Origin of the sequence: Saccharopolyspora ipomoeae (genome assembly GCF_029952525.1) — a bacterium.
Lineage (GTDB): Bacteria > Actinomycetota > Actinomycetes > Mycobacteriales > Pseudonocardiaceae > Saccharopolyspora > Saccharopolyspora ipomoeae.
Map to the genome: position 1 here is coordinate 1 of NZ_JASAOF010000025.1, position 57,480 is coordinate 57,480.

Sequence of the window (57,480 nt, forward strand, 5' to 3'; positions counted from 1 at the left end):
CAGTGGACAGTTTTAGCCATAATCACCCATGATCAATGTCCTTTTTGCCCGGACAATTATGGCTAAAACTGTCCACTGGTGACGCTCGGGCCCTCCGGGAGGACAACGAAAAGCGGCGCCGCCCCCGGGTGGGACGGCGCCGCTTCTGCGTGGTGCGGGCTAGCCGGTGACCTGGCCGCCGTTGGCGACGTCGCCCTGCTTGCCCAGGCGCGAGTGCGACCGGCCGTACAGGAAGTAGATCACCACACCGGCGATCATCCAGATCACGAACCGGATCCAGGTCAGCGCCGTCAGGTTCAGCATCAGCCACAGGCAGGCGATGATCGCCAGGATCGGCACCAGCGGGACCAGCGGGGCCTTGAAGCCGCGCGGCAGGTCCGGACGGGTCCGCCGCAGGACGATCACGCCCAGCGACACCAGCACGAACGCGAACAGCGTGCCGACGTTGACCATCTCCTCCAGCTTGTCCGCCGGGAAGAAGGCCGCGGCCAGCACGACCACGACGCCGACCAGGATGGTGGCGCGGGCCGGAGTGCCCTTGCTGGAGGTCTTGGCCAGGGCACCGGGCATCAGACCGTCACGCGACATCGCGAAGAGCACGCGGGTCTGGCCCAGCAGCAGCACCATGACCACCGTGGTCAGACCGGCCAGCGCACCGACCGAGATGATCGCCGCCGCCCAGGTCACGCCGTGGATCGCGAAGGCGGTGGCCAGCGTGGAGCGGGTGCCGTCCTCGGCGGTGGCCAGGTCGGTGTAGGGCACCATGCCGGTGACGACCAGCGCGACCGCGACGTAGAGCACGGTCACGATGACCAGGCTGCCGATGATGCCGCGCGGGGCGCTCTTCTGCGGGTTCTTGGTCTCCTCCGCGGTGGTCGCGACGATGTCGAACCCGATGAACGCGAAGAACACCAGCGAAGCGCCGGCCAGCAGGCCGAACAGGCCGTAGTTGCTGGTCTCGCCGCCGAGGATCAGCGACAGCAGCGACTGCTCGATCGCCGGGCTGTCCTCCGTCGCGGCCTGCGCCGGCGGGATGAACGGCGTGTAGTTCGCGGCGTTGATGTAGGCGAGGCCGACCACGATCACCAGCAGCACGACGGCGACCTTGATGATGGTGATGACCAGCGACACCCGGGCGGACAGCTTCGTGCCGACCGCCAGCAGCGTGGACAGCACGGCCACCAGCAGCAGTGCGCCCCAGTCGAACTGGAGCGCCCCGAACTCGAACACGGTGGGCACGTTCAGCCCGATGAGCGCGAGGACCTCCTGCAGGTACACCGACCAGCCCTTGGAGACGGCCGCCGCGGCGACCGCGAACTCCAGGATCAGGTCCCAGCCGATGATCCAGGCGATGAACTCGCCGAAGGTGGCGTAGGAGTACGTGTAGGCGCTGCCGGCGACCGGCACCGTCGAGGCGAACTCGGCGTAGCACAGCGCGGCGAGGCCGCAGGCGATCGCGGAGAGCACGAAGGCCAACGACACCGAGGGTCCGGAGACGTCACCCGCCGTACGTGCCGCGAGCGTGAAGATACCGGCACCGATGACGACTGATACGCCGAAGACGATCAGATCCCAGGTGCCCAGATTTTTGCGTAGTTTGGTGTCCGGCTCGTCGGTGTCGAGAATGGATTGCTCTACCGACTTGGTACGCCACAGCCCAGTGCCTGGCACTGTCGCCTCCTCCATCAAGTCCCAAGTGTCGTGGGTGCACGCACCCTAACTCGCCAATGTCGCACCGGGTAACGACCGACTAGTATTCGCCCTAGGTTTCGTTAACCCGTTGTGATGACAAGACGTTGTCTTGTGTCAGGCCGTGGTCATGCGGCCACGGTCGAGATCCGGTTCCAGGTAGATCAGGCGCGCTGCCGGAACCTTCGCTCGGATCCGCTGCTCTGCACCATCGATCTCGGCGGCGACATCCGCAACCGAGAGCGACGGGGCCAGGCCGATCTTCGCGGCGATCAGCAGCTCCTCCGGGCCCAGGTACTGGGTGCGGATGTGGATGACGCGCTCCACCCGCTCGGACTCGATCTGCCCGATGATGTCGTCGAGCACCTCGCGGCTCGCGCCCTCACCGATGAGCAGGCTCTTGGTCTCCACGATCAGCACCACCGCGATCACGCCCAGCAGCACACCGATGCAGACGGTGCCGATGCCGTCGAAGACCGGGTTGCCGGTGAGCACGGTCAGCCCGACGCCGCCGAGCGCGAGCACCAGGCCGATCAGCGCGCCGAAGTCCTCCAGCAGCACCACCGGCAGCTCCGGCGTCTTGGCCTGGCGGATGAACTGCCACCAGGTCAGCTTCCCCTTGATCTCGCGCGATTCCTTGATGGCGGTCCGGAAGCTGTAGGTCTCCAGGGCGATCGCGATGACCAGGATCAGCACCGCCACCCACGCCGACTGCAGCGGCTCGGGGTGCTCGATCTTGTGGATGCCCTCGTAGAGCGCGAACACCGAGCCCAGCGTGAACAGCATCAGCGCGACGACGAACGAGTAGAAGTACCGGTCGCGGCCGTAGCCGAAGGGATGTTCCTCGTTGGCCTTGCGCTGCGAGGTCTTCTGGCCGAGCAGCAGCAACCCCTGGTTGGAGGTGTCGGCCAGTGAGTGCACCGATTCCGCCAGCATCGACGACGAACCGGTGAACAGGAATCCGCCGAACTTGGCCACCGCGATTCCCGCGTTCGCGGCCAACGCGGCCAAGATGGCCTTGGTCCCGCCCCCTGCTGACACGATCTCCTCCAGGTCCTCCGGCTGCGATGACGGGAGGAATGTACCGGGTGCGCAGGGGAGGAATGGGACGACCGGGAAGATCGCCGACTTGAGATCGCTCTCAGAACGAGCCGGCGGCCGCCCGGAACACCTGGGCCTGCCCGTCGGGGTCCAGCTCGGCCGGGCGGACCTCGACCGCCGGGTCGCTGGCGGCCAGCCACACCGAGTGGCCGCGCTGCAGCACCAGTTCCCGCGGCAGCGACCCGTTCTCGCGGTGACCGCTGGTCAACCGGACGCTTCCCTTGGTGCACAGCAGGATCTGCGGGCCAGGCGAGTCCAGGTGGACGGTGCCGGACTCGGCGGGCGTCCAGTCCAGCCTGGACAGCTCGAACTCGGCGGCCGGGGTGCGGTAGGCGGTGAGGTTGGCGTCGAGCGACTCGCCCTTGAGAACCCGCATGTCGCCGCAGGCGAAGTCCAGCACCTTCAGCAGCTCCGGCACGTCCACGTGCTTCGGGGTCAGCCCGCAGCGCAGGATGTTGTCGGAGTTGGCGAGGATCTCGATGCCGGTGCCGTGCAGGTACGCGTGCAGGTTGCCCGCGGGGAGGAAGATCGCCTCGCCGGGCTGCAGCACCAGCCGGTTGAGCAGCAGGCTCGCCAGCACGCCCGCGTCGTGCGGGTAGGCCTCGCCCAGCTCCAGCACCGTGCGGCACTCCAGGGCGAACTCGCCGCGCTCCTTGACGTGCGCGATGCAGGCTTCCAGCAGCTCCGGCAGCACGTCGCGCAGGTAGTGCTCGGGCAGCGTGATCCAGGTCGTGAACAGCGCCCGCAGCCCGTCGGCGTCGGGCTGGGCGGCCAGCAGCTCGCGGTGGGCGCGCAGGCTCGGCACGTCCAGCGCGTCCAGCAACCGCACCGTGCGCTGCGCCTCGCGGAACCCGGCCAGGGCGTGGAACTCGGTGAGCGCGCAGATCAGCTCGGGCTTGGCGGTGGGGTCCGGGTAGTTGCGGTCGGCGGCGTTGCGCGCGATGCCCGAGCTCTCCTCGCGGGCGAAGCCCTCGGCGGCCTGCTCGGCGGAGGGGTGCGCCTGCAGGCTCAGCGGCTCGTCGGCGGCCAGCACCTTCATCAGGAACGGCAGCCTGCCGCCCCAGCGGCGCACGCACTCGTCGCCGAGGTGGTGGGCGGGTTCGGAGTCCAGCAGCGACAGCAGCGAAACCTCGTCCCCGCCGGGGCGCAGGACCCGCGACGGGTCGCCGGGGTGAGCGCCCATCCACAGCTCTGCTTCCGGGTGCGGTGTGGGGACGGGCCGACCGAGCAGATCCGCGATTGCGGTGCGCGAACCCCACGCGTAGGGGCGCACCGCGTTGCGCAGTAGCTCCACAGTCGTTCTCGCTTCCTCGTTCTCGCGCTTGCTCGTCCGGCCAGCACACCCCGTCCGCGCAGCGCGCGGTATCGGGGGCTTCCCGGATTTTCGGTGCCGGGCCCGCGCCTCAGCTCATGGCCAGTGCGGGCCAGCCCGGGCCGTTGAGCGTGCCCGCGGCCAGGCCCAGGTAGACGGCGGCCAGGTCGAAGCGGGCGGCCAGGACCGCGGCGCGCAGCAGCGGGTCGGCGCGCACCGAGTCGCCCGGCGCGACCACGTCGGCACCGGGCAGGTCCCGCAGAGCGGACCGTTCCCCCACCTCCCCCTGCTCGTCGTGACGCGTGCTGATCAGCAGGACCCGCAGCGCCGCCCCGGTCTCGTCGTCGGGGTCGGCGAAGATGTCCGCCTCGGACCCGACGGAGGCCGCGGCGCGGTGCAGCCCGCGCTGCGCGACGGCCTGCCGGTACTCGGCGACGTGGCCGGGGACGCCCGCGTGCGCGCCGAGCGCGAACGCGGCGTGTCCGGCCACGGCGGCGGCGACCGGGCCCAGGCCCCACAGCAGCGGGGTGTGCTCGGCCATCCGCAGCGCCAGCGATTTGGCGGGGTTGCTCAGCGACTCGTGGCCGGGGTGGGCGCGCTCGGCTTCCTTGTCGAGCTCGTCGGCGAGCTCCTCGACGTCGAAGTCCAGCAGGCCCAGGGCCCGGAAGGTGGTGATGCCTGCGGCGAAGACGTAGGCGAACGCGAGCGCGGGCGGCACCGGAACCCTCGGGACCAGGACCTTCGCCCGCCCGGCGCCGGCGGCGGCGACGGGGCCGTCGGAGGGCGCGGCGAGCACGACGCTGGCGCCCCGGCGGCAGGCGGTGGCCACGGACTCGGCGAGGGTGACGTCACCGACGTCGTCGGTGTGGGCGAACACGACGTCGAGCGCGCCGACCCAGGACGGCAGCTCGTCGGCGACCACGACCGGGACCGGGCAGCGCGGTCCGGTCAGCGCGACCAGCAGCCGCGCCACGCTCACCGCCACGCCGGGCCTGGTCAGCAGCACGACCGCGCGGGGGCGGTCGTCGGCCAGGTCGTCGAGGCCGATCTCGGCCGCGGTCTCGGCGGTGGCGCGCACCTGCGCGCCGGAGAGCGCGGCCAGCCTCAGCAGACCGCCGGAGTCGGTGTCGGCCAGCCTGGCCGGGTCGTCGAGGAGGGTGTCGTCCAGCACCGGCGCCTCACCTCTTCTCGGCGCCGCCGGGAGATCCGCCCCCGACGGCCTCGTCCAGCAGCAGCACGGGGATGCCGTCGCGCACCGGGTAGCCGCGGCCGCAGGAGGTGCAGGTCAGGTAGTCGGCCTGCGCGTCGTCGGCCAGGCCGGGTCGCAGCGACCCGTGCTGCTCGCACGGGCAGGCCAGGATCTCCAGCAACTGCGCTTCCAGGTCAACGGCCACGTCTTCCTCCCAAACTCGCGCGCTTCGGCGAGTGTCACTCGTGTCAGGACCGGCGGTCATCCGCGGATGACCGCGAGCACCTCGTCGCGCAGCGCGGTCATGGCCTCAGTGTCCCTCGCCTCGACGTTGAGCCGGAGCAGCGGTTCGGTGTTGGACGGGCGCAGGTTGAACCACGATCCGTCCGACAGCTCCACGGTAAGCCCGTCGAGCTCGTCGACAGAAGCGCCATTCCGGTCACCGAAGGTCTCGGCGACGGCCCGCATCCGGCCCTGCTGGTCGTCGACGGTGGAGTTGATCTCACCGCTGGCGGCGTAGCGGGAGTAGTCGGCCATGAGCTCGGACAGCGGCTTGTCCTGCTCGCCGAGGGCGGCCAGCACGTGCAGCGCGGCCAGCATCCCGGAGTCGGCGCGCCAGAAGTCGCGGAAGTAGTAGTGCGCGGAGTGCTCCCCGCCGAAGATCGCCCCGGTCTCGGCCATCGTCTGCTTGATGAACGAGTGACCGACGCGGGTGCGCACGGGCTTGCCGCCGAGCTCGGTGACGATCTCGGGCACGACCTTGGAGGTGATCAGGTTGTGGATGATCGTCCCGCCGGGTTCCTTGGCCAGCTCGCGGGAGGCGACCAGCGCGGTGATCGCGCTGGGGGTGACCGGCTCGGCGCGCTCGTCGACGACGAAGCAGCGGTCGGCGTCGCCGTCGAAGGCCAGGCCCGCGTCGGCGCCGACCTCGCGGACCTTGGCCTGCAGGTCGACGATGTTGGCCGGGTCCAGCGGGTTGGCCTCGTGGTTCGGGAACGAGCCGTCGAGCTCGAAGTACATCGGCACGAGTTCGACCGGCAGGTCGGCGAACACGGTGGGCACGGTGTGCCCGCCCATGCCGTTGCCCGCGTCGACGACGATCTTGAGCGGGCGGATGTCGCGCAGCTGGACCAGGTCGAGCAAGTAGGCCGAGTAGTCGGCGACCATGTCGCGCTCGGTGGTCGAGCCCTTCGCGCCGAGGAACTCGGGCACGCCGTGGGCGACGAGCTCCTGGATCTCCGACAGGCCGCTGTCCTGCCCGACCGGCGCGGCACCGGCGCGGCAGAGCTTGATGCCGTTGTACTTGGCGGGGTTGTGGCTGGCGGTGAACATCGCTCCCGGCAGCTCCAGCTTGCCGGAGGCGAAGTAGAGCATGTCGGTGCTGGCCAGCCCGATGTTGATGACGTCGACGCCCTGACCGGTGACGCCCTCGGCGAACGCCTGCGCCAGCCCCGGCGAGGAGTCGCGCATGTCGTGACCGATCACCACGGCCGGCCCACCGACCAGTCTGGTGAACGCCGCTCCGATCTCCCGCACCACGTCGGCGTCCAAACCGTCGCCGACCACCCCGCGGATGTCGTAAGCCTTGACGATCCCCGACAGGTCCCGCACGCTGCATCCTCCCCGTTCCCGACCAACGTGGTTGGCAGCCTACCGGCGATCGGCGGGTCGGTGGCAGCATCCGGTTTGACCAGAGCTGTTCGTCACGATCTGTTCACTCGTCGACCGGGTCGGGCAGCGCCCGCAGATGCCCTCGACGACCGGGCCCCGGAGCGCTGACCTGCGGCTCCACCGGCCTGTCCGGTCTGCCCGCTTCGCGCACCGCCTCGGCGAGCGCGGTCAGGTCGTCGTCCGACGGGGTCGGCGGCGCGAACTCGCCTTCGTGCCGGACGACCTCCCAGCCGTTGGGGACGGTCAGGCGCAGCGCGTGCGCCTCGCACAGGTCGTAGCTGTGCGGTTCGGCGTAGGTGGCGAGCGGGCCCACGACCGCGGTCGAGTCCGCATAGGCATAAGTGAGCGTGGCGACGGCCGGGTTGACACACCCGGTCCGCGAGCACCGCCTCACGCTCCGCACGACACGCACGATAGCGCCTCCTGTCCACCTCGCGGCGCAGGCACGCGGAATCTCTTTCACGAGCCACGCCGAACACCAGTTTCCACCCTGCCTCCAGCCGACTCGATCGGGTGTCCGCTTCCGGCGAACAGATGCACTCGATCACCACCTGAAATCCCCGCGGCGGCTGTCCCGGCCGGGCACGCCGAGGGCGTACCCTCAGCCCGTGGTGACCGCACGTGGATCTCGGCGTCGAACCCGCTTCCGGCGGGATCGGCGCGGTCGTGGCCTGCGCGGACCGCTGTACCCCTCGTCGGTCCCGGTCTCGCGCAGCCGCTCGCAACGCTTCGACGCGCTGGTGCTGGAGGCGCTGGAACCGATCGAGCAGCGCTGGCACGCCGAACTGACCCAGCTCGACGTCGCCGTCGACGAGGTGCCGGAGATCAGCGACACGGCTCCGGAGAAGGTGGCCTGGGACGACGACGTCGTGGTCGACGCCAACGTCCCGCTGGCCCGGCTCGTCCCGGCCGGGGTGGACAGGCGCGGCCTGCCCACCCGCGCGCGCATCGTGCTCTACCGCAGGCCGCTGGAGGCCCGCGCCCGCGACGGCACGGACATGGCAGACCTGCTCCACGACGTCCTCGTCGAGCAGGTCGCCACCTACCTCGGCCTGGACCCCGACGTCATCGAAGGCCAGTAAGAGCTGCTGAGCACTTGCTTTGCGTAGCGGTGCGGGTAGCGGAACCTGAGCGCCGGTGCCGGTTGCCGGGGTGGTGGAGGAGAAAGCACCTTCGGTGCTTACCTGACGGTCGGGGCCCTACCGAAGGCCGGTGAGCGCTCGGCGTCGGCGGCCCGGGATGGCGGCGATGATCGTGAACAGGACGACCGCGGCCTGCACCACCAGCAGCGTGGTGCGGGGCAGCTCGGTGTAGCCGACCTGGACCTCCGCGGCCTGCTCGGGCAGCGGCACCGCGACCTGGTGGCCCCAGGCGGTGGCCAGCGGGAGGCGCTTGCCGTTGACCGCGGCGTACCAGCCGGGCTCGTTCTCCGCGCCGAGCACCAGCGCGCGCCCGGTGCCGCCCTCGGAGATCCGCACGGTGAACGAGGGCAGCTGGGCGTCGACCGGCAGCGGGCGAGCCTCGGGCGCCGGGCCGGGTTCGGTCTGGGCCTGCCGGGCGAGGTCGGGGCCGACGAGCTTGACCGGCGTCGCCGGGATCAGCAGCCGCAGCTCGCGGGTGGGTCCGGTGAGCGCGCCGTCGTCGACGACCATGTCGTGGGCGAGCTCGGGCAGCCGCGAGTCGGCCGGGACGATCACGTGCTCGGCGCCCCTGGCCGCGACCGCGGCCAGCGCCCGGCGCACCCGCGCGCTGTCGTCGCTGAGCAGGTCCTCGTCGACCTGGCCCAGCCAGTCGGCGGCGGTGCCCGCCGGGGCGAGGTCGTCGTCGCCGAAGCGCGGGCCGTCGCCGGTGATCAGGCGGGCGGGTTGCGGTCCGGGCTCCAGCACCAGCCGGGTTCCGGTCTCGGGCGCGGCCTGGTGGATCCGCAGCGGGCCGGAGGCGGTGCCGATCGCCGAGCCCGCGCCCAGCACCAGCAGACCCGCGGCCAGCACCGGCGCGGTGATCTTCCAGCTCAACCGGGGGACCTCGGCGACCAGCACGATCCAGGCGCAGCCCGCGGCGACCAGCACCAGCGGTCCGCCGGTCCAGCCGGGGCTCGTGACGCCCCCGGTGAGCGGTTCGGCGGACACGGTGCCGACGACGATCGCCACCAGCCAGCCGAGCAGCGCGACGCCGATGCCGGCGAGCATCCGGACGTCGAAGCAGACCGCCAGCGCGAGGATCGCGGCCAGCACCAGCAGCGCGCCGAGGACCCCGGCGAGCGAGGCGTCCGGGCTGAGCACCGCCATCAGCACGGACGTGGGCCGCTCGACGACTCGGGCGCCGAGGCCGTGCACCAGGATCTCGGGGTTCCCGAGCACCACCGAGGGCCACGGCAGCAGGCACGCGACCGGCAGCAGGACGAGCGCGACCAGCCCGGCGGCCCGGCGGCGTCCGCGCAGCCCGTTGCCGGGGACGAGGACGTGGGCGAGCAGCGCGAGCGCGATCAGCGACAGGTGCACCAGCGGAGCGAAGGAGCCGAGGACGGCGAGACCGAGCGCGGTGAGGCAGGCGGTGCCGAGCCACTGACCGTCGGAGCGGCGGATGACCGCGGCGATCCCGGCCAGCAGCGGCGGGACGAGGACGTGCGCGACGACGACGTCGAGCCGCCCCTCGCCCGCGGAGATCGCGGCGGCGGGCAGCAGCGCGTAGGCGCCGGCGACCAGGGCGCGGCGCAGCGGTGTCGCCAGGGAGCGGGTGGCGAGGTAGGCGCTGAGCCCGGCGAGCGGGACGCCGAACAGCAGCAGCGCCGAGACCACCACCGACGGTCCACCCAGGACGGACCCGAGCAGCGCCAGCACGGCCAGCGACGGCGACGCGGGCGCCCCGGTCCCACCGCCGACGGCGTGCCAGGCGTTGAGGTAGTCACCCCAGGTGGTGGCCAGATCCGCAGTCGGCAGCAGCCGACCGCCGGCCAGCGCCCCACCGAGACGACCGGTGACGAGCGCGGTCACGAGCGCGAAAACGACCAGCACGGCGACCATCGCGGTCCCCGGTGAGCGCAGCGCGGCCGCGGCCCGCGAGCCGAGCGAGGCTGCGCGCGGTTCCGGCGCGTCCCCGGGTTCGGGTGTCGCGGACCCGGGCGGCGCGGACTCGCGTGGCGCCGGTGTCGGCTGACCGGCCCGACCGCTTCGCTGAAAGGCGTTGCGGTGCAGCGATTTCAAGCCCCGCAACCGCGACTTCGACGGCTCGTCCACCCGCGCTGGTCCTCCCGCTCGTCCGAACCCCTACGGCCCGAACGGTAATGCACGCGAGGGAACCGGCGGTGGGGGTGCGATGTCCTGATCCCTGTTCGGGACCGAGGACGCCGCGATGGCGCGCACCGGGAGCGGCGCCCGGAGTCAGCGGAGCGCTGAGGTTCCGCTGCTCGCACCGCCGCGCAAGAAATCCGTCAGACCGCGCGGCGCTTGAGCTTGCGGCGTTCGCGTTCCGAGAGCCCGCCCCAGATGCCGAAGCGCTCGTCGTGCTGCAGCGCGTATTCCAGGCATTCCGAACGGACTTCGCAGCCGGAGCAGATGCGCTTGGCCTCGCGCGTGGATCCGCCCTTCTCCGGGAAGAAGGCCTCCGGATCGGTTTGCGCGCACAGCGCGCGCTCCTGCCACTCCTGTTCCTCTTCCATCTCGAAGAGCTCGGCGAGCGCGTCGAACTCCGCGACCGTGGCGGTGGCGGTGGCATCCCCGCGCTCCACGAGACGGCTATCTCCTGATTCCCACATGACTCCCCCGATTTCTCCCCGTTATCCCACCGGCCCTCCCCAGGACCGGAACAGGACGCACTCCTGCTCGCAGGTTTCCGGTCCCGCCATCGGGACCGGACGCATCGACGGCGGTGCCGTCGCCGACCGCTCACCCCGTCGCCCTCTCACTGCCGACGAAGTGCCGGTCGACCTCGTGCCCGGCCGGGTTCTCCCGCACCCGACCGACCGCCGCCGCGACCACCTGCCGCAGCGAGGCGTTCGATTTCAGCAGCGAATGACACTGCTGTGATTACACCCGTGTAGCTCCTTGCGGTCAAGCCGAGACCATCCGTAGGGGGATATCCGGATCTTCGGATTCCCAGGTCCGGCAGCGCCAATCGGTCCAGCGCGTTCGGCACAGGTCCTGTGCTCCGTCCGGCGCATCGCGCTGCGCCAAGATCATTAATATCACCCGCCGACGATCAGCGCGCGCTGAATCCGATCAACACGCCAGCGGCGAGTCGTGGAGACTTGGGTCGTGACTACCTCCGCCGTGCGGGTCAGCCCGCTGTTCCTCGGCATCGTCGCGGTCACCGCTCTCGGCGGCGTGCTGACGACGCTCACCAACACCGCGGCCCTGACCGGTGGGATCATCCTGCTGGTCCTGGGCGGCTGGGCGGCGTCGCTGTGCCTGCACGAGTTCGGGCACGCGGCGACGGCCTACCGGGGCGGTGACTGGTCGGTGCGCTCGAAGGGCTACCTGACGCTGGACCCGCGCCGCTACACCGATCCAGTGCTGAGCATCATCCTGCCGCTGATCTTCGTGGCGATCGGCGGCATCCCGCTGCCCGGCGGCGCGGTGTGGATCAACCACGGGGCGCTGCGGGGACGTCGCGTGGAGTCGATGGTCTCGCTCGCGGGACCGCTGACGAACCTGGTGCTGGGGCTGGTCCTGACGACGGTCGTCGCGCTGGTCCCGATGCCGCTCGGGCTCACGGCGGGACTGTCGTACTTGGCGTTCCTGCAGGTGATCGCGTTCGTGCTGAACATCCTGCCGGTGCCCGGCCTCGACGGGTACGGCGCGATCGAGCCGTGGTTGTCCGCGCCCGCGCGCCGGTTCGGCGAGAGGGCCCGCCCGTGGGCGCCGCTGGTGCTGTTCGTGCTGCTGATCGGCGTGCCGATGGTGGGCCGGTGGTTCTTCGAGCTCGCCTACTTCGTGTTCGACCTGGTCGGCGGCGACTCGGCGATGACCTCGCTGGGCCAGAGCCTGTTCCGGAGCGTCTTCGGCGGCATCTGAGTCCGCTGACCGGGAGCGTCCGGGTTCACACCTGCCGCGTCGTGCGGGCGTGCGAGGATCGGTGGTGTGAAGGTCGTAGTTCTGGTCGGCGGCGTCGGTGGCGCCCGTTTCCTGCTCGGGGTCAAGAGAGCGCTCGGGCTGCCCGCGATCGGCGAGGCGGAGAGTTCCGAGCACGAGGTCACCGCGGTGGTCAACGTGGGCGACGACGTGTGGATGCACGGGTTGCGGGTCTGCCCGGACCTCGACACCTGCATGTACACGCTCGCCGACGGCATCGACACCGAGAAGGGCTGGGGCCGGGTCGACGAGACCTGGTCGGTCAAGGAGGAGCTCGCGGCCTACGGCGCCGAGCCGACCTGGTTCGGCCTGGGCGACCGCGACATCGCCACCCACCTGGTGCGGTCCCGGATGCTGCGGGCGGGTTACTCGCTGTCGGCGGTGACCGAGGCGCTGTGCGACCGCTGGCGGCCGGGGGTGCGGCTGCTGCCGGTGACCGACGACCGCGTCGAGACGCACGTGGCGATCGACGACCCGGAGTCCGGCGAGAGCCGCGCGGTGCACTTCCAGGAGTGGTGGGTGCGCTACCGCGCCGAGCCGAAGGCGCGCGCGATCGTGCCGGTCGGCGCCGACGAGGCGAAGCCGACCCCCGAGGTGCTGGACGCGATCGCGCAGGCCGACGTGGTGCTGCTGGCCCCGTCGAACCCGGTGGTGAGCATCGGAACGCTGCTGGCGGTGCCCGGTTTCCGCTCGGCGCTGCGGGAGACGGAGGCCGCCGTGGTCGGCTTGTCGCCGATCATCGGCGACAAGCCGCTGCGCGGGATGGCCGACGCGTGCCTGAGCGCGATCGGCGTGGAGACCTCCGCGGAGGCCGTCGGCCGCCACTACGGCGCGCGCGGCGACGCCGAGGGGATCCTCGACGGCTGGCTGGTGCACAGCGACGAGACCGCCGAGGTGCCCGGTGTGGAGGTGCGCTCGGTGCCGCTGCTGATGTCCGATGTGGACGCCACCGCGGCGATGGCGCGGGCGGCGTTCGACCTGGGCTCGGAGGCGTCATGAGCGGCACTCGGCTCGCCCGCGCTCGTGATCGCCGACCGGGTGCGGGTGTCCCGCGGGCTGGAGCGGAGCGATGAGGGACCACGCCGCCGCTGCGGGTCTGCAGCTGTTCGCGGTGCCGGGGTTGCCGGAGTTCGTCGAGGGGGACGACCTGGCGGCGTCGATCGCGGCGGCCGCACCGTGGTTGAGCGATGGTGACGTGCTGGTGGTGACCAGCAAGATCGTGTCCAAGGCCGAGGGCCGGATGGTCACCGCGCCAGAGGACCCCGAGCAGCGGGACGCGCTGCGCCGGGAGCTGGTGCTCTCGGAGGCGATCTCGGTGCTGGCCCGCAAGGGCCGGACGCTGATCACGCAGAACAAGCTCGGCATCGTGCAGGCGGCGTCCGGGGTGGACGCCTCGAACGTCGCGCAGGACCAGATCGCACTGCTGCCGGAGGACCCGGACGCGTCCGCGCGGCGGTTGCGGGACGGCATCGCCGAGCGGCTGGGCGTGCGGGTCGCCGTGGTGGTGACCGACACGATGGGCCGGGCTTGGCGGGTCGGCCAGACCGACGCGGCCATCGGCTCGGCCGGTCTCGCGGTGCTGCACCGCTACGCCGGCAGCACGGACTCGCAGGGCAACGAGCTCGCGGTCACCGAGGTCGCGATCGCCGACGAGATCGCCGCGGCCGCGGACCTGGTCAAGGGCAAGCTCGGCGGCGTCCCGGTCGCCGTGCTGCGCGGTATGACCACTGTGGACGATTCGTCGACGGCGCGGGACCTGGCCCGGCCGGTCGAGGAGGACCTGTTCCACCTCGGAACCGCGGAGGCGGTCGCGCAGGGCCGCCGGGAGGCGGTGCTGGTGCGCCGGTCGGTGCGCGAGTTCGCCGACATCCCGGTGGACGAGGACGCGGTGCGCCGCGCGGTCGGCGCGGCGCTGACCGCACCGGCCCCGCACCACACGCGCCCGGTGCGGTTCGTGTGGCTGCGCGACCGCGCGCTGCGGATCAAGCTGCTCGACGCGATGCGCACGGCGTGGCTGGAGGACCTGCGCGCCGACGGCCTGTCCGAGCAGGCCGCGCAGCGCCGCGTCACCCGCGGCAACCTGCTCTACGCCGCCCCCGAGGTGGTGCTGCCGTTCCTGGTGCGCGACGGCGCCCACGACTACCCGGACGCGGCCCGTTCGGACGCCGAGCGGCAGATGTTCACCGTCGCCGGGGGCGCCGCGGTGCAGGGACTGCTGGTGTCGCTGGCCGCCGAGGAACTCGGCTCGTGCTGGGTGTCCTCGACGCTGTTCTGCCCGGACGTGGTCCGCTCGGCCCTGGACCTGCCGGTGAACTGGGAACCTCTCGGCGCGGTCGCCGTCGGCCACCCGGCCACCCCGGCCGAAGGCCCGCGACCCCCGCGCGACCTCGACGACGGATTGGTGGAGCTGTGAGCGGACCGCACGCCGACGCGACCCGGGTGCTGGGCGGCTGGCGCCCGGCCGATCCGCAGCAGGAGGCGCTGCGCCAGGCGTTCCTCACGCTGCTCGACGCCCGCGACGACGCCTGCCTGCGCGCTTGCGAACCCGGCCACGTCACGGCTTCGGCGGTGCTGCTGGACTCGGCGGGCGACAACGTGCTGCTGACCCTGCACCCGCGGGTCGGCCGGTGGCTGCAGCTGGGCGGGCACTGCGAACCCGAGGACGACACCCTCGCGGGTGCCGCGCTGCGCGAGGCGACCGAGGAGTCCGGGATGACGGACCTGGTGGTGGATCCGGAGCCGGTGCACCTCGACGTCCACCCGATCACCTGCTCGCTGGGCAAGCCCACCCGCCACTTCGACGTGCGCTACGTCGTCCGCGCCCCGGCCGGCGCCGAACCCACCCGCAGCGACGAGTCCCTCGACCTGCGCTGGTGGCCCCTGACGACCCCGCCGGAGAACACCGACCTGGGCCCGCTGCTCACCGCGGCCTCCTCAGGCTGACCGGTTGAAGACGGCGTCTTCGAGGCGCTTCAGCCGCGCTTCGACGCCGTTCGGCTCGGTGCGCGCGAGCTCGGACTCGATCAGTCCCCGGATCCAGGCCGTCGTCTTCACGTCCTCGGCCGCAGCCCGGTCGCGGACCTGATCCAGCAACGACTCCGGCAGTCGCAGCGACGTGGTGATCATCGGGTCGGGTTCCGTCTTCCTCACTGCACCAACCGCAGTTCGCATCGAACGCCCGGGGCTGCGGCGAGCCGCTTGTCGCCTGTGACGAGAGGAAGTTCGTTCAACTCGGCGACGGCGACGTAGGCGGCGTCGTAGGAGGAGAGGTTGTGGCGCAATTCCCACACCCTCCCCCTGGCTGCCGCGGTGAACGGGAGCTCCTGGATGAACGTCGCCGCCCACCTGTCCAGAACGTCTTCGGCGTGCGTCGCGGAGATCTTCCCGCCCGCGACCAGCCCTCGAAGCACGCTGAGCATTTCGACCGGTTGATGCGGTGGCGCCGCCCAGCTGGTGTGCGTCCCGAGAAGTTTCCGGACTTGAGGACCGCTGTGGTTCGCTCCGAGGAAGAACGAGACCAGGGTGGAGGTGTCGACGACGATCACGCGACACCCGCCCGCCCATCGCCACCTGGACCCTCACCACGAGCGGCGCGAACCGCGTCGACGATCTCGTCCATGCTCAGCAAACCACCACCGACCGGTTCCATGTCCGCCAGTTCGGCGTTCCGCGAGAACCGCGCTTCGCGCTCCAGCACGGCCAGCAGGTACGCCTGCAAGGACTGACCGCTTCGCTTTGCGGCCCGGGCCAGCAGGTCTCTTGCCTCTTCGGGAACGTTGCGGATCGTCAGAACAGCCATGACTGCATTCTACAGTCACAATGCAGTCATGGCTAGAACGCGCGGTAGTCGCGGGCTGGGAGGCGCGGGCCGTGGCGGGGGCGGTTGACCCCTGCTGCGGCGAGGTAGCGGACCGCGCGGTGGCGGTGGCCCTCGTAGGGGCTGAGCGCGTCGAGCATCCCCTCGTCGTCGAGGGGGTGGCCGACCAGGGCGGTGCCGACGATCGTGGGCAGGTGGAAGTCGCCGACGCTGACCGCGTCGGGATCGCCCCAGGCGCGCTGCGCGACCTCGGCCGCCGTCCACGGGCCGATGCCGGGGATCTTCCGCAGCAGGTTCCGCCCCTCCTCGCCGCGCAGGACGACCGCCTTCTCCAGGCTGCGCGCCGACGAGGCCGCCGCGAGCAGGGTGCGGCGGCGTGCCCCGTCGATGCCGGCGCGGTGCCACTCCCAGTCGCGGATCTGCCGGACCTGCTGCGGGTCGGGCACCGTCCACAGCTCCTCCACCGGCCCCGGCGCGGGATGGCCGAAGCGGCGGCACAGCTCCCGCCACGAGCGCCAGGCCTCCCGGTTGGTGACCTTCTGCTCCAGGATCGCGGCGACGAGCACGTCCCACACCCGGCCCGACGCGCACAGCCGCAGGCCGTTCGCGGCCTTCACCCCGCGCGTGACCACGTCGTGGGCGGGTTCGAAGCCGCTGGCGTCGTCGGAGGCGCCGAGCAGGTCGGGCACCCCCTCCAGCACCGCTTCGGCTCCCGGCCCCCAGGCGGATGCGCGAACGGTTCCCCCGCTCGCCCGACGCAGCCGCAGGGTCGCCGGGCCGAGGGAGGTGGTGCTGGCCCACCACAGCGCGTCCGGCTCGACGCGGGTCGTCGGGTCGCCGCTGCCGCGTCGCAGCGGCGCGAGGACCCGGACCAGGTCGAGCGGGTAGTCGTGGTGCCAGTCACGGGTGAGGGGTTCGCTCATGCTGCTCAATCCGCCGAGAACCGTACTCCGTTCGGCGGCAGCTCGACGCCGGGCCAGATCCGGATCCCGTCCACCAGCTCGCACCCGGCCCCGATGAGCGCGGCGTCACCGACCACGGCGTCCCGCAGCACCGCCCCGGCCCCGATCCGGGCCCCGGTCCCCACCACGCTGCGCTCCACGACCGCGCCGGGCTCGACCGTCACGCCCTCGAAGAGCACCGAGCCGCTGACCTGAGCATGGGAACCTATCTCGCACTGCGCGCCCACGGTGCTGCCGCCGTCGACCACCGCGTCATCGGCGACCGTCGCGCCGCCGAGAACCAGGGCCCGCCCGGTGGGGCCGGGCAGCGCGGCGGAGGGCGCGTTGCCCTGGACCAGGTCCGCGCTGCCGCGCACGAACGCGGCGGGAGTTCCCATGTCCAGCCAGTACGACGCGTCGATGTAGCCCTGCACGCGCGCGCCCTCGGCCAGCAGTCCCGGGAACGTCTCTCGCTCGACGGAGACGGGACGACCGGAGGGGATCCTTTCGATCACCTCTCTCCGGAACACGTAGCAACCCGCGTTGATCTGGTCGACCGGCGGGTCGTCGGTCTTCTCCAGGAAGTCGGTGACCCTCCCGTCGCCGTCGGTGGGCACGCAGCCGAAGCGGCGCGGATCGTCGACCTTCACCAGGTGCAGGGTGACGTCGGCGGAGGTCTCGCGGTGGGTGTCGAGGAGTTCGCCGAGGTCGACGCCGGAGAGGATGTCGCCGTTGAACACCAGAACGTCGTCGGCGCTGAGCCGGTCGGCGACGTTGCGGATCGCGCCCGCGGTGTCCAGCGGTTCGGACTCCACCACGTACTCGATGCGCAGACCGAGATCGGAACCGTCACCGAAGTGCTCCTCGAAGACCTCCGCCTTGTAGGAGGTGCCGAGCACCACGTGCTCGATGCCGAGGGCGCGGATGCGCGAGAGCAGGTGCGCCAGGAACGGCACCCCGGCGGTCGGCAACATCGGTTTCGGTGCCGACAGGGTCAGAGGCCGGAGCCGGACCCCCCGACCGCCCACCAGCACGACCGCTTCCGCCTTCGGGCGCGGTTCGGCCGGGGTCTGCGCATCCGCGGACATCGGCGTCGTCCTCCTCTACCTGACCTAGATCGATGACGAAAACCCATTGGGGGGAATACTCTGGCAGTGGCACCGGCATAATGACACTGGGCCCGTGCCCGATGGCCGTGCCCGGTTCAACACCACACCCGGATTTTTCCCGGGTATGGCACCACCGACTGCGAACGACTGAGAGGGCATCCACATGGACCCGCGCCTCCGAGCCGACGAAGCACTTGCTCGCGCGCGGGCACGCGGCGCGTTCGTCGTCACACCGGACAACGCCACGTCGCCGATGGATGCGGCGAACACCGTGCGGATCCCGCGCGACATCGTCAACAGCGCGGTCGACAGCGACACGGACACCACCATGCTGCCGGCGGCGGGTCAGCAGATGCCCGCCCCGAACCAGCAGCAGCCCCAGTTCCCCACCGCCGACCCGCACACCGGGTGGCCGACCGAGGACTACGGGCAACCGCAGCAGGCCCTGCCGCCCAATCCCTACCAGGCGCAGCGCAATCCGAACGAGTTCGGACCGCTGGGATCGCAGCCCCTGCAGCAGTACCCGCAGCAGTACTGATCCGAGAAGTCTCCCCGCTCACCTTGCTCAGCGGTGCGGGTGGCGGAACCCGAGCGCCTCCGTGGACTCCGTGCACCGCTCCTCGAGCATTCGATATACGAGGCGTCCCGGCGCACTCGCCACGAAAGCGCTCAGAATCCGCGCCGGTGCGGGTTGCTCGGGTGGTGGAAGGGAATGCGGCTCCGCCGCATCAGCGGGCCTGGATCTTGGCGCGCGCTGCGAGGCCGAGTTTGAGGGCGAGGCGCAGCGGCGCCCACTTCAGGCCCCGGTAGCGGTCGGCGAGGTAGCGGTAGGCGGAGCGGTGGTGCTCGGCGAGCATCCGCTTGGAGGCCTTCGACGTGGAGGCGCCGCCGATGTGCATGATCTCGGCGCTGGGCACGTAGACGTTGAGCCAGCCGGCGCGGCCCAGCCGGTCGCCGAGGTCGACGTCCTCGAAGTACATGAAATAGCGCGGGTCGAAACCGTCGATGGAGTCGAAGGCCTCGCGGCGCATCAGCAGGCACGAACCCGACAGCCATCCGGCGGTGCGCTCGCTGCGCCCGGTCTCGGACTGCCGGTAGGCGCGCGACCAGGGGTTACCGGGCCAGATCTTGACGAACAGCGCGTGCCCGACACCGCGTCCGATCGACGGCAGCAGCCGCGCGGACGGGTAGACCTCACCGGTCGGCTCGGTGATCAGCGGGCCGAACGCGCCGCCGCGCGGCCAGCGCCCGGCCGCCGCGATCAGCTCGTCGAGACTGCCCGAGCCCCACTCCAGGTCGGGGTTGGCGATGACGATCCAGCCGTACTCGGACCCGAGCGAAGCGACTCCGCGGTTGGCGCCGCCGCCGTATCCGAGGTTGCCGCCGGTGGGCACGAAGTCGACGTGGTCGTGCTGCTCCGCCGCCCGCTGCGGCGCACCGTCCTGCGAACCGTTGTCGGCGAGGATCACCCGGACCGGCCGCTGCGTGGCCTTGTCGAGGGTGTCGATGAAGCGCTGCAGCGTCTCGCCGGGCGAATAGGTCACGGTGACGACGGCGAGCTGATCGCCGTAGGTGCGCGCGTTGGTCACGCCGTCACATTCTGCTGCAACGCGGTCGCCGTGAGGTCAGCGGGTGCGGGCGTGGTGGGCCCGGGCGTAGGCCTCGCGGTGCCGGGTCGCGCAGGCTTCCCAGGTGAACTCCTTGGCCCGCAGCTGAGCGGCGTTGGCGAGCGCGGCGCGGCGGGCCGGGTCGTCGAGGAGTTCCCGCAGCCCTGCGGCGATGTCGGTGGGGCGCACGCCGCAGTAGGCGACGGCGTCACCGCCGACCTCGGGCAGGCTCAGCCGACGGGTGGTCAGCACCGGTGCGCCGCAGGCCATCGCCTCCAGCACGGGCAGCCCGAACCCCTCGCCGAGGCTCGGGTAGGCGACGAGCCGCGCCCCGCCGAGGAATCCGGCGAGCTGGCCGAACGGCAGGTATCCGGCCCTGATCACCCGGATCCGGTGCGGCACCGACTCCAGCGCCCGCTCCACCTGCGTGTCCCAGCCGGGCTGACCGGCGAGGACCAGCGCAGGAGCATCAGCGCGCCTTCCCCGGCATGCCTGGGTGAAACCGCGGATGAGCGCGGGGACGTTCTTGCGCGGTTCCAGCGCTCCGAGGAACGCGACGTAGGGCTGGTCGAAGAGGCCGAGGCGGTCGCGGACGACCTGGATCTCCTCGGGGGTCGGCGGGTGGAACCGGTCGGGGTCGACCCCGTGGTAGCTGACGGCCATCCGGTTGCGGTCGGCGCCGACGGTGCGCGCGAGCTCGGCGGCGGTGGCCTGGCTGGGCACCAGGCAGATCTCGGCCCGGCGCAGCGCACCTCGCGTCCAGGCCCGGAAGAAGCGGGCCTTGACCGGTGAGTGCACGCGGCGGTTGGTGAAGAAGGTGGCGTCGTGCAGGGTGACCACGGTCGCGGCCGGGTTGGCCAGCGGTGTCGTGTAGTGCGGCGAGTGCAGCACGTTCACGCCGAGCCGCTTGACCAGCAGCGGCAGCGTCGTCTGCTCCCACGTCAACCGCGCGGTCCGGGTCGCCACGGCTTCGGCGGCGGGAACGATCCGCGCGCCGGGCGCGAGGGTCGCGTACAACCCGGCGTCGCGCGGCTGGCACGCCACGCTGACTCGCGCCCCGTCGGAATCGAGGGCGGCGAGCAGGGAATCGACGTACCGTCCGACGCCGCCGCGGTCCGCGGGCACCGCGGTCGCGTCGATCAGAACAGCCGGTTCGCCTCTGCGCACCAGAAGAGAGTACGGCGAAGCCACCCGCCCCCGTGCCCAGTACGGGAAAAACGTGCGGGCGCTTTCGGCCCCGCTGTGAGCAAGGGAACCTTCCTGTCATTCCGGCCGAGCCGGGGGAGCCTCGTTCCCCCGGCTGGGGTTCTCGCCGGCCGGGCCCTGATCGCACGGCGCCCTTCATGACGTGCGCAAGGGAACCTTTCAGTCACCGACGAGGTTTCGGTGGAGGTTCCAGATCTCGTGGGCGGTTCGTTCCCAGGTGAAGGTCGCGGCTCGGCGTTGGCCGGTTTCGGCGAGGTGGGCGCGGTGGTCGGGGTCGTCGGCGAGGCGGCGGAGCGCGGTGGCCAGGGCCGGTGGGTCGGCCCGGGGGACCTCGACTCCCGCGCCGCCCGCGACCTCGGACAGGGCCGGGGCGTCGGTGTGGACGACCGGGACTCCGAGGGCCATGCCCTCCAGGAGCGGGAGGCCGAAGCCTTCCGCGAGGCTCGGGACGACCAGGGCCATCGCGCGGCGCAGCACTGCGGCGAGTTCGGCGTCGGTGACGTCGGTGAGCACCCGGAGACCGCGGTAGCCGTGCTGGTCGGCGAGGGCCGGCAGGTCGAGGTCGCCCCAGCCGGGGCGTCCGACGATCAGCAGCGGCAGGTCGGGGGCGTTCGGTTCGGCGAGGGCGCGGATGAGGTGCTGGTAGCCCTTGCGGGGTTCGACCGTGCCGATGGCCAGCAGGTACCGGTCGGGCAGGTCGAGGCGCGTCACCGGTGCGGGTTCGGCGAGCAGGTCGGGGCTCACGCCCTCGGCCAGCACCCGGGGCGGGGTGGTGAGCGGAACTCGACCTGCGAGGTCGTCGGCGACGGCTCGGGTGGGCACCACCAGGGCGTCGGCGTGCCGGGCGGCGCGGGTGATCATGCGGCGGTGCCAGGCGACTCCGCGCGGGGTGAGGGTTTCGGGATGGGTCCAGGGGACGGTGTCGTGGACCGTGACGACCAGGCCGCGCCCGCGCCGCCGGGGCGGGGCCAGCGGTGTCATCGCGTGCACGCTGTCGCCGCCCGGCCACAGCGGGACGCCGCGTTCCCACGCGGCGATGAGCGCTCGACGCGGCAGCGGCAGCACGCGCGGTCCCCGCACGCCCGGAACCCGGGCCTCGGCCGGGTCATCGGTGCGGCTGATCGCGCTGGTCAGCGTCCAGCCGTCGGGGGTGGTGGCGGCGAGGGCGCGCAGCAGTTCCCGGGTGTAGCGGCCGGTGCCGCCGGGGACCGGGGCCAGCAGCTGTTCGGCGAGGGCAACCAGCTCGGGCACGTGCTCAGCTTCGCACGCGCGGGGACACCGCAGGCGCGTGACGCTAAGTTTCCCGGGTGACATCCGAGGGAGTCCGCACCACGGTCGTCGTGATCACGTGGCGCGGGCGAGAGCACATCGACGCCTGCCTGGACGCGCTGGCCGCGCAGACTCGTCCACATCGGACGCTCGTGGTGGACAACGCCTCCGACGACGGCACCGCCGACCTGCTCGCCGCGCGCACCGGGGTCGAGGTGCTGCGCCTCCCCCGCAACCTCGGTTACGCGGGTGGGCTGGCCGCCGCGTTGCCCCGGGTGGACACGCCCTTCACGGCCTGGCTCAACGACGATGCCGCGCCCTCCCCGGACTGGCTGGAGGTGGTGGAAGGGAACCTTTCTGCCACCACCCGCGCCGCGGCGGCCTCCTCCGTGCTGCTGACACCGGACGGCGGGGTGCAGTCGACCGGGGTGCGGCTGACCTCCGACGGGCACGGGGCCGACGCCACCGGGCGCGGTCCGGTGTTCGGGTTCTGCGGTGGTGCTGCGCTGCTGCGCACCGACGTGCTGCGCGACGCGGGCGGTGTTCCGGCCGAGTTCTTCTGCTACTACGAGGACACCGACACCGCGTGGCGGCTGCGGCTGGCCGGTTTCGACGTGGTGCGCACCGAGGCGACGGCCGCGCACCTGCACGGGGCCAGCACCCGGCCCGGTTCGGTGCTGTTCCACCGCTGGAACGAGGGGAACCGCCTGCTCACCCTGCTGCGCTGCGCACCGGCGGGGGTGGCGCTGCGCGAGCTCGCGCGGTTCGCGGCCATCACGGCGCTGCTGCCGTGGCGGCGTCTGCCGCATCCCCCGCCGAACCTGCGGGCCGGTGTGCGGCTGCGGGTGCTGATGAAGGTCTCCTTCCTGCTGCCCTCGGCGCTGCGGGCGCGGTGGCGGATCGGGAAGCGGGCGAAAGTGTCCCGACGCGAGGTGTGGAAGACCTGGGCGGGGCGCTGAGTTCGGTTCAGCGCTGTGCAAGTGGGTTGTAAGCGACCTGCACACACTTCGTGGGCATGACTACGAGTGGAGATCATCAGCGTTCGGTCGCGATCGTGGGAATGTCCTGCCGGCTTCCCGGTGCGACCGGCCCCGACCAGTTGTGGGAGCTGCTGCGCGCCGGTGTCGACGCGACCTCGGAGACGCCCGCCGAGCGCTACGACGCGGCGGCGCTGCGGTCCACCGGCGGCCCGGCCGCCTCGCGTGGCGGATTCGTCGAGGGCGTCGCCGATTTCGACGCCGAGTTCTTCGGCATGTCGGCGGCCGAGGCCACCGCGCTCGACCCGCAGCAGCGGCTGCTGCTGATGTGCGCGTGGGAGTCCCTGGAGGACGCCGGGATCGTCCCGGAGCACCTGCGCGGCACCCGAACCGGCGTGTTCGTGGGCAACTCCCGCGCGGACTTCCTCGAAACAGCACTTCAGCAGGGGCTTCCCTCGGCGACGGCGACGCAGTTGGGAAACGTTCGCTCACTGCTGGCGGCTCGCCTGTCGCACGTGCTGGACCTGCGAGGCCCGAGCGCGGTGGTCGACACGGCGTGCTCGTCGGCGTTGACCGCGGTGCACCAGGCGGTGCGGAGCCTGCGGTCCGGTGAAGTGCCGGTCGCGCTGGTGGCGGGGGTGAACCTGCCGCTGCGACCCGACGAGGGCGTGATGATGTCGCACGCGGGAGCGCTGTCGCCGGACGGTCGCAGTCGTTTCGGCAGTTCCGACGCCGACGGCCACGCTCCCGCCGACGCGGTGGCGGTGATCGTCCTGAAACCGCTGGAAGCCGCGCTGGCCGACGGCGACCGGGTGCGGGCGGTGATCGCGGGCAGCGCGGTCGGCAACGACGGCGGCAGCAGCTCCTCGGTGCTCAACCCGTCGCTGGAGGGCCAGTTGGACGTGCTCCGCTGGGCGTACGAGGACGCGCGGATCGCACCGTCCGAGGTGGACTTCGTGGAGGCCCACGGGGCCGGTTCGCCGCTGCTGGACCCGCTGGAGCTCACGGCGCTGGGCCGGTGCATGGGAACCTTCCGCTCATCGCAGCGGCCGCTGCTGGTCGGGTCGGTGAAGTCCAATCTCGGGCACGCCGAGGCCGCGAGCGGGCTGGTCGGGTTGATGAAGGCCGCGTTGTGCTTGGAACGCAGGCAGGTTCCGGCGAGCCTGCACGCTGAGCTGCCGCGTCCCGACGTGGATTGGGAGGGGTTGTCGATCCCGCAGGAGATCACCGACATCCCGGAGCGGGCCGTGGCCGGGGTTTCGGCGCAGGGCTCGTCGTCGCTGAACGCGCACGTGGTGCTGCGCAGCGCCGAGCCGGCGCGGCGGGACGCCGATGACGGGACGCGGTGGCCGCTGGTGCTGTCGGCGCGCACGCCGGAGGCCTTGGCGGAGTTGACCCGCGCCTGCGCGGAGCACCTGGCCGGGCCGGGTGCGGCGTTCCCGGTGCGGGACCTGTGCCGCAGCGCCGCGCTGCGCCGCACCCGCTTCGAGCATCGCGCGGTGGTCATCGGTGCGACGCACCAGGAGCTGATCGAGGCGCTGCGCACCGGCAGCACCCCGGAGCTGGACCGGTTCCTGGGCGCGGAATCGGTGGATCGCGACGGGCTGTTCGGGCCCGGGGTGCACGCGCCGCTGCCGACCTACCCGTGGCGGACGCGCCGCTACTGGCCCGGTGACGAACCGGTCGACGGCGACGATCCCGCGGAGTGGCTGCTGGGCAAGCACGCGCGCACCGGGTTCGACCAGGACTCGACGCTGGCCGACATCGGCATCGACTCGCTGGCGAAGTTGCAGCTGATGGTGGAGGTGCAGCAGCGCACCGGTCGCGAGATCGACCCCGAAGAACTGGCGGCGCTGCGCACCGTGCGCGACCTGTGCCGCTGGGCGCGGGAGCTGACGGAGGTGTCCCGATGAACGTGCACACCTGGTTCGAGCGGGCCGCGCAGCGGTTCCCCGATCTGCCCGCGCTGGAGGTCGAAGGCGTCAGCCTCACCTACGCGGAGCTGCGCGAGCTCGTGGAGCGGCTGGCGGCGCGACTGCAGGCGACCGGCGCGCCGCGGCGGGTCGGTCTGCTGGCGAACCGCTCGGTGCTGGCCTACGCCGGATACCTGGCGGTGCTGCGCTCCGGTGCGTCGGTGGTTCCCCTCAACCCGCAGCACCCGCCGGAGCGGATCCGCGAGCTGGTCTCCCGGACCGGGGTCGAGCTGTTGCTGGCGGAGGAGTCCCAGGCTGCGGATGAGTGGAAAGTTCCCATGCTCCGCGCCGGGAGGAACGAGCCCTTCGGGCGGGCGCGGGAGGTGGCGGTGGCGCCGGAGGACGTCGCCTACGTCATCTGCACGTCGGGGTCGACGGGGACGCCGAAGGCGGTGCCGATCTCGCACGGCAACGTGCAGGCGTACCTGGTGGAGGTCGCGGAGCGGTACGGGATCGGGCCGGGGAGCCGGGTGTCCGGGAACTTCGACCTGACCTTCGACGGGTCGGTGCACGATCTGTTCGTCACCCTCGGCCAGGGCGGGACGCTGGTGGTGCCGGCGGAGGGAGCTCTGCTGTCACCGGTGCGGACGATCAACGCGCTGGGGTTGACGCACTGGTTCTCGGTGCCGTCGCTGATCTCCTTCGCGGAGCGGCTCGGCACGCTGCGGCCGGGGGCGATGCCGTCGTTGCGGTGCGCGATCTTCGGGGGCGAGGCGGTGCCGGTGGCGGCGCTGCGCGGGTGGAAGCGCGCGGCTCCGCAGGCCGAGATCGAGGTCCTGTACGGGCCGACGGAGCTGACGGTGGCCTGCACCGGGTACCGGTTCCCGGCCGAGGAGTCGGCGTGGCCGGTGACGCCGAACGGGGTGGCGCCGATCGGTGAGTGCTTCGGCTCGCTGGAGTTCCGGCTGCTCGATCCCGGTGGCAGGCCCGCGCAGCGGGGTGAGCTGTGCGTGCGGGGTCCGCAGAGGTTCGCCGGGTACCTCGACTCGGCCGACGACGCGGGACGTTTCGTCCCGGGCGGCTGGTACCGGACCGGGGATCTGGTGGCGGTGGAGGACGGGTTGCTGCTGCACCTGGGCCGCACGGATCAGCAGGTGAAGGTCCGCGGCCATCGCATCGAGCTGGGTGAGATCGAGGCCGCCCTCCGCTCGTTGCCGGGGGTGGCGGACGCGATCGTGCTGGCGGTGCCGACGGACGGCGAGCCGGAGCTGGCGGCCGCGGTCGGGGGTGACTGCGTGCCGGAGGTGCTGCACGCGGGTCTGCGCGATCGGCTCCCGCCGTACATGCTGCCGCGCCGGATCACGGTGCTGGACCGACTTCCGCTCAACGCCAACGGCAAGTTGGACCGCCGGGCGTTGCGCATCGAGCTGGAGGGGTGAGCGATGGGTTTCGACGCGATCGTCGTGGGGGCGCGCTGCGCGGGGTCGCCGACCGCGATGCTGCTGGCTCGGGCGGGGCACCGGGTGCTGCTGCTGGATCGGGGTGAGTTCCCGTCCGACACGATCTCCACCCACGTCATCCACCAGCCGGGGGTGGCGGCGCTGGCCCGCTGGGGGTTGTTGGAGGAGTTGCGGGCCACCGGGTGCCCGCCGCTGCGGCACTTCCGCTACCAGGTCGGGGACGTGCGGCTGGCGGGGTGCGGCCGGGGTGTGGCGGGGCAGCGGGCCGCGTTCGCGCCGCGCCGGTTCGTGCTCGACGACCTGCTGGCGCGGGCGGCGGTGGCCGCGGGCGCGGAGTTGCGGGAGAAGTGCCGGGTCACCGGGCTGCTGCGGGATGAAAGCGGCCGGGTGGTGGGGGTGCGCGGCGAGCACCGGGGCGTGGAGTTCACCGAGCGGGCCGCGCTGGTGGTCGGCGCGGACGGGATGCGCTCGTCGGTGGCGGCGCACGCGGGCGCCGCGTTCACCACCTGGGACGAGCGGTTGACCTGCGCGTACTACTCGTACTGGACGGGGGTGCCGGCCGATCTGGAGATCTACGAGACGCCGGGCAGCTGGGTGGCGGCGACGCCGACGCACGGGCACGCGACGCTGGTGCTGACCTACTTCCCGCAGTCGCGGTTCCGCGCGGTGCGCGCCGATGCCCGCCGAGCGCACCTGGAGCGGGTTCGCGGCACCGCGCCCGAGCTGTTCGAGCGGCTTCGGGGCGGGGAGCAGGTGGAGCGGTTGCGCGGTTCCGGGGATCAGCAGAACTTCTTCCGGGAGGCGACGGGGCCGGGTTGGGTGCTGGTGGGCGATGCGGGACACCACAAGGATTCGATCACCGCGCGCGGCATCAGCGACGCGTTCGGCCAGGCCGAGTCGCTGGCGCGGCACATCAGCGGCGAGCTGGATTCGCCGTCGCGGCTGGACGCGGCGTTGCGGGGCTTCGCCGCCGAGCGGGACGGGGCCCTGGCCTCGGGGTACGGGGCGACGCTGTCGGTGGCGCGGATGACGCCGCCGAACGAGCACCGGATGGCGCTGCTGCGGGCGATCCAGCGGGACGAGGAGTTGACGTCGATCTACTTCGACGCGTTCGCGGGGGCCACCGACATCACGGCGCTGTACACGCCGCGGCTCCGGGAGCTGCTCGTCGAGGACAAGGGGTGATTCCTGCCCGGGCGGTTCTGGGGAGAACTGTCCGCTGGTGACGCGGCCGCCCGGGCCGGGAACGGTGCTCGGCGACCGAATTGACCGAACACCCGGGCGGCTCGGGTGGGCGATGGTGCAGGCTTGGGGCGTGGTCGAACCGAACCTGCCCGTCGTCCCCTCGCCGGTCGTGTCCCTGCCGGTCGTGTCCGTGATCGTCGTCAACTACCGCGGCGCCGACGACACCATCACCTGCCTGCGCGCGGTGCGCGACGAGCTGGACTACCCGGCCGACAAGCTGGAGGTGCTGTGCGTGGACAACGCCTCCGGCGACGACTCCGCGCGGCGCATCCGCGAGGCGGTGCCGGAGGTGCGGCTGATCGAGTCCGCCACCAACACCGGTTTCGCGGGCGGCTGCAACCTGGCCGCCGCCGAGGCGTCCGGGCAGGTCCTGGCGTTCCTCAACAACGACGCCCGCCCGGACCGCGGCTGGGTGCGCTCCGCGGTGGAGGTGCTGCGCGCGGAACCGACCGTCGGCGCCGTGGCCAGCAAGGTCCTGGACTGGGACGGCAAGCGCATCGACTTCGTCGACGGCGGTCTCACCTGGTTCGGCATGGGCTACAAGCGGCACGCCGGTGAGCTCGACGACGGGTCGCACGATGCCGCCCGCGACGTGCTGTTCGGCACCGGCTCGGCGCTGTTCGTGCGCGCCGAGCTGTTCACCGCGCTGGAGGGCTTCGACGAGCGCTTCTTCATGTTCTACGAGGACGTGGACCTGGGCTGGCGGCTGAACCTGCGCGGCTGGCGGGTCCGCTACGAGCCGAGGTCGCTGACGTTCCACCGCCATCACGCCTCGATGGCCGAGGTGTCGTCGTCGCGCGAGCACTACCTGCTGGAGCGCAACGCGCTGGCGGCGCTGTACAAGAACGTCTCCGACGAGACGCTGGCCCGGGCGCTGCCCGCGGCGATGGCGCTGGTGGTGCGGCGGGCGACCGCGCGCGGCGAGATCGACCCGACGCAGCTGGAGATCACCCGCCGCGGGGAGACCGAGGACGACGCGCCGGTTCCCGTCGACCGCTCCGCGCTGGCCGGGATGCTGGCCATCGACCAGTTCGTGGAACTCCTGCCGTCCCTGAAGGTCTCGCGGGAGCAGGAGCAGCGGGCGCGGGTGCGCACCGACACCGACCTGCTGCCGCTGATGCGCAAGGCGATGGAGCCCGCCTACCCGCTGCCCCGCTACCTGGCGGCGCACGACGCGCTGGTGGAGGCCTTCGAGCTGGACGAGGTGTTCGGCAGGCCCCGCAAGATCGTGGTGATCACCGGCGACGCGGTCAGCGAGCGGATGGCGGGCCCGGCGATCCGCGCCTGGCACATGGCCGAGGTGCTCGCCGCCGAGCACTCCGTCCGGCTGGTCAGCGTCAACGCGCGGGTGGACCCGCCGGAGTCGGACTTCGAGGTGGTGGCGGCCAAGCCGCGCGAGCTCGCCGAGCACGTCGAGTGGGCCGACGTGGTGGTGCTGCAGGGTCACGTGCTGGAGATGGTGCCGGCGCTCAAGCGCGTCGACTCCACCAAGATCGTGGTCTGCGACGTCTACGACCCGATGCACCTGGAACTGCTGGAGCAGGGCCGCGACACCGACGACGAGCGCCGCGCGAAGGACCTCGCCGGGGTCACCGACGTGCTCAACGCGCAGCTGGAGCGGGGCGATTTCTTCCTGTGCGCCTCGGAGCGCCAGCGGCACTTCTGGCTCGGTCACCTCGCCTCGCTGGGCCGGTTGACGCCCGGGCTCTACGACTCCGATCCGACGGTGCGCTCGCTGCTGTCGGTGGTGCCGTTCGGGTTGCCGTCGGCGGCGCCGCGGCGCACCGCTCCCGCGATCAAGGGCACCCGGCCGGGCATCTCGGCCGACGACAAGGTCGTGCTGTGGGCGGGCGGGGTCTACAGCTGGTTCGACCCGCTGACGCTGCTGCGCGCGGTCGACCGGCTGGCGCAGCGGCGCAGCGACGTGCGGTTGTTCTTCCTGGGCATGAAGCACCCGAACCCGGACGTGCCGGAGATGGGCATGGCCGGGCAGACGCGGGCGCTGGCCCAGCGGCTGGGCCTGACCGACAAGTTCGTGTTCTTCAACGAGACCTGGGTTCCCTACCAGGAGCGGCAGAACTTCCTGCTGGACGCCGATTGCGGTGTCACGACCCACTTCGAGCACGTGGAGACGACCTTCGCGTTCCGCACTCGGGTGCTGGACTACCTGTGGTCGGGGCTGCCGGTGATCACCACCGACGGCGACTCGTTCGCGGATCTGGTGCGCGCCGAGGGCATCGGCGTGGTGGTGCCGCCCGAGGACCCGGATGCGCTGGCCGACGCGCTGGAGAAGGTCCTCTACGACGCCGAGTTCGCCGCCGAGTGCCGTCGCCGGATCGAACCGGTGCGGGAGCGGTTCACCTGGGAGTCGGTGCTGGCGCCGCTGACGGCGTTCTGCCGCGATCCGCGCCCGGCCGCCGACCGGCTCAGCGCGTCCGCGCCGCTGGTGCGCACGGCGCAGCCGGGCCGGGTGGAGTCGGTGCGCCGGGATCTGGCGCTGCTGCGGGAATATCTCGACGCCGGTGGCCCGGCGGAGGTCGCCAAGCGGGCGACCGGGCGGTTGCGGCGCCTGGCCGGGGAACGGCTTCGTGGCCGCTGACCTGCGCGTCCTGCTCGACGCCACGCCGCTGCTGGGCACGCGCACCGGGATCGGCCGGTACACGGCCTCGCTGGTGACCGCGCTGGCGTCCGATGTGGACGTTCGGTTGATCGGGTTCAGCGCGCGCGGCTGGCGCCGGTTGCGGGGCGAAGCTCCTGCCGGGACGCGCGTGGTGGGGCCGCCGGTTCCGGCGCGCGCGTTGCGGATGTTGTGGCGCGTTGGGCGCTTTCCGCCGGTCGAGGTCCTGTCCGGACCGGTGGAGGTGGTGCACGGGACGAACTTCGTGCTGCCGCCGTCGCTGCGCGCCGCGGGCGTCGTGACCGTCCACGACCTGGCGTTCCTCGACGACCCGTCGCTGGCGGAACCGGATCTGCCCGCGCTGGTGCGGCTTTCGGCGCAGCGGGCGCGGGTGGTGTGCACGCCGACGGCGGCGGTGGCCGATCAGGTCGCCGAGCGCTTGGACGTCGCCCCGGAGAAGCTGGCGGTGACGCCGCTGGGCCTGGATCCCGAGTGGTTCTCGGTATCACCGGTCCGCGACGACCGGATTCCGCCGGAGTACCTGCTCTTCGTGGGCGCGGACGGACCGCGCAAGGGTCTCGACGTGCTGCGCGCCGCGCTCGCACCGGATCTCCCGCCGCTGGTCATCGCCGGTCCGGGTGCTGCGGGTGAGGTCGGCGGCGTGATCCGCACCGGCTACGTCTCCGAGGAGCGGCTGCGGTCGCTGGTGGCCGGGGCGAGCGCCCTGGTGCTGCCCTCCCGCGACGAGGGCTTCGGCCTCCCGGTCCTGGAGGCCCTGGCCTGCGGCGTCCCGGTGGTCTGCTCGGACGTCCCCGCGCTGCGCGAGGTTTCGGGCGGCCACGCGCACTTCGCCCCGGTCGACGACCCGGCCGCGCTGCGCGACGCCCTGCGCCAGGCCCTCACCGCTCCCCCGGATCCCGAAGCGGGACGCCGGCACGCCAAGACCTTCACCTGGGACCGCTGCGCCGCCCGCACCCGCGAGGCCTACCTGCACGCCCTCGCCTAACCGCCGCTCCAGTCGAAACCCCGACCACCACCAAGGGGGAAGTTTTCATGAAAACTTCCCTCCCCCACGAAGTCCCACACCCACTGAGCGGGGAGGTTTTCATGAAAACCTCCCCACCGACTGAACCCCCACCAGGAACCCCGATACCGACGTAGTTCCTGGTCACGGCACTTTCCGGGTGCAGTTCTCTTGCGGATCGTCGCGACGTTCTCATGAAAACTTCCCCCACTCACGACGTCGCCGCCGAGGTTTCGGTGACCGGGGAAGTTTTCATGAAAACTGCGCATCATCCTGGGTGGAAGGCCTCGGGGTTGGTGGTGAGGGCTTGGTGGAGGGCATCGTGCCAGGGACGGAGCGGGGTGAGGCCCGCGTCGTGCCAGGCGTCGCCGGAGAGGACCGAGTAAGCGGGGCGCGGGGTCTTGGTCGGGTAGTCCGCGGTCGTGCAGGGGTTCACCCGCCGCGGGTCGAGTCCGAGCTCGGTGAAGATCGCGCGGGCGAACTCGAACCAGCTGGTGCTGCCGGTGTTGGTGCAGTGCAGCACCCGCTGCGACGGTCCGAGACCGGTCGCGACGGGTTCGGCCAGTTCCAGCAGTCCCGCCGCCAGGTCGGCGGCCCAGGTCGGAGAGCCGATCTGGTCGTCCACGACGGACAGCTCGTCGCGCTGGGCGGCGAGCCGGGCCATCGTCTTGACGAAGTTGCCGCCGTGCGCGCCGTAGACCCACGCGGTGCGCACGATCCAGGCGCGCGCACCGGAGTCCAGCACCGCCTGCTCGCCGTCGAGCTTGGTGCGGCCGTAGACGGTGCGCGGCCCGGTGTCGTCGGTGGGCTCGTAGGGCCGGTCGGCGTCGCCGGGGAAGACGTAGTCGGTGGAGACGTGCAGCAGCGGCAGGTCGCTGTCGCGGCAGGCTTCGGCCAGCGCGGCCGGGCCCGCGACGTTGACCTGGTGGGCGCCGTCGGGGTCGGATTCGGCCGCGTCGACGGCGGTGTAGGCGGCGGTGTTGATCACCACCGGGCGCAGGTCGGTGTCGCGTGCGGCTTCGGCGAAGGCCTCGACGGCGTCGCGCACCTCCTCGCGATCGGTGATGTCGAGCTCCGCCGAACCCGGTGCGTGCACGAGGGCGCCGCGCCGGGAAGCGAGGATCGCCGACAGCTCCGAGCCGACCTGGCCCTTCCCGCCGGGCACCAGCACCGCCAGGCGGGTCACCGGGTCACCGCCGCGCGCTGCTTGAGCGGTTCCCACCAGGCCCGGTTCTGCCGGTACCAGGCGATGGTGTCGCGCAGGCCGGTCTCGAAGTCGACCTGCGGGGCGTAGCCGAGCTGCTCGGTGATCTTGGTGTGGTCGACCGAGTAGCGGCGGTCGTGGCCCTTGCGGTCGGCGACCTGCTCGACCATCGAGAAGTCCAGCCCGAACTCGGCGAGCAGCCGTTCGGTGAGCTCGCGGTTGGTCAGCTCGGTGCCGCCGCCGATGTTGTAGATCTCGCCCGGCGTCCCGGACTCGGCGACCAGCTGGATGCCGCGGCAGTGGTCGTCGACGTGCAGCCAGTCGCGCACGTTCATCCCGTCGCCGTAGAGGGGAACCTCGCGCCCGTCCATCAGGTTGGTGATGAACAGCGGCAGCACCTTCTCCGGGAACTGGTACGGGCCGTAGTTGTTCGAGCACCGCGTGATGCACACCGGCAGCCCGTGGGTGCGCTGGTAGGCGCGCGCGAGGAGGTCGGAACCGGCTTTGGCGGCGGAATATGGCGAGTTCGGCTCGAGAAGATGATCTTCTGGCCACGAACCGGTATCGATCGTCCCGTAGACCTCGTCGGTGGAGACGTGGACGAACCGGCCGACGCCGGCGTCCAGCGCGGCCTGCAGCAGCGCGTTGGTGCCCACCACGTTGGTCATCACGAAGGCGTCGGAGCCGGTGATGGAGCGGTCCACGTGGGTCTCGGCGGCGAAGTGCACGACGACGTCGACGCTGGTCATCAGGCCCGCGAGCAGGTCTCGATCGCAGATGTCGCCGCGCACGAACCGCAGTCTCGGGTCGTCGGCGACCTCGGCCAGGTTGGCCTCGTTGCCCGCGTAGGTCAGCTTGTCGAGCACGACCACTTCGGCGTCGCCGAAGGCGGGGTAGGCCCCACCGAGCAGCTGCCTGACGTAGTGCGAGCCGATGAAGCCGGCTCCACCGGTGACCAGAATCCGCATTCCGCCTCTTCCTCGTCCTGCGCGGGCAGTAGGCGCACCGCCCGCGATGGGCAGTCTGACATGCGCCGATGCCCGCTCGAATCGACTCCCAAGTTACGTACGGTCACAGCGCAACTTCACCCATATGAGTGAGGTCACCAGATTCCGAGGGACCCGTCATGGTTCGAGTGGATCACCGTTAGCCTTCATCAGGAAGTCGGGCAACATCACTCCTGAAGGTGTAACGCTCGCCCCCGCAGCCCCCGAGGAGGAATCGCGTGGACGACCGGCCGAGGCGGCCCGGGAGCCCTGATGGGCGGCCCGGCCGAGGTGTTCCGCCCCGTGGATCGGGTGGCGGATCGGCTCGTCCCGGCGCAGCCGCCGGACGGCCGCAGGGCGCCCGCCGCACCGGTGCCCCCAGCGCCGCGAAGGCCGGTGCCGCCGGTGCCGTGAAGAGCGCTCCCGCAGCTGCTCAGAGTAAGGCCGCAGCGCGGAAATCCGCTCGAAACGGTGAAGACATATCGCCTGACGATGTGTGGAGCCGAGGCGGTTTCTGGCAGCGCAAGGCCACCCGCAACGGAGCCCGCACGCTCATCGCCCTGCTGTCGGTGATCGTCCTGTGCGTGACCGGGTTCGCCTGGGCCATGTTCCGCCCGGGCGCGGGCGGCACCGGCACCGCCGACGTCATCGGCGGCGGCTTCTCCGCCCCCGACGGCGCCACCGACATCCTGCTGATCGGCAACGACAGCCGCACCGACGCCCAGGGCAACCCGCTGCCCAAGCAGCTCCTGCAGGAGCTGCGCACCACCCAGGAGGGCGGCGACCTCACCGACGCGGTGATCCTGGTGCGCATCCCCAACGACGGCAAGAGCGCCAGCGCGATGTCCTTCCCCCGGGACACGATGGTCGACAGCGGCTTCGGCGACGGCAAGCACAAGCTCACCGAGACCATGAACCGCGGCAAGGACGCCGAGCGCGCAAAGCTCCAGGACGACGGGGTCACCGACCCCAAGGAGCTCGACGAGAAGTCGCGGCTGGCCGGCAAGCAGGCGCTGCTGGAGACCATCGAGAAGCTCACCGGCGTCAGCATCGACCACTACGCCGAGGTGAACCTGCTCGGCTTCTACGAGATCACCAAGGCCGTCGGCGGCGTCGAGGTCTGCCTCAACGAGGCCACCAAGGACAGCTACTCGGGCGCCGACTTCGCCAAGGGCGTGCAGACGATCGAGGGCGCCGACGCGCTCGCCTTCGTCCGGCAGCGGCACGGCCTGCTCAACGAGCTCTCCCGCGGCAAGCGCCAGCAGGTGTTCATGTCGGCGCTGGCCCGCCGCATCCTGTCCTCCGGCACGCTGGCCAACCCGGCCAAGCTCAGCGACCTGATCGACGCGATCAACAAGTCGGTCACCCTCGACCCGGCGCTGGCCAACGACATCCTCGGCTTCGCCGAGCAGATGCAGGGCGTCGCCGGCGGCAACGTGCAGTTCTACAGCGCCCCGGTGCACCTGGTCGGCGAGTCCGGCCAGGAGGACGTCACGCTCAACATCGCCGAGAGCAAGCAGTTCGCGGCCGACCTGCTGCTGCCGCCGCAGCAGCGCGCCCAGAAGCTGGCGACGCTGAAGTCCCCCACCAAGATCAGCACCAGCGTCTACAACGCCTCCGGCATCAGCGGCCTGGCCGCCAACGTGCTGGAGGAGCTGACCAGCCAGGGCTTCCAGGAGGGCAGCAGCGCCAACGCCGAGACCCGCAGCTCCTCGGTCGTCTACTACGCCAACGGCGAGGAGGACGCGGGCAAGATGGTCGCCGAGTCGCTCGGCGGTGGCATCGCCACGGAGGTCAGCCCCAACCTCAGCGCGGGCAGCGTCGAGGTCTACATCGGCAAGGACTACAAGGGCCCCGGCAAGCAGAACTTCACCGGCGCCCCCACCCTCCGCCTCGACGGCCTGAACAAGGCCGCCCCGCTGCGCACCCAGGCGGACACGGGCAACGACCCGATCACCGCCGACGGCGTGCCCTGCATCGACTGACGAGCTGGGGAACCTTCCTGTCACCGCGGTGGCAGGAAGGTTCCCCTGCTCCCCGGTGACACATCGATTCCCCTCGCCTGGTGGCAGGAAGGCTCCCTTCCTCTCGGGTGGCAGGAAGGTTCCCTCGCGCACGTCGGGCGGGGGACGATTCTCTCCGCGATTCCTTTCCGGACGCCGGGCAACCACTTCGGCTCCGAGGCGTCTTACAGGGCAGAGGCGGGAGGAACGCTCCCGCGACGCACAACCCTGGGGGAAGGACTCACTCATGTCGAAGCGACTTCGGACCATCGGCGCCGCCACCGCTCTGCTCGGCGGCACCCTGCTGATCACCGGGTGCGGCGGGGCCGCGGCGACCCAGGCCGTCACCGCGCACGGCGCCTCGGCGTCCGATGTCTCGGCCTCGAACTGCTCGGCCACCGACTTCGAGATCAAGCTGCAGGCGCAGCCCGACCCGAGCCAGTACCTGCTGACCATGACCAACACCTCGGACGAGGCCTGCGAGCTCGGCGGCTGGGTGAACCTGACGCCCACCAACATGGCCGACGAGCCGATCGAGGAGGTGCCCAGCAGCAACGTCGAGAAGCCCGGCGGGCCCGCCGACATCACCCTGGAGCCGGGCCGGACCGCCTTCGCCGGCGTGCACGCCGACCTGGGCGACAAGGGCGACCCGAACACCTACGTGACCAGCGGTTTCGTCGCCACTCCGGCGGACATGAGCGGGTCGGTCAACGCGCCGGTCAACGGCCTGAACAACGAGCCGGTCACCGAGATCCCGCTCAAGGGACTCCAGGTCGGCACCCTGCAGCCGTCGGCGCAGGGCGTGCTGTTCTGACCTGATGCTTCCCGCGGCGCCCGCACCGGACTCCCGGTGCGGGCGCCGTCGTGTCACGAGTGGGAGAAAGGTTCCCCTCCTCGCCCCACGGAGATCATCTCCGGCGGTTACTGTGAAGCCCGGCGCACAACTCGGGGGAGGCGTTGGTGGACGAACCGGACCAGGAGCAGCAGCTCCCCGACCCGGACGACACCCGCGGCGCACCCGTCCGACGCCGGTCCGCTGCGCGGATCGCCGGGCGCAGCGTGATCGCGCTCGCCTCGGTCGCCGTGCTGGGCCTGAGCGCCGTCGGCTGGTTCGTCACCGATCGGCTCAGCGAGGTCAGCTCCGCGAAGGTGCTGACCGAAGTGCCCCAAGCCCCGCCGCCGGACGACGGGGCCACCGACGTGCTGCTGGTGGGCAGCGACAGCCGCACCGACGCGCAGGGCAACCCGCTGCCGCTGCGGGTGCTCAAGCGGCTGCGCACCGAGGCCACCGGCGGGCTCAACACCGACAGCCTGGTGCTCATCCGCATCCCGCACAGCGGCGCGCCGCCGACCGCCGTGTCCATCCCGCGCGACACCTACACCGAGACGCCGTCCGGCCGCCCCGACAAGATCAACTCGGTGTACGGGCTGACCAAGCGGGCCACCTCCGACGAGCTGGCGGGCGAGAACCTGCCCGCCTCCGAGGTGGAGCACCGCGCGAAGGTCGCCGGGCAGCGGGCGCTGGTGCAGACCGTGCAGACGCTGACCGGGATGCGCGTCGACCACTACGCCGAGATCAACCTGCTCGGGTTCTACGAGCTCACCGACGCCGTCGGCGGTGTCGAGGTGTGCTTGAACAACGCGACCAGCGACAAGGACTCCGGCGCCGACTTCAGCGCCGGCAGGCAGACCGTCACCGGCGGCGACGCGCTGTCGTTCGTACGCCAGCGGCACGGGCTGCCGCGCGGCGACCTGGACCGCATCGTGCGCCAGCAGGTGTTCATGGCGGGCCTGGCCAACAAGGTCCTGTCGACCGGCACGCTCACCGATCCGGCGATGGTCAACGACCTGGTCGCCGCCACCCAGCGCACCGTGGAGCTCGACGAGGCCTGGGACGCACTGGGTTTCGTGCAGCAGATGCAGCAGATCGCCGCGGGCAGGGTAAGTTTCGTGACGATGCCGGTGCTCAGCGCCGGGGCGCGCGACGAGCGCGGCCAGAGCATCGTGTCCGTCGACCGGGACGCGGTGCAGCGGTTCTTCACCGGCCTGGCGGCCAGTCCCCCGGGCATGGCGCCGAAGCCCGCGCTGCGCCTCGACGGCAGCGCCCAGCGCCAACCCATCACCTCCGACAGCGACGTTCCCTGCGTGAACTAGGTCCTTCTCGGAAATGCGGCGGTAGCCGCTGTCTCAGGTGTGGGACTCAGCCCGCACCGCCGCGGGTTCTCAGCGGTTCTCCGGGGCCGGGCGCCGCGACGCCGTGTATTGGCATACATCAGGAGTGGCCCGGTTCCAGAGGGCCGCTGAGGTTCCGCCACCCGCACCCCGAAGCACAGTGATAATTCAACAGCTCCTAGCCTGCCGGGCATGAGCATCACCCAGTCCCTCCTCGGACCGCTGCTGGCCTCCGGCGCGCCCAAGCCGCTGATCACGCACTACGACGACGCCACGGGTGCGCGCATCGAGCTGTCCCGCGCCACCACCGCCAACTGGGCGGCCAAGACGGCGAACTGGCTGGTGGACGAGGTCGACCTGGAGCCGGGGATGCCGGTGCTCGTGTCGCTGCCCGCGCACTGGCAGACCGTCGGCGTGCTGCTGGGCGCCTGGTGGGCGGGGGCGCACGTGACCGATCGGGCCGGGGGCGCGGAGGTCGCGTTCGTCCCGGCGTCCGACCTGGCGCGCGGCGAGGGCGCGCACACCGTGGCCGCGGTCGGCCTGGACCCGCTGGGGGCACCGGTGCGCGACCTGCCGCCCGGTGTCGCGGACTACGTCTCGGACATCCGGGTGCACGGCGACGACTTCAGCCCGATCTCACCGGTGGCCGGGGACGCACCCGCGCTGCTGGAGATGTCGGTGGACGAGGTCGTCGAGCGGGCGCGGCGGCGCGCGGGCGAGCTGGGCGTCGGCCGCGACGACCGGGTGCTGTCCGCGCTGGACTGGACGCTGCCGGACGGCGTCGTGGACGGGCTGCTGTCGGTGCTCGCCGCGGAGGCGGCCCTGGTGCACTGCACCAACCCGGACGCCTCCCGCCTCGACAAACGGCGTGCCGACGAGCGCACGACGGTCGAGCTCGGGCTCTGAGAGGACCCTCACAAACCGCCCCTACCGCCAACCTACCGGCGGGTAACCTCGGTGCATGCGTGATGCCGAGTCGCTGTTCCGCGTGGAGGACGGGTTCCTCGTGCCCAACGAGGCTTCGGGGAACCCGTGGGGCGAGCTGACCGGCGGCGGACCGGTCGCGGGCCTGATCGCCCGCGCCATCGAAGCCGCCAACGACGACCCGGACCTGTTCGTCGCCCGGCTCACCGTGGACCTGATGCGACCGGTCCCGCGCGCACCGCTGTCGATCGAGGTGCGCCCGCTTCGCACCGGCAAGCGGCTGCAGGTGGTGCGGGCGACGCTCACCCAGGACGGGACGCTCTGCACCAACGCCACCGCTCACCTGCTGCGACGCTCCGACCTCGACGGGCCCGAACCCGACACGTCGGTGCCCTTCGCGGGCCCCGAGGGCATCGAGGACCGCACCCTGCTGCCGCCGGAACTCGGCTTGCGCTGGGGAGTGCACGACGTGATGCAGGTCCGCTGGATCGACGACCAGTCGGCCACCGGCACCAGCCGCGCGTGGATGCGCATGCCGCTGCCGCTGCTCCCGGACGAGCCCCTCAGCCCCCTGTCGCACGTCGCGATCCTCGCCGACGCCATCAGCGCCGCCAGCCCGGTCGGCCCCCTCTTCGGCCCGTGGATCAACACCGACGTCTCGATCCACCTCCACCGCGAGATGCGGGGCGAGTGGCTGGGTTTCGAGATGCGACGGGACGTCCAGCGCACCGGGATCGGCACGGCCCACGCCCGCCTCTACGACACCCGAGGGCCCATCGGAACGGCCCAGGAAACAGTCATGGTCAACCAACTCGGCTGACCCGCGCGGTCATCTCCACGCGATTTCAATGGAAGTCCGAACCACGATTTCCATTGAAATCGTGTTCCGACCGCGCGGACGGATTTCCCTGCTGTGGCCGATGGGTTTGGGGCAGGGGTGGAGAGGGTTGCGGGTCAGGCTTCGGTGGCCTTGTGCTGGAGGGCTTCGTGCTTGTCGTGGACCATCTTCTCGAGGTCTGCCTGGAAGTCCGCCATCTGAGAGCGGAGGCGGGCGCCGAGGTCGCCGGAGTCGGCGGCGAGGGTGCGGACCGCGAGGAGGCCCGCGTTGCGGGCTCCGCCGACCGAGACCGCGGCGACCGGGACCCCTGCCGGCATCTGGACGATGGAGAGCAGCGAGTCCATGCCGTCGAGGTGCTTCAGCGGCACCGGGACGCCGATGACCGGCAGGACCGTCGCCGAAGCGACCATGCCCGGCAGGTGGGCGGCGCCGCCCGCCCCGGCGATGATCACGCGGATGCCGCGGTCGGCGGCCTCGCGGGCGTAGTCCAGCATGCGCTGCGGAGTGCGGTGCGCGGAGTAGACGCCGACCTCGTACGGAACCCCGAACTCGGTGAGGGCGTCACCGGCGGCGCGCATCACCGGCCAGTCGGAGTCGCTGCCCATGATCACACCGACGAGCGGCTGCTCAGTCACGCGGAGAACCTCCCGGAGAAGTCGGAACCTGCTGGAAGTCAGTGAATCTCGTGGCCGTCGAGCCACTCGCCCGCCGACAGCCAGTGCGCGGCCAGCCGGGCCTGCTCGCGGACCTCGGCCATGTCGTCGCCGAGAACCGTGATGTGCCCCAGCTTGCGGCCCGGGCGCTCGCTCTTGCCGTACAGGTGCACCTTGGCGTGCGGGTAGCGGGCGAACAGGTGGTGCAGCCGCTCGTCGACGCTCATCGCCGGTTCGGTCTCGGCACCCAGCAGGTTCGCCATGACCACCGCGGGCGCGGTCTGCTCGGTGCTGCCCAGCGGGTAGTCCAGCACCGAGCGCAGGTGCTGCTCGAACTGGGAGGTGCGGGAGCCCTCGATGGTCCAGTGCCCGGAGTTGTGCGGGCGCATCGCCAGCTCGTTGATCACCAGACCGTCGTCGGTCTCGAACAGCTCGACCGCCAGAACGCCCGTCACGCCCAGCGATTCGGCGACGTTGAGCGCGATGTCCTGGGCCCGCTCGATGAGCTCCGGCGACGCGTCCGGGGCCGGGGCGAGCACCTGCACGCAGATGCCGTCCTCCTGCACCGTCTCCACCAGCGGCCACACCGCGCCCTGCCCGAACGGCGAGCGCGCGACCAGCGCGGCCAGCTCGCGGCGCAGCGGAACGCGCTGCTCCGCCAGCAGCGGAGCACCGCCGTCGAGGAGCTCGGTGACGACGCGCTCGGCGTCGGCGGCGTCGGCGAGCACCCACACGCCGCGGCCGTCGTAGCCGCCGCGCGCGGTCTTGAGCACGCACGGGAAGCCGTGCTCGGCGCCGAAGGCCAGCACGTCGTCGACCGAGGTGATCTCGGCGAACGGCGGCACCGGCAGACCCAGCTCGGCGAGCTTGCGGCGCATCACCAGCTTGTCCTGGGCGTGCAGCAGGGCGTCCGGGCGCGGCTGCACCGACACCCCGGCGGCCTCCAGGGCGCGCAGGTGGTCGCCGGGCACGTGCTCGTGGTCGAAGGTGACCACGTCGCAGCCCTCCGCGAACTTCTTCAGCGCGTCCAGGTCGGTGTGGTGGCCGAACTCGACGTTCGAGGCCACCAGCGCGGCGGACTCGTCGGCGGAGTTCGCCAGCACCTTCAACGACTGGCCGAGCGGGATGGCCGCCTGATGGGTCATCCGGGCGAGCTGGCCACCGCCGATCATGCCGACGACTGGGGTTCCGGTGCGCTGGTCCACGCGCTCAGCCTAAGGTGACGCACCCCTCGCACCGGCACCGGGACGGGTCAACGCGACCTGGTTCACAGGCGGTCACAGCGACGCCAGCATCCGGCACACCTCGGCGTGATCACCGGGCAGCGCCTCCTCCTGGAGCCGGATCTGGCCGCAGTCGCGCAGCGCCGGGTCCGCGGCGAGGCGGTGCTCGATCATCCAGCGCGCCTGCACGCACCGGCTCCGCAGCTCGGGCGTGCGGGGCGCGAGGACCGCGGCGGTGGCCGAGCGCACCAGCGCCGTCGTCTCGCCCGCGTCGAAGACGGTGCGCAGCGCGTCGGCGATGAGCACCATCGCCACCAGCCGCGGGTAGCCGGCGCTGGACACCCCCAGCATCACGGTGATCAGCGCGTAGTCGTCGTCGGGCGCGGCCCCGCGCGAGTGCGCCTCGCGGTAGACCTCGTGCAGCCGGGTGCGCAGGTAGCCGACGGTGTTCAGGCCGGTCAGCGGGTCCTCGACCTCGCGGCCGACGGCCATGCCGCTGACCGCGTCCGCCCAGCCCAGCGCCGTGGTGCGGAGCATCGACGAGGGCACCGCGTCCGGGTCGGCCGAGACCAGCCCGTCGGAGTTCTCGCCGGACACCGCGTGCAGCGCGGCCAGGTCCTGCAGGGTGCCGGACAGGCCGACACCGGCTTCGGCGCGCGAGGCGCCGAGATCGGCGAGCGGGGTGCTCAGGTCCTCCCCGGCCACGACGGCCGCGCACACGGCGTCCACGGCCGGCACCTCCCAGTCACTGGGAAACGGCCATCCCGCTGCTAGGCTCGCCGTTCGCCAGCGCACGCGCATCGCTCGCTGCAGCGTCCGCGCTGTCGACGCGTCACACCTCAGTGGCCAGTCCGGCATGCTCAACGTCCCTCCCCGATGGGCCTACTCGTGAGCGAGACGAAGCAAGCGGTCGCCCATGACGGTGGAGTCGCTGGCTTTGGTCATACGATTCGGATCACAATGTTCGTCGAATTCCACATCCGGTGGTTTTCGCCGACCAGAGCTCCCAGGTAGGACTGACAAGGACATGCCCCCTCTGGGGAGGAAGGTGCGGCGTGGTAACTGTCCCGGCAGAAGTCCAGGGTCCCAGCGACGGTGAACTGCTGGAGGAAGTGCGCGGCGGTTCGTCGGAGGCGTACGCCCAGCTCTACGAACGTCACGTGGCCGCGGCCTACAACATGGCCCGCCAGGTCGCCAAGTCCGCGGCCGAGGCCGACGACCTCGTGTCCGAGGCGTTCGCCAAGGTCCTCGACACGCTGCGCGAGGGCCGCGGCCCGACTTCGGCGTTCCGCGCCTACCTGCTCACGGCCCTGCGGCACACCGCCTACGACCGGACGCGCCGCGAGAAGAAGGTGCAGCTGGCCGACGACGTCGCCGAGGTCTCGGGCGCCGACGTCAGCGTGCCGTTCAACGACACCGCGGTCGCCGGGTTAGAGCGCACGCTCGCCGCGCAGGCGTTCTCGCGGCTGCCGGAGCGCTGGCAGACGGTGCTCTGGCACATCGAGATCGAGGGGCAGACGCCCGCCGACGTCGCGCCGCTGCTGGGGCTGACGCCCAACGGCGTGTCCGCGCTGGCCTACCGGGCGCGCGAAGGACTCCGCCAGGCGTACCTGCAGGTCCACCTGGGACAGCTGGAGGCGTCCGGGTCCGGTGTGGAGCAGTGCCGGGCGGCCGTGGACCGGCTGGGCGCGTGGACCCGAGGCGGACTGTCCAAGCGGGAGACCGCGCAGGTCGAGACGCACCTGGACACCTGCGACCGGTGCCGGGCGCTGGCCGCCGAGCTCGCCGACGTCAACGGTGCGCTGCGCGTCATCATCGCGCCGCTGGTCCTGGGCGTCACCGCCACCGGCTACCTGGCGGCCGCGTCGTCGGGGACCGCCGCCGGTGCCGTCGTCGCGGGCAGCGCCGCCGGAGGTGCCGGGGCCGCCGGCGCCGCCGGGGAGGCGGCCGGCTCCGGTCCCCGCCAGGCGGTGACCGCGGGGGTGGCCACGGCCGTGCTGGCCGCGGCGATCGCGGTGGCCATGACGGGGGCCGACCAGTCCATCCCGGTCGCCCAAGCGCCCGCACCGCCACCGGCCGCGCCCCCCGCACCGGCACCGCCGCCCGCTCCCCCGGCCGCACCCGCACCCGCGCCGCCGGCGGCGCCCGCACCGGCACCGCCGCCCGCAGCTCCGGCTCCGGCGCCCGCACCCGCACCCGCACCCGCCCCGGCTCCCGCCGCACCGCCGCCCGCGGTGGCCCCGTCGCTCAACGCCGCCGGGCCGTCGCAGCCGTTGCAGCTGGTCGCCGGGGGTGCGCCGGTGTCGGTGCCGATCCGGGTGACCAACAGCGGCACCGGTCCGTCGGTGCCGCTCACCTCGACGATGGCGCTGCCTCCGGGCGTCACCGCGCAGCTGCCGGGCGCCGCGTCCGCGCCCGCCGCGACCACCCCGCAGTCGGCGTCGACCCCGGCGAGCACCTCGCCCGCGTCGGCGTCGCCGAGGTCGCTGCGCACGCAGGCCCCCGGGACCCCGGTGATCTCCTGCAGCGGCCAGACCGGCACCGTCACCTGCACCACCGACCGAGGCCTGAACCCCGGCGAGTCGCTGGTGTTCGACTACCTGGTGCGGGCCGACGAGTCGGCGACCGGCGGCGAGATCACCGTGAACATCAAGGCCGGTGGCCAGGTCGACCTGCGGCTGCCCGCCGTTCCGGTGATCGTGGAGCCCGCGCCGGAACCCGAACCGCCCGAGCCGCCGAAGCCGGTCGACGACGTCGACCTCCACGCCTGGTCCTGGGACCAGCCGTGGATGGAGGTCAGCCGGATCGCGATCGGGGTGCGCAACACCGGCACCAGCACCGGTCGCGCCGCGGCCGTGGCCACGCTGCCGGAGGGCGTCGAGGCCGACTTCGTGCCGAACGGCTGCAGCGCCGTCGGAAACACCGTGACCTGCACCGATGACGACCTCCGCCCGCAGGAGGGCTTCTACCGGGAGCTGTGGGTCTCGCGCGAGCACGACCACCCGGGCTGGCCGTGGTGGCCCGTGCAGGACCCGGACGCGGTGACCGTCGACGGCCGCCGCCAGCACGACGTGTGGGTGCCGATCACCGCGAAGCTCGGCGAGGCGACCGATCAGCAGTCCGTCCCGCTGCGGCTGTGGCTCCCGTGGTGGCCGCCGGGGCCCCCGGAGCCGACGCCTCCGACGACCCCGCCGACGACCACGAGCACGACGACGTCGACGACGACCAGCACCCGGCCCGACTGCCCGCCGTGGTGGCCGCCGGGCCACACCGGCGAGCCCCCGTGGCCGCCCGGCGAGCGTCCCGGCCACGGTCACGGCAACGGTCACGACCGCCCGTGGGACCACTGCGGCCCGCCGTCGCACGAGCGACCGCTGCCCCCGCCGCAGCCGTCGCCGACGACCCCGCCAACGACCACGACGACGACCACGACGACGACCACCCCACCGCCACCGAGCACCACGACGACGCCGAGCCCGACCCCCAGCTCCACCCCGAGCTCCACGTCGTCCACGCCGTCGTCGACACCCCCGTCGTCCACCACGACCACACCGCCGACGTCGTCGACCACCACGAGCTCCGGACCCTGACCGATCCGTCCGGTTCTGTCGAAAACCCCGGTTTTCACGCGACGAAAACCGGGGTTTTCGACGCGACGAATGCGGGGTTTTCGTCGGTGGGCAGGACAGAAGTGAGGTGGGCTACTCCGGTGCCGGGGTGAGAGGTCGGGACCACTCCGTAGACTCGGGGGTGTGTCCGTTGCAGATTCGGTGCTCGCGCGGGTCCCGCAGGCGTACCGAGCGCTCGCTGTGCGGCACCGGGAGCTGCTCAAGTTCGGTGTCGTCGGGGCGATCACCTTCTTCATCGACACGGGCATCTTCTACGCGCTCAAGCTGACGATCCTCTCGCCGAAGCCCGTGACCTCGAAGGTCATCGCGGTGCTGGTGGCGACGCTGGTGTCCTACGTGCTCAACCGGGACTGGTCGTTCCGCACGCGCGGCGGTCGCCGCAGGCATCACGAGGCGACGCTGTACTTCATCATCAGCGGCATCGGCGTGGGCCTGTACTCGGCCCCGCTGTGGGTGTCGCGCTACGTGCTGCACCTGCAGACGCCGTTCACCAGCAGGCTCGTCGAGGAGCTCGCCGACTTCACCTCCGGCCAGGTCGTCGGCCTGCTGCTGGGGATGGCGTTCCGCTGGTGGGCGTTCCGCAAGTGGGTCTTCCCCACCGATCACGAGGACGAGGACCAGCGCGAACGCGTCCTCGCGCGCTGAACGCCAGGAGCTCGTGCCCTCAGCGCGGGGTGGGTTCGGGTTTCCAGGGCAGGCCGAGGACGTCGTCGGCGCGGGCGACGCGCAGGAACACCTCGAACATCGCCGGGCGGGCCTGGCTGAGCTCCAGCCGCCCGCCGTCGGCCTCCACCAGCGCCCTGGCCAGCGCCAGCCCGACGCCCGTGGAGCCGTGGCCGGAGAAGCCGCGCTCGAAGACGTGCGGCACCAGCGCGTCCGGCACCCCGGATCCGGAGTCGGAGACCTCGATGAGCACCGTGCCGCCGCCGTGCCGGGCGGTGAGCGCGACGGGGCCCTCGCCGTGCCGCAGCGCGTTGTCCAGCAGCACCCCGATCGCCTCCCGCAGCCGGGCCGGGGTGGCCCGGGCCAGCAGCTCGTCGGCGACCTTGAACCGCAGGGCGCGGCCCTGGGCGCGCAGCGGTTCCCGCCACTCGTCGGCGACCTGGGTGAGCAGGCTGGTGACGTCGAGGGGTTCGGCGTCGCGGGCGCGGGCGGCGGTCGCCGCGGCCAGCAGGTCGTCGAGGACCGCGGAGAGCCGTTCGGCCTGTTCCAGCGCGGCCCGCGCCTCCTCGGCGACGTCGGCGTCCTCGACGGCGGCCAGCGCCTCCAGCCGCAGGTGCAGGGCGGTCAGGCGGCTGCGGAGCTGGTGCGAGACGTCGCCGACGAGTTCGCGTTCCCGCTGCACCAGCTGCGACAGCGCCGCACCCGAGGCGTCCAGCGCGTCGGCGACCCGGTCCAGCTCGGGAACCTCGTGCCGCTGCGGGTCGGGGCGGAAGTCACCGGCGCCGAGCCGGGCGGCGCGGGAGGCGACGTGGCGGAGCGGGTCGGCGAGCCGCCGCGCCGTCACCGAGGCCACGATCATGCCGGTGCCCGCCGAGAGCACCACCAGCATCAGCACCAGGCCCGCGACCTGGAGCTGCTGGGTGCGCACCGGGGCGCTGGGCGCGGCGATGGTCACCGAGCCGCTCTGCACCATCGGCACCATCTGCACCAGCGGGGCCTCGCCCGGGTCGGGGCCGTAGACGTAGTCGTGGGACTGGGTGCGCACGACCAGCCGGGCGCCGCGCGGCACGGCCAGCCGCACCGCGTTGAGGTCGATCGGCCGCTGGTTGGCGACCTGCTCGTCGAGCAGCGTCGCGATCTGCTGGGCGCGGGTCGACAGGTCCGCGCCGGTGAGGTCCTGGACGAGCTTGAGCGCGGTGAACCCCAGCGGCAGCCCCAGCACGACGGTGGTGACGGCCACTGCGAGCAGCGTGGCCTGCAGAATCCGGCGGCGCATCCGCGACTAGTCCGAGTTGAAGCGGAACCCGACGCCGCGGACGGTCGCGATGCGGGTCTCGTCGAGTCGGCCGTTGCTGTCGCCGAGCTTCCGGCGCAGCCACGAGATGTGCATGTCGAGGGTCTTGCTGCCCTTGCGGTCGGACTCGGGCCAGACCTCCTCCAGGATCTCCTCGCGGGTCACGACCTGGCCTGCGTGCTGCATGAGCACCCGCAGCAGCTCGTACTCCTTGTTGGCCAGCTGCACCTCGTGCTCGTCGACGAGGACTCGCCGCGCGGTGAGGTCCAGGCGCACGCCCGAGTGCTCCAGGGTTTCCGGTGCGCCGCGGCGCAGCAGCGCGCGGATGCGGGCCATGAGCTCGGCGAGCCGGAACGGTTTGGCCACGTAGTCGTCGGCACCGGCGTCGAGACCCACCACGAAGTCGACCTCGTCGGTGCGCGCGGTGAGCATCAGCACCGGGAGTCCGCGGCCTTGCGCGCGCAGCCTGCGGCACACCTCCAGCCCGTCCATGTCGGGCAGTCCGAGGTCGAGGACCAGCAGGTCGACGCCGCCTTCGGCGGCGGTGCGCAGCGTCGAGGGACCGTCCTCGATGACCTTCACCGTGTACCCCTCGCGCTGCAGCGCCCGGGACAGCGGCACAGCGATGGCCGGGTCGTCTTCTGCCAGCAACACCACGCTCACGTGCCCCAGACTAGTTGGCCCGCAAGATCTCGTCCGCCGCGTGGGCCGTTGGGCGCGGTGACCGCCGGTGCTGCTACCACCCGAGCCGCTGCCGCCCTGGGCGGGCCCGCCGAGCGCGAGGCGTTAGGGTTTCCGGTCGTGACCAGCGATCTCGACCTCGCCCTGCAGCTGGCCGACGTGGCCGACTCCATCACCACGGCGCGGTTCCGCGCCCGCGATCTCGGCGTCGACCGCAAACCCGACCGCACGCCGGTGACCGACGCGGACCTGGCGGTGGAGGACGCGGTGCGCGAGGTGCTCGCCGAGCACCGCCCCGGTGACGTCGTGGCCGGTGAGGAGCGCGGTGGCACGGCCGGGGACGGTCGCGCGTGGGTGCTCGACCCGATCGACGGGACCAAGAACTTCCTGCGCGGTGTCCCGGCCTGGGCGACGTTGATCGCGCTCGTCGACCGGCAGCGCCCGGTGGTGGGCGTGATCAGCGCCCCGGCGCTCGGCAAGCGCTGGTGGGCGGCTTCCGGCGAGGGCGCGTGGTGCCGGACCGGCCAGGGCGAGCCGGAGCGGATCTCGGTGTCCGGGGTGCGCGACACCGCCGACGCCTACGTCTCGACGACGCACCTGGGAACGTGGGTGGAGCACCACTCGCGGGAGTCCTACCTGCGGTTGATCGACGCGTGCTGGGAGAACCGCGCGTTCGGCGACTTCTGGCACCACTGCCTGGTCGCCGAGGGCGCCATCGACATCGCCGCCGAGCCGATCGTCAACCCGTGGGACGTGGCCGCCGCCCAGGTCCTCGTCGAGGAGGCCGGCGGCCGGTTCACCGACCTCTCCGGCGAAGCCCGCTACGACAACGGCAGCGCCCTGTCCACCAACGGCCACCTGCACGACGAGGCGCTGCGCCTGCTTCAGCGCTGAGGACTGTCGCCCTGCTCGCTTCGCGCGGCGGTGCGGGTGGCGGAACCTGAGCGGCTCCGCCACACCCCGAACCTGTTTCTAATCGGCCTGCCTGGTCAGGAGTTTGGCGTAGCCGACTCCGGCGGTGAGCAGGATGAGGCCCGCGCAGAGGAAGGCGATGACGCGGGCGAAGCCGTCGAGGGTGCCGAGGTCGAACAGCAGCAGCTTCGCCAGCGACACGGCGGTGAGCACCATGCCGCCGATGCGCAGGTGCCGGGCGCGGACCCCGCGCAGCAGCAGGGCGATCGCGAACACCACCCAGCACAAGGTGATCAGGATGTGCCCGGTCAGGAACGCGCCGCGCGAGTCGCTGACCAGCAGGCAGGCGGCCATCGTGGCGCTGGCGGTGCCGTAGAGCAGCGCGATCGCGGCCGAGGCCCACAGCGGCAGCGACCTCGGGAGGCTGCCGATCGCGCCGAGGCGCACGCCCGCGGTGGGCAGCGCGACCGCGACGACGCCGATCAGCAGGCCCGCGACCAGCCCGGCCACCCCGGCCGGTTCGTCGAAGACCACCAGCGCCGAGATCGGCACCTCGTTGCCCAGGGCCAGGAAGAACCCGAACACCGCGTAGCAGGCGGCGCCGAGCAGGATTCCGCCGCGCCGCAGCAGGTGTCCGGCGGCGGTCAGCAGCAGCGCCTCGCAGAGCAGACCGGTGGCCCAGCTGGAGACGTCCAGGGCGGTGATCGTGGCCTGGCCGGTGGCGATCACGGCCATCGCGCCGACGGCGGCGAGGAAGCGGCTCGGCAGCCAGTCGGCGAACGCGGGCAGGTAGCGGCCGACGGCCCAGATCGCGGCCAGCAGCAGCGCCATGCCGGCACCGGTCGCGGTCGCCTCGGCGCGCTCCAGCAGCATCGGCCCGGCCAGGAACGCCGGGGTGGGCGCGGCGACGAGCAGGCCGATCGCGGTGCGCTCGGCGGCGGGCCGGAACCCGGCGGTGACGGCGGCGACGACCACGCCGAGCACGGCCGCGGCGAGGATCGCGGGCACCAGCACCGGGTTCGGGTAGGCCAGGCCCCAGAACGCTCCGGCGAACGCGGCCAGCACGGTCGGGACGCCCGCGGCGAGCGCGAGTCCGCCCCAGCCGCGGCGCACCTGCACCGGCGCGGCGGCGACCTGCAGCAGCACCACGAAACCGATCAGCAGCGCGTCGGCCTCACCGGTGATCATCGGCGCGCAGAACGCGGAGGCCAGCACCACGCCGATGGCCAGCGGCTGCGCCTGCCAGCGGTCGGCGAGCAGCAGCCCGCCGACGGCGACGAGCAGTCCGACGCCGAGCCCGGCCGGGACGGGGAGGAAGTCGTACAGCGCGGTCGCGGCGACGACGTCGAGGAACAGCGCGGCGAAACCCGTGGTCGCCAGCGCGATCGAGGCGATCCGCTGCTCGGCGGCAGCCCGGTGCACCCACCAGCCCGCCGCGATCAGCAGCCCGGCCAGCACGGCTCCCCCGCCGACGCGCGCGGCGGGCCCGAGCCAGTCCTGCTGCACGGCCAGGACCAGCAGGAACACCACGCCGAGCAAGGTCACGCCGCCACCGACCCAGGCCAGCACCCGGCTCGGTTCGAGATCGGCCCGGAACCGCCGCCGAGGCTCGGCCACGGCCGGAGACGGGTACGACGGCACGGAGCCGGGCTCAGCACCAGCTGTCGACGACGCAGCAACCTGCTGCGGCTCGGCCTGCTGCGGCTCGGCCTGCTGGGGCTCGTGCGCAGCGGTCGGCGGAACCGCCGCCGGAGGCCGGTTCGCGGCCTCGCTCTGCAACACGCTGCCCAGGTACGACAAGCGCTGCCCGATCGCGGCCAGCTCACCGGCGACCAGCTGAAGAGCGTCCCCCTGCTGCGGATGCGACATGCGGACATGCTCCACGCCACTCGCCCGCACGGCATCGGTAGCACTACTCAGATCCCGCCCCTACGTCGAAAGCCCCGGTTCTCGACGCGCGAACGCAGCGGTTCTCGACGCGGGACCGGTCACTTGGGGAGGGGGGTTCCTTGGGGTGGGGTGGCGGTGACGTCCACCGGGCCCACCACGCCTCGGAGGGCCTGGGTCCAGGTGAGTCGGCCGAAGAGGTAGAAGCAGGCGACCTGCTCGTTGCTGAAGCTCGCCCAGTCGTAGCGGTTGCCCTGCTCGCGCCAGAAGACCTCCCAGGCCGGGCCCGCGTCGGTCTCCACCCGGATCAGGCACCACGAGTCGTCGGCCTCGGCGCCGACGGAGACGAGCTCCTCCGGGACTCCCATCGCGATCAGCCAGCCGAGTACCGATTCGCCGTTCACCGCGTGCTCTCCTGTGGTGTTTCGTCCGGGGGTTCGTCGGTGGTGCCGGTGAGCACCAGGCGCAGCGTGGAGGCCTCCGACAGTTCGCGGGACCTGGTCAGCTCCACCAGGTAGCCGAGGCCGACGAGGTCGACGGCCGAGTAGGTGGCGCGGTAGCGGACACCGCCGCCGGGCTGCTCGAACCACGGCGCGGCCACCGACCGCCACACCGGCAGCGGCCGCATCAGCCGGTAGCGCCGGTAGTCCCGCTCGGCGTGGGCGGGTGGCAGCGAGCGGTGCGCGAAAGGCGTGGCCACCGCGCAGAACAACCGCCCGTCGCCGGTGCCGAGGAGGTCGAGCACCGTGTCGGGTTCGAGCACCACGGGCTCGCCGGGTTCGAAGCCGCCCTCCGGGTGCTCCTGCGGCCAGCGGTCACCGCCGCCGTAGCGGCGTTCCCAGTCGAGTTCGCTGAGCTCGCCGAGCGGGTCGTGCCCGGTGAGCAGCTCGGCGGGGATCTCGGCGCGCTCGGCGCGCTCGGCCCGCGCCCGGCGCGCGTCGTCGTAGACGGCGGTGGACCGAGCGCGGCGCAGCGCGTCGGTGTCGTCGACGAGGCCGGAGCGGGGGTGGTCCTGCGGCGGGAAGTTCAGGCCGTCGCGGGTGTCCTCGGGGTCGCGGGTGGGCAGCTGGCGGCTGGCCTGGTCGGCGGCCACCGGCATGTAGCCGATCGGGAACTGGTGCAGCACGAAGGCCACCACGTCGGCGTTGCGGGGGCCGTGGCGCAGCGGCCGCTGCTGCGGTTCCGGCGCCGGCTGTGCCTGCGGCGGCAGCGGCCGCAGCGCCCCGCGCTGCACGTTCTGGGCGGGCTGGTTCGCCACCGGTTGGTTCGAGGCGGGCTGGTGGTGCGCGGGCCGGTTCTGGCCCTGCGGCGGCGCGGGCGGTGCGGCCTGCCCGTAGACGACCGGACCGCGGCCGGGCTGCGGCGGCCGCGCCGGGGCGGGCCCCTGCGGCGGCTGCCCGGGTGCGACGGCGTATCCGCCGGGCTGCTGGTGCTGCTGCGGCGGTGGTGGCGGCGGGGTGAAACCCGCTGGTGGCGGCGGTGGTTGCTGCCCGGGGTGCTGCCCGGCCCAGGCGGTGTGCGAGGTCTGCGGTGCGGTGCTGGGTGCCGGGTCCGGGCCGCCGATCACCGGGATCGGCCCGGTTCCGGCCTCGGCGAGCCGAGGTTCCCAACCCGGCGCGGCCGGGGCCGCGGGACCGCCGAACCCGCCTTCCGGGACCTCTTCGCGCAGCGTCTCCTGCGCTCCCCCGACTGCGTCCACTCCACGTTCCGCTTCCTCGACCGGACCACCGACATCACCGGGCACCACTTCGTCCACTATGGACTCAGCGGTCCCGGTTCCGGGGTCCAGCCTATGGCCTGCGCTGGAGCTCGCGTCCGCCAGAGCACCGGGGGGCTCGGCGTCCAGCGCGGCGGAGAGGTCCTCGTGCACCTTCGCGGCACCGGCCGCGGCGCCGCTGAGCGCGGTGTCGAGCGCCGCCAGCGCCTGCGGGTGCCCGGCGGCGGCCGCCTGCTCGGCGGCGTCGGTCTGCTTGGCCAGCGAGACGAGTTCGCGCACCAGCTCGACCTTGGCGGTGCCGACGTGCTCGGCGGCCCGCTCCAGGCGGTCGGCGTTGTCCAGGCACTTCCGCGAGGTCGACGGCAGGGGTCCGTCGTCGGCCGCGAGGGCGTCCCACTCGCGGCTCGCGGCCTGCGCGGCGTCGCCGTCGAAGGAGCGCAGCGCGCCCTGCGCGGTGGTGTCGGCGTCGCGGGCGAGCGCGTCCAGGGAGCGCGCGGCTTCGCGCCAGGAGGTGGCGGCCTCGCGCATCCGGTCCTCGTCGGCGGCGGGCCAGCGGACGCCGGCGCGGTCGGCGACGTCGCGGAGCTCGGCGGGGAGTTCGAGTCCCACGCTCACCCCTCCCCGGCGATGCGGCGCAGCGCGTCGGCCTGGTCGGCGTCGGTGCGGCGCGTGGTGTCGGCGGCGGCGGCGAACTTCTCGCCGAGGTCGCGGAGCTTGCCGGGCAGCTCGTCGGCGGCGGCCAGGGCGGCGTCGGCCTGCGGCCGGTGGGCGGCGTCGAAGCGCTGCCCGAACTCGTCGTCACCCCAGCAGGTATCGGTGTCGTCCACGGCCCGCCGGAGGGCGTCGGCGATGCTGCGCGCCCGTCCGGCGAGGTCCTCGAACTCGCCGGCGCGCTGCGCCAGCCGTTCGACGTCGCTGCGGAAACCGCCCATCGTCACGTCCGTCCCCGCTGCAACCAGCTGGTGTCCGAGAAGTCCTCGTCGTCGCATGCGTCCCCGCCACGCACATCGCTGCGGCGGGGCGTTTCGTTGCGCGGCACCGTTTCCGGCGGAGGGCCGAGCAGCAACTCGGGATCGGTTCCGGCGGGCAGGACGTCGGCGAGCACGTCGGCGGTGCGCTGGGCTGCGGTGCGGGCGGCTTCGGCGCTGAGCCGGACGACGGTGGCGGCGAGCTCGGCGGGGCGCATCCGCTGGGCGACGTCGTCGGCGAGGACGAGTTCGCGCAGCGCTCCCTGCGGGCCGACGACGACCCGCACCCGGCCGTCGTCGCTGGCGGCGGTGGCGGTCACGGCGGCGAGGTCGCGGCGGGTGTCGTCCAGTTGCTCGCGGCTGCGCCGGTAGTCGGCGAGCAGCTCCTCGGCACGGGCCCTGTGGTCGGTCGGCACCGCTTCACCTCCCTGACGCCGGTGGTCGAGGTGTTCGATGGTTCCACGGCAGAGCCCGCTTTTCACCAACCTGCCGCGCATCCGTCGCGGAAACCGCCGGTCGCCGGAGCCCCCTGTGAGGACCCTCTCACCGCAGGGCAGGCCCGGTACCTGCGAGGATGACGGCATGGCCACCATCGCGTACGAGGATCTGACGCCGGGGCGGGTGTTCGATCTGGGCAAGACCGAGATCGACCGCGAGGAGATGCTGGCGTTCAACGCCCGCTTCGACCCGCAGCCGTTCCACCTCGACGAGGAGGCCGGCCGCAACTCGGTGCTGGGCGGACTGTGCGCGTCCGGTTGGTTCACCGCGTCGTTGTGGATGCGCGCCTACGTCGATCACGTGCTGGGCGATTCGACCTCGCAGGGATCGCCGGGCGGCAACGAGCTGACGTGGCTGGCACCGGTGTTCCCGGGCGACGTGCTGCACTTCGGCATGGAGGTGACCGGCCAGCGCCGCTCCCGCAGCAAACCCGACCTCGGCCTGGTGGAGATCACCGGCACCGCCGACCGCGACGGTGACCGGATCCTCCGCTTCAGCTTCGTCGGAATGTTCGGAACGCGGGAGAAGGACTAGCCCATGGCCTTTACCACCGCGGAAGGGCTTGGGCGGCCTAGCTTTTCGGCCATCCAGCGGCTGGTTTCGACCAGGGCGCCCAGGTCGACGCCGTGCTCGATGCCGAGACCTTCGAGCATCCAGACCAGGTCCTCGGTGGCGAGGTTGCCGGTCGCGGACTTGGCGTAGGGGCAGCCGCCGAGCCCGCCCGCCGAGGAGTCCACGGTGGACACCCCGTGGCGGAGCGCGGTGTAGGTGTTGGCCAGCGCCTGGCCGTAGGTGTCGTGGAAGTGCACGGCCAGCTTGTCGACGCCGACACCGGCAGCGACGAACGCGCGCAGCAGGGCCTCCACGTGACCGGGCGTGGCCACGCCGATCGTGTCGCCGAGGGAGAGCTGGAAGCAGCCCATCTCCAGCAGCCGCTTGCCCGCGGCCACGACCTGCTCGACCGGGACCGGCCCCTCCCACGGGTCGCCGAAGCACATCGACAGGTAGCCGCGCACGGCGATGTCCTCGCCGACCGCGCGGGAGACGACGGGCTCGAACATGCCGAACTGGCCGTCCAGATCGCTGTTGAGGTTGCGCTGCGCGAACGTCTCGGTCGCCGAGGCGAAGATCGCGATGTCGCGCACCTTCGACTCCAGCGCGCGGTCCAGGCCGCGCGCGTTGGGCACCAGCACGGGGTAGCGGGCGCCGGGAGCCTGGTCGAGCTCGGCGAGCAGCTCGGTGGCGTCGGCCAGCTGCGGAACCCACTTCGGGTGCACGAAGCTGGTCGCCTCCAGGACCACGAGCCCGGCGTCGGCCAGCCGCCGCAGGAACTCCAGCTTCACCTCGAGCGGGACGATCTCCTTCTCGTTCTGCAGGCCGTCGCGGGCGCCGACCTCCCAGATCGTCACCTCGGCCGGCAGCGACGCCGGTTCCGGCGAGGCGACCTTCATCGGCAAGCCCAGTTCACTCGTCGAGCCCAATTCACGGGATCCCATTCAGCCCTCCTGCGGCCGGTGTTGCGCACCATCTCCCACCTCGCGGTAGAGCAGCGTCTGCACCTGCTCCACCTGGGGGATGTCGTCGAATTCCAGCGGTTCGTCCGAGGCCGACTCGACCACCAGGGTGCCGCAGCCGAACACGCGGTCCACCATGCCGCGGCGGAAGCGCACCGAGCTGATCCGCCACATCGGGATGTCGATCCCGGAGCGGGTGAACACGCCCTCGCGAACCATCAGCCGGTGCGTGGTGATCACGAAGTGGGTGGTCCGCCAACGGGCGAGCGGGGCGAGGGTGAACCAGACGATCAGCAGCAGACCCACGACGCCGAGCGCGATCCAGACCGGCAGCCGCCAGTCCGTCGTCGCCACCAGCGCGGCCAGGTAGGACGCGCCTCCGACCACCGCGAACAGCACCAGCACCGGGCCGAGCAGCATCTTCCAGTGCGGGTGCTTGTGCACCACGACGTTCTCGTCGTCGCGGAGCAGGCCGTCCGGGTAGGCCACGGTTCCCCTTCCTCGTTGCGGGTCTGCGAATTCACGTTACCGGCCCGCGCGGGGTGCGGAGAACGTTCAGCTCCGGCGGACGTGCACCACGTCGCCGGCCGAGACCGCCGTGGTCCGGCCGGTGTCGGCGCGGACGACGAGCCTGCCGCTGTCGTCGACGTCGACGGCCTCGCCGACCAGGTCTTCATCACCGCCGAGCTCCACCCGGACGCGCTGGCCGAGGGTCCGGCAGCGCTCGCGGTAGCGGTCGAGCAGGCCGGTGGTGACGACGTCGCCGCCCGCGTCCCGCCAGCGGCCCTCGACCTCGGCGAGCGCGTCGAGCAGGGCGAGGGTGAACTCGTCGCGATCCACCTCGGCGCCCTCGGCGGCCAGGGAGGTGGCGGGCAGGCCGCCCGCGCCGGTGGGCAGCTGGTCGCGCCGCTGCGCCAGGTTGACGCCCATGCCCAGCACGATCGCGATCCCGTCGGGTCCGGCGACGGCCTCGGAGAGGATGCCCGCGCCCTTGTGCCAGTCCTCCCCGGAGCCCAGCAGCAGGTCGTTGGGCCACTTCAGACCGGCCGGGACACCGGTGGTGCGCTCGACGGTCTCGGCGAGGGCGACGCCGGCGATCAGCGGCATCCACGCCACCGCCGACGGCGGGACGCCGGGGCGCAGCAGCACGCTCACGAACAGCCCGGAGCCGCGCGGCGAGATCCACTGCCGCTGCAGCCTGCCGCGTCCGGCGCTCTGCTCCTCGGCGATGAGCACCGTCCGGTCGGCCGCGCCCTTGGCCGCGGCCTCGGCCAGGTCGGAGTTGGTGGAGCCGGTCACGGCCACCACGTCCAGCGCCGCGTACGGGCCGTCGTCGACCAGCCGACGCCTCAGCGCATCACCGTCAAGCAGAACCTCATCGCTCACGGGCTCAGCCTAGGCGTCGGGCTCGTCGGCTCGGGCTCTAGCATCGGCCTCGTGCGTTTCGTGCTCGCTTCCGCCTCGCCAGCCCGCCTGTCCGTGCTCCGGTCGGCGGGGATCGACCCGCTGGTGCAGGTGTCGGGGGTGGACGAGGACGCGGTGACCGCGTCGCTGACCGACCCCGCGCCCGCCGAGCTGGTCACCGCCCTGGCCCGAGCCAAGGCCGAGGCGGTCGCCGCGGAGATCTCCGAGTCCGACGCGGTGGTCGTCGGGTGCGACTCGATGCTGCTCAAGGCCGACGGGGAGATCGTCGGCAAGCCCGGCACGCCCGAGGTCGCCGCGAAGCGCTGGGCGCAGAACGCCGGCACCGAGGCCGAGCTGCTGACCGGGCACGCGATCCTGCGGCTCCGCGACGGCGAGATCACCGGGCGCGCCACGGGTCACCTGGGCACGACGGTCCGGTTCGGGACGCCGAGCGAGGCGGAGATCGAGGCGTACGTCGCCACCGGGGAGCCGCTGCACGTCGCGGGCGGTTTCACCCTGGAGGGGTTCGGGGGCTGGTTCATCGAGGGCGTCGACGGCGACCCGTCCAGCGTCCTCGGCATCAGCCTCTCCCTCACCCGCAAGCTCCTCGCGGACCTCGACCTCTCCATCACCAGCTTCTGGACATCGCCGAGCGCTTGACCCGTTCGGTTCACTGCGTCACCAGTGGACAGTTTTAGCCATAATCACCCATGATCAATGTCCGTTTTGCCCGGACAATTATGACTAAAACTGTCCGCGGGTGACCACCGACGACGCGCACGGCGGCGCTCGGCTCGCGCGTTCAGCCCCGCGCGGCACCGACTTCGGGGTGAACGTGGGCACATTTGCCCCCTGATCGGGACTTAATCGCTCGATCGAGTGGTTATCTACTGTCGTTATGGGTGCCCTGCGACCGTGGATGCTGACCTCCCGCCTGCACGTCGATCTTCGACGGCAGGCCAGCTGCGTCTGTCGCTGACCTCCTCCGGCCGGAGCTGACGACCCCGCCGCTCATCCGGGGCGGCTCCGCCGATCACCCGCGGCCACCCGCCGCTCCCCCGGCGCGCCTCCGCGCCCTCCGCATCAACCCTTCA

At 72.3% G+C, this 57,480-nt stretch carries 55 protein-coding genes; 23 read left to right on the forward strand and 32 right to left on the reverse strand.

Features of this window, described 5'->3' with window-relative positions; genetic code table 11:
- Nucleotides 1-159: 159 nt before the first annotated feature.
- From QFW96_RS26105 to QFW96_RS26135, 7 genes are all read right to left on the reverse strand, one after another.
- Nucleotides 160-1,671, reverse strand: a complete 1,512-nt coding sequence (locus QFW96_RS26105) for an amino acid permease (protein WP_281458377.1) — start codon at nt 1,669-1,671, stop codon at nt 160-162.
- Nucleotides 1,672-1,806: 135 nt separating this feature from the next.
- Nucleotides 1,807-2,730 (reverse strand): cation diffusion facilitator family transporter, encoded by a 924-nt coding sequence (locus tag QFW96_RS26110; RefSeq protein WP_281458378.1) that lies wholly within the window; start codon nt 2,728-2,730, stop codon nt 1,807-1,809.
- A gap of 100 nt (nt 2,731-2,830) precedes the next feature.
- Nucleotides 2,831-4,084, reverse strand: a complete 1,254-nt coding sequence (gene manA, locus QFW96_RS26115) for a mannose-6-phosphate isomerase, class I (protein WP_281458379.1) — start codon at nt 4,082-4,084, stop codon at nt 2,831-2,833.
- A gap of 109 nt (nt 4,085-4,193) precedes the next feature.
- Entirely contained in the window at nt 4,194-5,273 is a 1,080-nt protein-coding gene (locus tag QFW96_RS26120) for an SIS domain-containing protein (protein WP_281458380.1), read from the reverse strand.
- Between the two features lie 7 nt (nt 5,274-5,280).
- Entirely contained in the window at nt 5,281-5,496 is a 216-nt protein-coding gene (locus tag QFW96_RS26125) for a Trm112 family protein (RefSeq protein WP_281458381.1), read from the reverse strand.
- Between the two features lie 56 nt (nt 5,497-5,552).
- On the reverse strand, nt 5,553-6,902 hold the full coding sequence (locus tag QFW96_RS26130; RefSeq protein WP_281458382.1) for a phosphomannomutase/phosphoglucomutase: 1,350 nt from the start codon (nt 6,900-6,902) through the stop codon (nt 5,553-5,555).
- 103 nt (nt 6,903-7,005) lie between these two features.
- On the reverse strand, nt 7,006-7,365 hold the full coding sequence (locus QFW96_RS26135; protein WP_093414646.1) for a DUF3499 domain-containing protein: 360 nt from the start codon (nt 7,363-7,365) through the stop codon (nt 7,006-7,008).
- 205 nt (nt 7,366-7,570) lie between these two features.
- Here QFW96_RS26135 and QFW96_RS26140 point away from each other — a divergent pair, with 205 nt between their 5' ends.
- Nucleotides 7,571-8,044 carry a metallopeptidase family protein gene (locus tag QFW96_RS26140; protein ID WP_281458383.1) on the forward strand — a complete coding sequence of 158 codons (474 nt, stop codon included), beginning with the start codon at nt 7,571-7,573 and terminating at the stop codon, nt 8,042-8,044.
- A gap of 117 nt (nt 8,045-8,161) precedes the next feature.
- On the opposite strand, the gene QFW96_RS26145 is transcribed toward QFW96_RS26140, so the two are convergent.
- Both QFW96_RS26145 and QFW96_RS26150 read right to left on the reverse strand, forming a co-directional pair.
- Nucleotides 8,162-10,198 (reverse strand): hypothetical protein, encoded by a 2,037-nt coding sequence (locus QFW96_RS26145; protein WP_281458384.1) that lies wholly within the window; start codon nt 10,196-10,198, stop codon nt 8,162-8,164.
- 194 nt (nt 10,199-10,392) lie between these two features.
- On the reverse strand, nt 10,393-10,620 hold the full coding sequence (locus QFW96_RS26150) for a WhiB family transcriptional regulator (RefSeq protein WP_093414649.1): 228 nt from the start codon (nt 10,618-10,620) through the stop codon (nt 10,393-10,395).
- A 595-nt stretch (nt 10,621-11,215) separates the two neighbouring features.
- Between QFW96_RS26150 and QFW96_RS26155 the strand changes: the two genes are divergently transcribed.
- The 4 genes from QFW96_RS26155 to QFW96_RS26170 all read left to right on the forward strand — a co-directional run bounded on the left by QFW96_RS26155 (nt 11,216) and on the right by QFW96_RS26170 (nt 14,974).
- Nucleotides 11,216-11,974, forward strand: a complete 759-nt coding sequence (locus QFW96_RS26155; RefSeq protein ID WP_281458385.1) for a site-2 protease family protein — start codon at nt 11,216-11,218, stop codon at nt 11,972-11,974.
- Between the two features lie 66 nt (nt 11,975-12,040).
- Entirely contained in the window at nt 12,041-13,030 is a 990-nt protein-coding gene (gene cofD / locus QFW96_RS26160) for a 2-phospho-L-lactate transferase (protein ID WP_281458386.1), read from the forward strand.
- Nucleotides 13,031-13,100: 70 nt separating this feature from the next.
- On the forward strand, nt 13,101-14,444 hold the full coding sequence (locus QFW96_RS26165) for a coenzyme F420-0:L-glutamate ligase (protein WP_281458387.1): 1,344 nt from the start codon (nt 13,101-13,103) through the stop codon (nt 14,442-14,444).
- On the forward strand, nt 14,441-14,974 hold the full coding sequence (locus QFW96_RS26170; RefSeq protein WP_425524796.1) for an NUDIX hydrolase: 534 nt from the start codon (nt 14,441-14,443) through the stop codon (nt 14,972-14,974). The genes QFW96_RS26165 and QFW96_RS26170 overlap by 4 nt, the downstream gene beginning before the upstream one ends.
- Here QFW96_RS26170 and QFW96_RS26175 read toward each other — a convergent pair.
- The 5 genes from QFW96_RS26175 to manB are packed head-to-tail and all read right to left on the reverse strand — an operon-like array spanning nt 14,966 to nt 17,877.
- A complete protein-coding gene (locus tag QFW96_RS26175; protein ID WP_281458388.1) occupies nt 14,966-15,181 on the reverse strand; it encodes a hypothetical protein in 216 nt (71 codons plus the stop codon). The genes QFW96_RS26170 and QFW96_RS26175 overlap by 9 nt on opposite strands.
- Complete coding sequence (locus QFW96_RS26180; RefSeq protein ID WP_281458389.1) at nt 15,178-15,576, reverse strand: type II toxin-antitoxin system VapC family toxin; 399 nt, start codon at nt 15,574-15,576, stop codon at nt 15,178-15,180. Before QFW96_RS26180 ends, QFW96_RS26175 begins: the two co-directional genes overlap by 4 nt.
- Nucleotides 15,573-15,830 carry a FitA-like ribbon-helix-helix domain-containing protein gene (locus QFW96_RS26185; protein ID WP_281458390.1) on the reverse strand — a complete coding sequence of 86 codons (258 nt, stop codon included), beginning with the start codon at nt 15,828-15,830 and terminating at the stop codon, nt 15,573-15,575. Before QFW96_RS26185 ends, QFW96_RS26180 begins: the two co-directional genes overlap by 4 nt.
- A 32-nt stretch (nt 15,831-15,862) precedes the next feature.
- Complete coding sequence (locus QFW96_RS26190; protein WP_281458391.1) at nt 15,863-16,771, reverse strand: DNA-3-methyladenine glycosylase family protein; 909 nt, start codon at nt 16,769-16,771, stop codon at nt 15,863-15,865.
- A gap of 5 nt (nt 16,772-16,776) precedes the next feature.
- Nucleotides 16,777-17,877, reverse strand: a complete 1,101-nt coding sequence (gene manB / locus QFW96_RS26195) for a mannose-1-phosphate guanylyltransferase (RefSeq protein WP_281458392.1) — start codon at nt 17,875-17,877, stop codon at nt 16,777-16,779.
- Between the two features lie 184 nt (nt 17,878-18,061).
- On the opposite strand from manB, the gene QFW96_RS26200 reads away from it, so the two are divergent.
- Nucleotides 18,062-18,436, forward strand: a complete 375-nt coding sequence (locus QFW96_RS26200) for a hypothetical protein (protein ID WP_281458393.1) — start codon at nt 18,062-18,064, stop codon at nt 18,434-18,436.
- A 190-nt stretch (nt 18,437-18,626) separates the two neighbouring features.
- Here the strand turns inward: QFW96_RS26200 and QFW96_RS26205 are convergent, their stop codons facing one another.
- From QFW96_RS26205 to QFW96_RS26215, 3 genes are all read right to left on the reverse strand, one after another.
- Nucleotides 18,627-19,487, reverse strand: coding sequence for a glycosyltransferase family 2 protein (locus QFW96_RS26205; RefSeq protein WP_281458394.1), 861 nt, complete (start codon nt 19,485-19,487; stop codon nt 18,627-18,629).
- Nucleotides 19,488-19,523: 36 nt separating this feature from the next.
- The gene (locus QFW96_RS26210) at nt 19,524-20,672 is read right to left on the reverse strand and encodes a glycosyltransferase family 4 protein (protein WP_281458395.1); all 1,149 of its coding nucleotides are present in this window, start codon (nt 20,670-20,672) and stop codon (nt 19,524-19,526) included.
- 198 nt (nt 20,673-20,870) lie between these two features.
- Nucleotides 20,871-21,962: a glycosyltransferase family 4 protein gene (locus QFW96_RS26215; protein WP_281458396.1), complete on the reverse strand. Its 1,092-nt coding sequence runs from the start codon at nt 21,960-21,962 to the stop codon at nt 20,871-20,873.
- A gap of 56 nt (nt 21,963-22,018) precedes the next feature.
- Between QFW96_RS26215 and QFW96_RS26220 the strand changes: the two genes are divergently transcribed.
- The 6 genes from QFW96_RS26220 (at nt 22,019) to QFW96_RS26245 (ending at nt 31,198) form a co-directional block, all read left to right on the forward strand.
- The gene (locus QFW96_RS26220; RefSeq protein WP_281458397.1) at nt 22,019-22,939 is read left to right on the forward strand and encodes a glycosyltransferase family 2 protein; all 921 of its coding nucleotides are present in this window, start codon (nt 22,019-22,021) and stop codon (nt 22,937-22,939) included.
- Nucleotides 22,940-22,995: 56 nt separating this feature from the next.
- Complete coding sequence (locus QFW96_RS26225; protein WP_281458398.1) at nt 22,996-24,870, forward strand: beta-ketoacyl synthase N-terminal-like domain-containing protein; 1,875 nt, start codon at nt 22,996-22,998, stop codon at nt 24,868-24,870.
- Nucleotides 24,867-26,309 carry an AMP-binding protein gene (locus tag QFW96_RS26230; RefSeq protein ID WP_281458399.1) on the forward strand — a complete coding sequence of 481 codons (1,443 nt, stop codon included), beginning with the start codon at nt 24,867-24,869 and terminating at the stop codon, nt 26,307-26,309. Before QFW96_RS26225 ends, QFW96_RS26230 begins: the two co-directional genes overlap by 4 nt.
- A gap of 3 nt (nt 26,310-26,312) precedes the next feature.
- Nucleotides 26,313-27,515, forward strand: a complete 1,203-nt coding sequence (locus tag QFW96_RS26235; RefSeq protein WP_281458400.1) for an FAD-dependent oxidoreductase — start codon at nt 26,313-26,315, stop codon at nt 27,513-27,515.
- A gap of 130 nt (nt 27,516-27,645) precedes the next feature.
- The gene (locus QFW96_RS26240; protein ID WP_281458401.1) at nt 27,646-30,174 is read left to right on the forward strand and encodes a glycosyltransferase; all 2,529 of its coding nucleotides are present in this window, start codon (nt 27,646-27,648) and stop codon (nt 30,172-30,174) included.
- Nucleotides 30,164-31,198: a glycosyltransferase family 4 protein gene (locus tag QFW96_RS26245; RefSeq protein ID WP_281458402.1), complete on the forward strand. Its 1,035-nt coding sequence runs from the start codon at nt 30,164-30,166 to the stop codon at nt 31,196-31,198. The genes QFW96_RS26240 and QFW96_RS26245 overlap by 11 nt, the downstream gene beginning before the upstream one ends.
- A gap of 286 nt (nt 31,199-31,484) precedes the next feature.
- Here the strand turns inward: QFW96_RS26245 and rfbD are convergent, their stop codons facing one another.
- A complete protein-coding gene (gene rfbD / locus QFW96_RS26250; protein ID WP_281458403.1) occupies nt 31,485-32,402 on the reverse strand; it encodes a dTDP-4-dehydrorhamnose reductase in 918 nt (305 codons plus the stop codon).
- Nucleotides 32,399-33,388: a dTDP-glucose 4,6-dehydratase gene (gene rfbB, locus QFW96_RS26255; protein ID WP_281458404.1), complete on the reverse strand. Its 990-nt coding sequence runs from the start codon at nt 33,386-33,388 to the stop codon at nt 32,399-32,401. The genes rfbD and rfbB overlap by 4 nt, the downstream gene beginning before the upstream one ends.
- A gap of 512 nt (nt 33,389-33,900) precedes the next feature.
- Between rfbB and QFW96_RS26260 the strand changes: the two genes are divergently transcribed.
- From QFW96_RS26260 to QFW96_RS26280, 5 genes are all read left to right on the forward strand, one after another.
- The gene (locus QFW96_RS26260; protein WP_281458405.1) at nt 33,901-35,391 is read left to right on the forward strand and encodes an LCP family protein; all 1,491 of its coding nucleotides are present in this window, start codon (nt 33,901-33,903) and stop codon (nt 35,389-35,391) included.
- A 265-nt stretch (nt 35,392-35,656) separates the two neighbouring features.
- Nucleotides 35,657-36,223, forward strand: coding sequence for a DUF4232 domain-containing protein (locus QFW96_RS26265; RefSeq protein WP_281458406.1), 567 nt, complete (start codon nt 35,657-35,659; stop codon nt 36,221-36,223).
- A gap of 146 nt (nt 36,224-36,369) precedes the next feature.
- Entirely contained in the window at nt 36,370-37,563 is a 1,194-nt protein-coding gene (locus QFW96_RS26270) for an LCP family protein (protein WP_281458407.1), read from the forward strand.
- Nucleotides 37,564-37,773: 210 nt separating this feature from the next.
- On the forward strand, nt 37,774-38,487 hold the full coding sequence (locus tag QFW96_RS26275) for a TIGR03089 family protein (protein ID WP_281458408.1): 714 nt from the start codon (nt 37,774-37,776) through the stop codon (nt 38,485-38,487).
- A gap of 55 nt (nt 38,488-38,542) precedes the next feature.
- Nucleotides 38,543-39,325 carry a thioesterase family protein gene (locus QFW96_RS26280; protein ID WP_281458409.1) on the forward strand — a complete coding sequence of 261 codons (783 nt, stop codon included), beginning with the start codon at nt 38,543-38,545 and terminating at the stop codon, nt 39,323-39,325.
- A gap of 134 nt (nt 39,326-39,459) precedes the next feature.
- On the opposite strand, the gene purE is transcribed toward QFW96_RS26280, so the two are convergent.
- The 3 genes from purE to QFW96_RS26295 form a co-directional block, all read right to left on the reverse strand.
- Nucleotides 39,460-39,948 carry a 5-(carboxyamino)imidazole ribonucleotide mutase gene (gene purE / locus QFW96_RS26285; protein ID WP_281458458.1) on the reverse strand — a complete coding sequence of 163 codons (489 nt, stop codon included), beginning with the start codon at nt 39,946-39,948 and terminating at the stop codon, nt 39,460-39,462.
- Nucleotides 39,949-40,016: 68 nt separating this feature from the next.
- Nucleotides 40,017-41,201, reverse strand: coding sequence for a 5-(carboxyamino)imidazole ribonucleotide synthase (locus QFW96_RS26290; protein WP_281458410.1), 1,185 nt, complete (start codon nt 41,199-41,201; stop codon nt 40,017-40,019).
- Between the two features lie 72 nt (nt 41,202-41,273).
- Complete coding sequence (locus QFW96_RS26295; protein WP_281458411.1) at nt 41,274-41,948, reverse strand: hypothetical protein; 675 nt, start codon at nt 41,946-41,948, stop codon at nt 41,274-41,276.
- 326 nt (nt 41,949-42,274) lie between these two features.
- On the opposite strand from QFW96_RS26295, the gene QFW96_RS26300 reads away from it, so the two are divergent.
- Nucleotides 42,275-44,809, forward strand: coding sequence for a sigma-70 family RNA polymerase sigma factor (locus tag QFW96_RS26300; RefSeq protein WP_281458412.1), 2,535 nt, complete (start codon nt 42,275-42,277; stop codon nt 44,807-44,809).
- Between the two features lie 162 nt (nt 44,810-44,971).
- Complete coding sequence (locus QFW96_RS26305) at nt 44,972-45,493, forward strand: GtrA family protein (RefSeq protein WP_281458413.1); 522 nt, start codon at nt 44,972-44,974, stop codon at nt 45,491-45,493.
- A gap of 19 nt (nt 45,494-45,512) precedes the next feature.
- On the opposite strand, the gene QFW96_RS26310 is transcribed toward QFW96_RS26305, so the two are convergent.
- Together QFW96_RS26310 and QFW96_RS26315 are read right to left on the reverse strand one after the other, a co-directional pair.
- A complete protein-coding gene (locus QFW96_RS26310) occupies nt 45,513-46,787 on the reverse strand; it encodes an ATP-binding protein (RefSeq protein ID WP_281458414.1) in 1,275 nt (424 codons plus the stop codon).
- Nucleotides 46,788-46,793: 6 nt separating this feature from the next.
- Nucleotides 46,794-47,468, reverse strand: a complete 675-nt coding sequence (locus QFW96_RS26315; protein WP_281458415.1) for a response regulator transcription factor — start codon at nt 47,466-47,468, stop codon at nt 46,794-46,796.
- A gap of 138 nt (nt 47,469-47,606) precedes the next feature.
- Here QFW96_RS26315 and hisN point away from each other — a divergent pair, with 138 nt between their 5' ends.
- On the forward strand, nt 47,607-48,380 hold the full coding sequence (gene hisN / locus QFW96_RS26320; protein WP_281458416.1) for a histidinol-phosphatase: 774 nt from the start codon (nt 47,607-47,609) through the stop codon (nt 48,378-48,380).
- A gap of 78 nt (nt 48,381-48,458) precedes the next feature.
- Here hisN and QFW96_RS26325 read toward each other — a convergent pair whose 3' ends face one another.
- The 5 genes from QFW96_RS26325 to QFW96_RS26345 all read right to left on the reverse strand — a co-directional run bounded on the left by QFW96_RS26325 (nt 48,459) and on the right by QFW96_RS26345 (nt 53,386).
- Nucleotides 48,459-50,267, reverse strand: coding sequence for a DUF2339 domain-containing protein (locus QFW96_RS26325; protein ID WP_281458417.1), 1,809 nt, complete (start codon nt 50,265-50,267; stop codon nt 48,459-48,461).
- Nucleotides 50,268-50,386: 119 nt separating this feature from the next.
- Entirely contained in the window at nt 50,387-50,689 is a 303-nt protein-coding gene (locus QFW96_RS26330; RefSeq protein WP_281458418.1) for a hypothetical protein, read from the reverse strand.
- A complete protein-coding gene (locus QFW96_RS26335; RefSeq protein ID WP_281458419.1) occupies nt 50,686-52,611 on the reverse strand; it encodes a glycohydrolase toxin TNT-related protein in 1,926 nt (641 codons plus the stop codon). The genes QFW96_RS26330 and QFW96_RS26335 overlap by 4 nt, the downstream gene beginning before the upstream one ends.
- Before the next feature lie 2 nt (nt 52,612-52,613).
- A complete protein-coding gene (locus tag QFW96_RS26340; RefSeq protein WP_281458459.1) occupies nt 52,614-52,934 on the reverse strand; it encodes a WXG100 family type VII secretion target in 321 nt (106 codons plus the stop codon).
- A gap of 2 nt (nt 52,935-52,936) precedes the next feature.
- Nucleotides 52,937-53,386 carry a YbaB/EbfC family nucleoid-associated protein gene (locus tag QFW96_RS26345; protein ID WP_281458420.1) on the reverse strand — a complete coding sequence of 150 codons (450 nt, stop codon included), beginning with the start codon at nt 53,384-53,386 and terminating at the stop codon, nt 52,937-52,939.
- 166 nt (nt 53,387-53,552) lie between these two features.
- On the opposite strand from QFW96_RS26345, the gene QFW96_RS26350 reads away from it, so the two are divergent.
- The gene (locus QFW96_RS26350) at nt 53,553-54,002 is read left to right on the forward strand and encodes a MaoC family dehydratase (RefSeq protein WP_281458421.1); all 450 of its coding nucleotides are present in this window, start codon (nt 53,553-53,555) and stop codon (nt 54,000-54,002) included.
- Here the strand turns inward: QFW96_RS26350 and QFW96_RS26355 are convergent.
- The 3 genes from QFW96_RS26355 to QFW96_RS26365 all read right to left on the reverse strand — a co-directional run bounded on the left by QFW96_RS26355 (nt 53,999) and on the right by QFW96_RS26365 (nt 56,368).
- Nucleotides 53,999-54,964, reverse strand: coding sequence for a hydroxymethylglutaryl-CoA lyase (locus QFW96_RS26355; protein ID WP_425524797.1), 966 nt, complete (start codon nt 54,962-54,964; stop codon nt 53,999-54,001). The genes QFW96_RS26350 and QFW96_RS26355 overlap by 4 nt on opposite strands.
- Nucleotides 54,965-55,471 carry a PH domain-containing protein gene (locus QFW96_RS26360; protein WP_281458422.1) on the reverse strand — a complete coding sequence of 169 codons (507 nt, stop codon included), beginning with the start codon at nt 55,469-55,471 and terminating at the stop codon, nt 54,965-54,967.
- Between the two features lie 66 nt (nt 55,472-55,537).
- A complete protein-coding gene (locus QFW96_RS26365; RefSeq protein ID WP_281458423.1) occupies nt 55,538-56,368 on the reverse strand; it encodes a biotin--[acetyl-CoA-carboxylase] ligase in 831 nt (276 codons plus the stop codon).
- Between the two features lie 51 nt (nt 56,369-56,419).
- On the opposite strand from QFW96_RS26365, the gene QFW96_RS26370 reads away from it, so the two are divergent.
- Both QFW96_RS26370 and QFW96_RS30260 read left to right on the forward strand, forming a co-directional pair.
- Entirely contained in the window at nt 56,420-57,046 is a 627-nt protein-coding gene (locus QFW96_RS26370) for a nucleoside triphosphate pyrophosphatase (protein ID WP_281458424.1), read from the forward strand.
- A 259-nt stretch (nt 57,047-57,305) separates the two neighbouring features.
- Nucleotides 57,306-57,365, forward strand: coding sequence for a putative leader peptide (locus QFW96_RS30260; protein WP_425524798.1), 60 nt, complete (start codon nt 57,306-57,308; stop codon nt 57,363-57,365).
- Nucleotides 57,366-57,480: the final 115 nt, after the last annotated feature.

Excerpts from the sequence above, each read along its gene's own strand:
- QFW96_RS26265 (WP_281458406.1), top strand. The coding sequence starts at position 35,657 with ATGTCGAAGCGACTTCGGACCATCGGCGCCGCCACCGCTCTGCTCGGC.
- QFW96_RS26165 (WP_281458387.1), top strand. The coding sequence starts at position 13,101 with ATGAGGGACCACGCCGCCGCTGCGGGTCTGCAGCTGTTCGCGGTGCCG.
- QFW96_RS26350 (WP_281458421.1), top strand. The coding sequence starts at position 53,553 with ATGGCCACCATCGCGTACGAGGATCTGACGCCGGGGCGGGTGTTCGAT.
- QFW96_RS26355 (WP_425524797.1), bottom strand. The coding sequence starts at position 54,964 with ATGGGATCCCGTGAATTGGGCTCGACGAGTGAACTGGGCTTGCCGATG.
- QFW96_RS26230 (WP_281458399.1), top strand. The coding sequence starts at position 24,867 with ATGAACGTGCACACCTGGTTCGAGCGGGCCGCGCAGCGGTTCCCCGAT.
- QFW96_RS26235 (WP_281458400.1), top strand. The coding sequence starts at position 26,313 with ATGGGTTTCGACGCGATCGTCGTGGGGGCGCGCTGCGCGGGGTCGCCG.
- manB (WP_281458392.1), bottom strand. The coding sequence starts at position 17,877 with ATGTCCGCGGATGCGCAGACCCCGGCCGAACCGCGCCCGAAGGCGGAA.
- QFW96_RS26200 (WP_281458393.1), top strand. The coding sequence starts at position 18,062 with ATGGACCCGCGCCTCCGAGCCGACGAAGCACTTGCTCGCGCGCGGGCA.
- QFW96_RS26185 (WP_281458390.1), bottom strand. The coding sequence starts at position 15,830 with ATGGCTGTTCTGACGATCCGCAACGTTCCCGAAGAGGCAAGAGACCTG.
- QFW96_RS26225 (WP_281458398.1), top strand. The coding sequence starts at position 22,996 with ATGACTACGAGTGGAGATCATCAGCGTTCGGTCGCGATCGTGGGAATG.
- QFW96_RS26275 (WP_281458408.1), top strand. The coding sequence starts at position 37,774 with ATGAGCATCACCCAGTCCCTCCTCGGACCGCTGCTGGCCTCCGGCGCG.
- purE (WP_281458458.1), bottom strand. The coding sequence starts at position 39,948 with ATGGGCAGCGACTCCGACTGGCCGGTGATGCGCGCCGCCGGTGACGCC.
- QFW96_RS26325 (WP_281458417.1), bottom strand. The coding sequence starts at position 50,267 with ATGTCGCATCCGCAGCAGGGGGACGCTCTTCAGCTGGTCGCCGGTGAG.
- QFW96_RS26150 (WP_093414649.1), bottom strand. The coding sequence starts at position 10,620 with ATGGAAGAGGAACAGGAGTGGCAGGAGCGCGCGCTGTGCGCGCAAACC.
- QFW96_RS26340 (WP_281458459.1), bottom strand. The coding sequence starts at position 52,934 with ATGGGCGGTTTCCGCAGCGACGTCGAACGGCTGGCGCAGCGCGCCGGC.
- QFW96_RS26190 (WP_281458391.1), bottom strand. The coding sequence starts at position 16,771 with ATGAGCGAACCCCTCACCCGTGACTGGCACCACGACTACCCGCTCGAC.
- rfbB (WP_281458404.1), bottom strand. The coding sequence starts at position 33,388 with ATGCGGATTCTGGTCACCGGTGGAGCCGGCTTCATCGGCTCGCACTAC.
- QFW96_RS26310 (WP_281458414.1), bottom strand. The coding sequence starts at position 46,787 with ATGCGCCGCCGGATTCTGCAGGCCACGCTGCTCGCAGTGGCCGTCACC.
- QFW96_RS26280 (WP_281458409.1), top strand. The coding sequence starts at position 38,543 with ATGCGTGATGCCGAGTCGCTGTTCCGCGTGGAGGACGGGTTCCTCGTG.